Origin of the sequence: Hymenobacter sp. (assembly GCF_036387835.1) — a bacterium.
Classification (GTDB): Bacteria; Bacteroidota; Bacteroidia; order Cytophagales; family Hymenobacteraceae; genus Hymenobacter.
The window spans coordinates 57,672-114,250 of the sequence record NZ_DASVSY010000079.1 but is presented as its reverse complement, the minus strand read 5'-3'; the positions used below and the strand labels follow the sequence as shown (position 1 = coordinate 114,250).

Sequence of the window (56,579 nt, the reverse complement as noted above, 5' to 3'; positions counted from 1 at the left end):
GAGTTTTGTTTATCAATGACTTTAGCGCGGTCTTTCCGCTTGTGTGACATCTTCACTATCAACAGCACAATCCCTATTCCAAACCAAATTGGTGGCATAACCAAGATCCACAGCGTACAGAGCCCGCCGTCACAGCCACCTTCGTAGAAGCCAGGGATAATCAGGTAGCCAGCTATAGCACAAAGAATCAGCCAGGACCCTCCATATCTCATCCCAACGAAAAGCAGCAATACACCCACTAAGCAGACAATCAGGAGCAAGTACATGGCCCAATGTATAACAAAAAAAGCCCCGCTGGTATATAATCAGCGGGGCTTTTTACTCCTGATGCTCTTACTTGAACGCCTGGATGCCGGTGATGTCGGCGCCGGTGATGAGTAGGTGGATGTCGTGGGTGCCTTCGTAGGTGACAACGGATTCCAGGTTCATCATGTGGCGCATGATGGGATATTCGCCGGTGATGCCCATGCCACCGTGGATCTGGCGGGCTTCGCGGGCAACGTGCAGGGCCATATCCACGGAGTTGCGCTTGGCCATGCTGATTTGGGCGGTGGTGGCTTTGCCTTCATTTTTGAGTGTACCGAGGCGCCAAGCCATGAGTTGGGCCTTGGTAATTTCAGTCAGCATTTCGGCCAGCTTCTTTTGCTGCAGCTGAAAACCGCCGATGGGTTTGCCGAACTGCGTGCGTTCCAACGAGTACTTCAGCGCCGACTCGTAGCAGTCGATGGCGGCCCCGATGGCGCCCCACGCAATACCGAAACGGGCCGAGTCGAGGCAGGAGAGCGGGCCTTTGAGGCCGTCGATGTTGGGCAGCACGTTTTCTTTGGGAATGCGCACGTCTTCAAACACCAGCTCGCCGGTGGTGCTGGCGCGCAGGCTCCATTTGTTATGGATTTCGGGGGTGCTGAAGCCTTCCATGCCGCGCTCTACTATTACGCCCCGGATGCGACCGTTGTCGTCTTTAGCCCACACCACAGCTACTTGCGCTTCGGGAGAGTTAGATATCCAGAGTTTGGCGCCGTTTAGCAGGTAGTAGTCGCCTTTGTCTTCGAGCCGGGTAACCATACCACCGGGGTTGGAGCCGTGGTCGGGTTCGGTGAGGCCGAAGCAGCCGAGCCACTCGCCGGAGGCCAGCTTGGGCAGGTACTTGCGGCGCTGCTCCTCGGAGCCGTAGGCATAAATCGGGAACATTACCAAGGAACCTTGCACCGAAGCCGTGGAGCGCATGCCCGAGTCGCCGCGCTCGATTTCCTGCATGATCAGGCCGTAGCTGACGTAGTCGAGGCCGCCGCCGCCGTACTCCGTGGGGATGGTCGGGCCGAAGGCGCCGACGTCGCCGAACTTCTTGACAATCTCGGAAGGGAAGTGCGCGTTTTGCGCCCACTTCTCGATGTTGGGACTGATTTCCTTTTTTACGAAGTCACGAATGCTTTGGCGAACGAGCTTGTGCTCTTCGGTGAGCAGGCCGTCGAGGTCGAAGTAATCGGTGAAGCCGGCCGCGTTGGTGGAACCGTGGGTTTTTGTGGCCTTGGCCTGAGGCGAGAGGACGTCAGCTTGCGAAGACATAACAGAATGAATTGGGTGGGTTGGGGTCTTCAAAGATAGAAGTTTCGACATGGAGAACTGGCAGCGCAGGCACATGGTTCAGCGTAACTGAGCAACTGAGTGAGTTGTTCCGCCGTGCGCAGTGCCCTTGACGTGCTGCCGTTGCCAAACTACCCGTCATCATATGTTTGTGGTGGCACCCCTTTGGGCCAGGCCGCAGTTCGTCATTGGTCGAGAAGACCGTTCAGCATGCTGGCACCCGTTGGGCCGCCGGCCCGTGAGCCCGGACAGTTCAGTGGTCGTCATAGGCCGGATGAATGATGGTGGGAGACAGGGCGGGCACGCCACCGCTGCGTTGTGGTTTCACTTCTTTTCCCTTTTTCTTTATGGAGTACGTAGGTATTGACATTAGCCAGCACTACGTAGACGCCGACCTGCCCGGCGGCGTGCAACGCCTGGCGCAAACGCCGGCCGGCTATGCCGCCCTGCTCGCGGCCCTGCCCGCCGGGGCCGTGTGCGTGCTCGAAGCCACCGGGCCCTACGGCCTGCGCCTGCTCGCGGCCCTGCACCAGGCCGGGCAAGCCGTGTGCGTGGTCAACCCCTTGTCCGTGCGCCGCTTCGCCCAAAGCCAGCTGCGGCGCAGCAAGACCGACCGCACGGACGCGCAGCTGCTGAGCCAGTTTGGCGCCGCTTTCACCCCGCCCTTGCATCAGCCCCCGGCGCTGTGGCTGAGCCAGTTGCAGCAGCGCCAGGCCCTGCTCGACTTGCTGCTCGGGCAGCGCACGGCCTTGCGCAATCACCGCCACGCCCTGCGCCAGTCGCCCCACCCCGACCCGGTGAGCGAAAACGCTCTCGACCAGGAACTGGAACGGTTGGAAGAACGCCTGGCCGACTTGCAAAAGAGTCTCGAAGACGAGGCGCAGCGCCAGTGCGGGGCCGATTATGAGCGTCTGCGCGGCATTCCCGGCGTGGGGCCGCGCATCGCCCTGGCCCTGCTGCTCGGCGGGCCGGGCTTGCAGGCCTTTACGGGCTGGCGCCAGGCCGTGGCTTACGCCGGGTTGTGCCCGCGCCACTACGCGTCGGGCACGAGTGTGCGCAGCCGCTCCCGGTTGAGCAAGCTCGGCGACGGGCGCCTGCGCCGCTTGCTCTACGTCGGGGCCTGGTCGGCCTGCCGGACCAACCCGGCCTGCCAAGCGTTGTATGAGCGCCTGCTCGCGGCCGGCAAAGCCAAGCCCCAAGCCCTGTGCGCCGTGGCCGCCCGCCTCTTGCGCCAGGCCTGGGCCCTGGTCTTCCATCAACGCCAATTTGACCCGGCGTTTCATCTTAACCTTGTTTCTTAACACAGTTCATGCTGAGCTTGCCGAAGCATCTCGCTCGTGTAGTATAATCAATGATGATGAAACGAAGCAGTAGAGATGCTTCCTGTCGTCAGCATGATAGGTAGCACCCTAGCGAGAGGCTTCAAATTCGGCTTCGGTCCCTGGCTTGAAGCGCCACATGCGGACGCTAGATCAAGCAGGACGAGTGAGCAACTTTCCAAACAGTTTCAATGGGTTAAATACTTTTTCGTTTGTGCTAGCGCTACGCCACAAACGTTTGATAGTAACAAGCTGGACCCGTATGTGTGGCTACGGCGTGCTACCTGCAAGGTGGGCAATGCCTTCCTCAGATGCTCTTTACTTGTGGGCAAAGCGCTGTTCTACCACTCGCCGGAGCTGCCTTTCAGGCCGCTGGTGCGGATGTCATCGACCTGGCTTTCGAGGATGGCAATGCCTTGCCTGAAGGCATTGGTGGCTTCTTCCTGTTCTTCGGGGGCGAGGGGGCCGTGCTCCTTTACTTGCTGGCGCAGCTGGCGCAGATGGTCCAGAAGTTGGTCCCAATCTTGACCGGCGGGTTCGTGCGTAGAATCTGTCATGGTGGAGCCAGGAGCCGGTTGGAGCAGATGAAGTAGGAAGGTACAACGTGCAAGGCGAAAATGTTACGGAAACTTTCAACGGCAGGCCGTGGTATTGGGTAAGGGGTGCTTAGTTGCGCCGTAGCCTTGCCCGACCGGAATTAACTCCGGCCGGGCTTCTACCTTTGCCTCCTTCTAGCTGATCCTTGTTTTGAAAGTCTCTGATTTCCTCCGCCTTTACCGCCTCGACCCCGACGTGCAGACCCTGACGGCGCGCCTGCACCGCGTAGCCAAACTGGCGGCCAATGATACCCCCGACCAGAGTGCCAACCGGGTACAGCTGCGCGGCTTAGTGGGCAGCCAGGACGCCGTGGTGGCCGCGGCCGTAGCGCACGGACCCCATTCGCACGTGTTTATTTTGCACGACAAAGACGAAGCCTCCTTCTTTCTGGCCGACTTGCAGCACCTGCTGCCCGACGGCCCCGAGGTATTGCTGTTCCCAAGCTCCTACAAGCGCGCGTACCAGTTCGACGAAACCGAAAACGCCAACGTGCTGATGCGCGCCGAGGTGCTCAACCAGCTCAATGCCTCCCGCAAAGAAGGCGCGGCCCCCTCGCCGTTGGCTAATCTAGGCAAGGAGCAAACTGAAAAAGCAGGCGCCGAGGCTTCGGTGCCGGGCGCGGGCGGCGTGCTGATTGTGACGTACCCCGAGGCGCTGAGTGAAAAGGTTATCAACCGCCAAAGCTTGGTGCAGAACACCTTCAACACCAAAGTAGGCGACAAGCTGGACGTGAACTTCCTCGGCGAGATGCTGGCCGACTACGACTTCGAGAAAACGGATTTCGTGTATGAGGCCGGGCAGTACGCCGTGCGCGGGGGCATCGTGGACGTGTTCAGCTACGCCAACGAGCTGCCTTACCGTATCGAGCTGTTTGGGGATGAGGTGGAAAGCATCCGAACTTTCAACCCCGAAACGCAGCTTTCAATGGAGCCGCGGCAGCAGCTCAGCATTATTCCGAACGTGCAAACCAAGCTGCTGCACGAAACCCGCGAATCGTTTCTGGACTTCGTGCCCGCCAATACGTGCTTGTGGGCCAAGGATATGCGCCAAACCATTGACGTGGTGACCGAGTCGTTCGAGCGGGCCGAGCAGGGCTTTCAGCAGGTGCTGGCCGAGGGCGGGGGTATGCAGGTGGTCAGCAAGCCGCAAGATTTGTTTGAGACCGGCAAAGGCTTCAAAAAGCTGCTCGACAACTTCCTGGTGGTGGAGTTCGGCAAGCGGTTCTACTTCAAGAACGCGCAAGAATTTAATTTTAGAGCCAAGCCGCAGCCTTCCTTCAACAAGGATTTCAACCGCCTGGTGAAGAACCTGCACGAAAACCAGGAACGGGGCTTCACCAATATCATTGCGGCCGAATCGGTAAGGCAGGCAGACCGGCTGCGGACCATTTTCGACGAGCTCGACAACAACGTGCAGTTTCAGCACTTGCTGCTGGGGCTGCGCGAAGGCTACATCGACGAAACCCTGCAACTGGTGGTGTACACCGACCACCAGCTGTTTGAGCGCTATTACCGCACGCAGGAAGTACGCAAGTTCTCCAAGAAGAAGGCCCTCACCCTCAAGGAGCTGCGCACCCTGGTGCCCGGCGACTACGTGGTGCACCAGGACTACGGCATTGCGCGCTTCGCGGGTTTGACGCAGGTTGAAATCAACGACCGGCTGCAAGAAGCCATCCGGCTGGTGTACCGCGACGACGACGTGCTGACCGTGAGCATCCACGCTCTGCACAAGATTGCCAAGTACTCGGGGGCCGAGGGCACGCCGCCCACCATGAGCAAGCTGGGCTCGCCGGAGTGGGAAAACAAGAAGAAGTCGGTGAAGAAGAAGGTGAAGGACATTGCGGCCGAGCTGATTCGGCTGTACGCCAAGCGCAAAACCGCGCCCGGCTACGCCTTCGCTACCGACTCGTTTATGCAGGCCGAGCTGGAATCGAGCTTTATCTACGAAGACACACCCGACCAGGCCAAGGCCACCGAAGACGTGAAGCGCGACATGGAAGTGCCCCACCCCATGGACCGGCTGGTTTGCGGCGACGTGGGCTTCGGCAAGACGGAAGTGGCCATTCGGGCGGCGTTTAAGGCGGTGGCCGACAGCAAGCAGGTGGCCATTCTGGTGCCCACTACCATTCTGGCCATGCAGCACTACAAAACCTTCCGCGAGCGGCTCGCCAACCTGCCCGTGACGGTGGAGTATATCAACCGCTTCAAGAGCACCAAGCAAATCAAGGAGACGCTGAGCCGCGTGGCGGAAGGCAAAACCGACATTCTAATTGGGACGCACCGCCTCACCAATAAGGATGTGCAGTTCAAGGACCTGGGCCTGCTGGTGATAGATGAAGAGCAGAAGTTCGGAGTGAAAACCAAAGACAAGCTCAAGGAGCTGAAGGTGAACGTGGACACGCTCACGCTCTCGGCCACGCCGATTCCGCGCACCCTGCACTTCTCGCTGATGGGAGCCCGCGACCTAAGCGTGATTGCCACCCCGCCGCCCAACCGCCAGCCGGTGCAAACCGAGCTGCACGTGTTCGACGAGGCGCTGGTGCGCGACGCCATTGCCCGCGAGATAAAGCGCGGCGGGCAGGTGTTTTATGTGCACAACCGGGTGAAAGACATCGAGGAGCAGGCCAACCTGATTCTGCGCCTGGTGCCCGACGCCCGCGTAACCTACGTGCACGGGCAGATGGAAGGCGACCTGCTGGAAAAGCGCATGATGAAGTTTGTGGACGGCGACTACGACGTGCTGGTGAGTACCACCCTCATCGAATCGGGCCTCGACATTCCCAATGCCAACACCATCATCATCAACCGCGCCCACCTGCACGGCCTTTCCGACCTGCACCAAATGCGCGGGCGCGTGGGCCGCTCCAACAAGAAAGCCTACTGCTACCTGCTCACGCCCCCGGTGGCCGGCCTGCCCTCCGACGCCCGCAAGCGCCTGAGCACCCTGGAGGAATTCTCGGACCTGGGCGCGGGCTTCAACGTGGCCATGCGCGACCTGGATATCCGGGGGGCTGGCAACCTGCTGGGCGGCGAGCAGTCGGGCTTTATCAACGACCTGGGCTTCGAAACCTACCACCAGATTCTGGACGAGGCAGTGACGGAGCTCAAGGAAACCGAGTTCCGCGACCTGTTCCTCGGCGACTCTACGCAGCGCCTCCAGGAAGCCGCCAAAGCCAGCGGCCCCAAGGAGTGCAACATCGAAACCGACCTGCAAATCCTGATTCCCGACTCCTACGTGAGCAGCGTATCGGAGCGGTTGCAGCTGTATAGCAAGCTCGACCGGGTGAAGAGCCCCGAGGAGCTGCGTAAGCTGGTGGCCGGCATCATCGACCGGTTTGGGCCGCTGCCGGCGGAAGTGGAGCAACTGGCCGACATCGTGCGTTTGCGCTGGCAGGCTTGCCAGGTGGGCTTCGAGAAGCTGACGCTGAAGAAGAACCTGCTCAAAGGCTACATCTCGGCCACCAACAACGAGCCCTACTTCCAGAGCGACACCTTCGGCCACATCCTGAGCTACGTGCAAACCCACACCCGCACGGCCAGCATGAAGGAGCGCAAAGAGCAGCTCATCATCAGCATCGAAGAGGTGAAGAATGTGCAAACCGCCAAGCGCATCCTTAGTGAGTTAGGCAGTGAGGAGAAGGTTGGGGTGTAAATAAAGCTGCGGACATAAGCGGACATGGGCGGACATGATGTCCGCCCATGTCCGCTTATGTCTTTATATCCAACTGGTCCCAAGCTTCATGAAGCTCGTAATAGCTACCATTTAAGACAACCAGTTCATGCTCGCGCAGTATGGCCATGTCCCGCCTAATAGTTCGAGCTGTTACATCTAATACTTCCGCCATTTGAGATGAAGTCCGCGGACCTTGTGACAATACCCCCAATTCAAAAGCCAATCTATTGGCTACAGTTCCAGGTAAGGCTAATTCAATTAAAATCTGTTTTGCTTGTTGGGATAAAGCAAAGCAGCGTAGTTGTTCTCGGTTAGGCGTGTGCTTAACTGGCCGGGGCATACACAACTTAGCCGCATCAACAACTACCCCACCCGGCGGTAATTCCTTGCAACCGCTACCGCCTGCCACGGCTGGCCTAACAAGCTTGGCGCAGCTGCCTCACCTGGCCGTTACCGAAAAGGATTACGAATGTGTTAGCGTATCGAAACCACTTACATGGACGCGAACAAGTATTACCTTGCCCAAACCGCTACAGTTGAGCTTTCAAATAAATCAATCTCACCTTTTACAGCCTTTCCCATTAATGAATACGCTTACACGCTACCCCTTCCTGTTATTGCTTGGCTTCTGTGCCGCCTGCTCCTCCAACGATAAGCCAGAGGCAAACGCCTCAACTGCCACTTCCGCTCCAACCGCCGCTGTTGAGAAGGCCCCGCCTACTAATGCTAATGCTGCTATCGACGAGAAGAATGGTTTCCGCACCTATCATTTCGGCGATGATATATCTATGTGCCCTGACTTGGAGTACTTCATGAATTTGGGGAAAGATGTCCGCATCTACCACATGAAGAAGAGCAAAGAGAATATGAAAATCGGGGATGCACCTCTCGAAAGTATCTCTTATAGTTTCTATAAAGGCAAGTTCTATGAAACGCAGCTCGATATTGTTGGAGGGTATACTGGCTTAGATAAAGTAATAGCAGCTCTGGAAAGCTTGTATGGCAAGCCTACTGAGGTAGGAAAAATAAGTAAATGGGCTTCCTGGACGGGCCAGAAAGCAAAAGCCGTTGCCACAATGGCCAACAGTAGCAGAGATGCCAGGCTCACCATTACAAGTCTGCCTATCAGCAAGCAAATAGAAGAGGAAGAAAAGGCAGCCTCCCAAGAAGGGGGCAGTAAAGCGAAAGCAGACCTATAGCCTGCTATAGTTGCACGGGCATACTCCCGTGGCGTTGAGCCGGCGTTACGGGGGTACTCTCTTTTTAACTTCTAGCAGCAAGTAAGCAGGTGTGGTGCAGCAGCGGCGCTACGTTGCTGCCGGTGGACGCACTGCTACGGGCTCGGGTTGCTACCGGATACTTCCCATTCGGCTGGTTCTGCCGTCACCGTAAATAGCTGCTTGAGGCACCCATATCTGTAAGTGAAGTTGTGGCGGGCGCTTAGGGCGTTGCGGCAGAGCAGGCTGGAGCCGTGTATATCTTGGCTGCCGTTACCTGTTTTATCCGCTATGCCTGTTCTACACGCTGAAATTCAGCTTGCAGAACTATAAGCACCATTTTGCCGCAGATTCGTTTTCCTTTCGGCAAGTCATTGATTAGGAAAGTCGCCCTAGGACGGACGTGCACCTGAAGCTTATCAGGGTTATAATGCAGCCTCAGGTTACGGAATGGCACGAAAACGGCACGCTCAAATGGGCAACAACTAATGAGCACAACTCAAGGTAGTTGAACAGAGCTAGGACGCCCAAGGCATTCAACTCACTGCCTTTCGCATCTCCGAGCACGACGAGTACTACAATACCCTCCTGCTGCACCGAGCGAAAAGCAATACCTCCGCGTAATTCTGCTGGCCCTATGTCTGATCTGCTTTCTGCTGCCGAGCTAGCCGCTGCCGAAGAGCAGCAACGCCGGCTGGCCCGTCAGGTAGTAGCCCACGACCGTTTGCCGCCGGTGGTACGCACCGTGGCGGGAGTAGATGTAGCCTACGACCAGCACAGCGACCAACTGGTGGCGGCAGCCGTGCTACTCGATGCCGCCACGCTGCAAGTTCAGTGTTCGGCCGTCGTGCAGCTGCGCGCCGCGTTTCCTTATATTCCGGGCCTGTTTTCCTTTCGTGAGTTGCCGCCCGTACTGGCGGCGCTGGCGCAGCTGCCTCAGGTGCCTGACCTGATTCTCTGCGACGGGCAGGGGCTGGCGCACCCGCGCGGCTTTGGGCTAGCCTGCCACTTGGGCCTCGAAACCGGCATTGCCACCATAGGCTGCGCCAAAACCCACCTCGTAGGCGAGCATGATTCTCTGGCTCCTTCGCGCGGCAGCGCCGCCGACCTGCACTACCAAGGCCAGGTAGTAGGCCGAGCCCTGCGCTCGCAAACCGATAAAAACCCGGTATTCGTGTCGGTGGGGCACCAGGTGTCGTTGGATACGGCCTGCCACTGGGTGCTGCATTGCGCGCCCACTTACCGCCTGCCCGAAACCACCCGCGCCGCCGACCAATTGGTGAAGCTGCACTTGAAACGCTTGCTTAACAAGGAGTAAGCTGCCAACTTCCGTCTGGCGGCCGGTGGCAGCCGCGCCGCCGAGCTGAAGTTTCAGTAGTTGTGCTTGACAAGAAATCAGCTCGCCGTTGCGTTAAATTTTTCTACATTCCAGTCCTATGCGCCTGACTTACTACCTGCTCACGTTGACGGGGCTGCTACTGACGCTGTCGGTCAGCGGCCAAACCAAGCTGAATCTGCGCCTGAAGCGGGAGCTAGATAGTATAGAAGTGGTAGACCAGCGGTACCGGCTGCTGTTTGTGGGCGGGCCGGCCATGAAGCCCCGCCTCGATTCGCTGGTGCGGGCCGCGGGCGTCCCACCCGAGCAAGCCACCGACTACCTGGCCCGGCGCATGATCGAAACCGATTCGGTGAACATCAAGCGCATCAATCAGATCATCAAACAGTACGGCTACCCCGGCAAAACCCTGGTCGGTAGCCCCACCAACGAGGTAGCCTTGCTCGTGATTCAGCACTCCACGCGCATTCCGCAGTACTTGCCGCTCATCAAGCGCATGGCTGATCAGGGCGAGGTGCCTTTCTCGCTCTACGGCCGCATGCTCGACCGGCACCTGATGCAGCAAGGCAAGGCGCAAATTTATGGTACCCAAGGTCGCAGCCTCAGTGTGCTCAATGCGGCCACCGGCAAAATGGAGCAGGTTTCATTTATCTGGCCCATCGAGGATGCCGCCCACGTAAATGAGCGTCGCAAAAAAGCCGGCTTCGATTCTACGGTAGAAGCCAACGCGCTCCGCCTGGGTATCACCTACAAGCCGATGACCATGGCCGACGCAGAGCGCATACAGCAGGCTGCGAAGGCGCAGCATCACTAGTTGCGGGCTACTACGGCTGGCGGGATACGAAGGGGCTGGCAATCAGGGGGGTAGCGACAAAAGAAGAAGTCCCGGCTAACCAGCCGGGACTTCTTCTTTTGTGTAGGAAACAGTTAAACCATCCTGCTGTAGCTAGCTGCTGCTTATCAGCTCGCTAGGGTGCAGGTACTACTCCTGCATCAGCCCGCAAGTGTTTCCACAGGCGGACGCTCGCCAGAGCAAAACGTTCAGGCTACGGTTCTCCATCGTTAAGGAGTAAGCCTAGAAGCCACTTACGTTCAAGCGGCCGCCAGTTACACACTTGCCCGCCAGGGAAGGCGTAGCCACGGCGCTACTCAGGATAGCCGCCTTGATGGTGGCCGCCGATGCACCAGCGTGCGTAGAGGCATACAGAGCCGCGGCGCCGGTTACGTGCGGTGTAGCCATGGAAGTGCCGTTGTATGACTCGTAAGTGTTGAAGGCTGTGCTCGACCAGATGCCGGAGCCTGGAGCCCCGATGTCAACCGTGGTGGCTCCAAAGTTCGAAAAGCTGGACTTGGCGCCCGTAGAGGTGATGGCCGCTACCGCAATTACGTTGGGCTGGGTTAGGTTGGAAGGGTAGCTGGCTACGGCATCGTTGTCGTCGCCTACGCCGTCGCTACCGCCGTTGCCGGCTGCCGCAATGAACAGGATGTTGCGGTCGTTGGCGCGGCTAACGGCGTCGGAGAGGGCCTGCGAAAAGCCGCCGCCACCCCAGGAGTTGTTGCTGGCCACAATGTTGAGGCCGTGGCGCGACTTCAGGTCGTTCAGGTAATCAACGGCTTTCACGGCGTTGGCAGTGGTGCCACCGCGGCGACCCAGGAACTTAGTGGAGATGATGGTGATGCTCCAGTTTACGCCAACTACGCCCTGGCCATTGTTGGCTTTGGCGCCGATGGTACCCGCCACGTGAGTGCCGTGGTCGTCGGAGCTGCCGCGGGTGGTGCCGTCGTAAATAGTGTTGTTGTTGCCGTCGAAGTCCCAGCCGTGGATGTCGTCGACGTAGCCGTTGCCGTCGTTGTCGACGCCATCAGCGGGGTCGTAAGGGTTGGTCCAGATTTGGCCGGCCAAATCTGGGTGGTCGAACTGCACGCCTTCGTCGATGATGCCCACGAACACGCCGGCCGAGCCGGTGTGACCCGCGGCCCAGGCCGTAGACGCCTGGCTGCCAAACGTGTTTCTGGCATCGAGGCCCCACAGTGAGCTGTTGGTGAAGTAGGGGTCAGTGGAAGTAGCGCTGTGGTTGTAGATGTAGTTGGGCTCGGCATACTCCACTTCCGAGCCGCCGCCCTTAATTTTAGAGAGGGCTTCGAGGGCAGCCAGGGGCGTGTGTACTACCAACAGACCTTCTTTGTCGCCAAGTCTTTCCATGGCTTTGGTAAGAATCTTCTCGGAAACCCGGCCGCTGATGCGAGCCAGCGCATTGCTCTTTGCCGTCTCCGATTGGCCTGGCTTGAACTTAACCAGCACTTCATTGGCAACGAAATCCCTGCCCGGCTCGCCATTGGCGTTGGACGTCTGGCTGGCAGTTAAGTGGTCGGGGTTAGGCGCTTCTAAATTGGTTTCGCAGCTGCCTAAAGCCAGCACGGATACGAGACTGGCAGCTAGCCACGACTTGCGGGTAAATGAGGAGGTGTTTGACTTCATGTTGAAGTTGGGAGAGGGTATTGGTGGACAGGAAAGCTCGATCAAAAGAGAAACGCCTTTTATATAGGAGTATTTATATATGAAAGGCGACTTTTCTGTTTAGCCGGGTTGTAAGTTTAGGAAGTTAAGAGAAGAATAAACAAGAAAGTATTGGTTTATTTGTGACTTATACTTTGTCGATAAAATCTAGTGTTATTTTTTAAAAAACGTGCGAATAGAAGCCTATTAGGTCTACTTTTCAGGTTTGAATAGGGGCGCATTTGACTGATTTCGGAGCTGGTGTTTTGGAACGCGAAATGCTGTGCTTCCAAGAGCGTCCGGCGCGCTTCGCAGGTCAGCTTTTTGCACTTGTTTTGGCAGGCGTTTTTAGTGGCTGTAAATCCGGTGTCTTGTCATCGCCCACAAACAGCAGAAGCTTGGCTTGCAAGACAGCGTAAAATCGTTGGGGCCAGAGGGGCTGTAAACCGGGCTTGCTGGTTATATTCAACCTGCTATGTCACCTATTTCAATTGAACCACCCGTTATGGTGCTCTTCCAGAAACTAGCGCAAGAAGGCGACCTCACGCCCGACGACGGTATTTGGAAACGGGTGTTGTCCGTCCACGACCACTGGTTAAGCGAAGCGGAAGCGGCCACCGAGTCCATTAGTTTTAGTGCCTTTGGCTCATTGCAGGAATACCGCTTCTACCTGCGCGAAGAAGATAAATTTGTTGCCTTGCTGGCGGCCTTGTTTCGCATCGGCAGCGCCTTCTACCTCGAGCCTTCCAGCTCCACCGTGCTGCCCCTGGAAAGCTGGCAGCAGCTAATCAGCCTAACTACCACAGGATTGCGCGAAAAGGGACATTTCCTGTTCTACTTCCGGCGCTTCCAGCTGCTCCTGGCCAGTGCCTTCGACTTAAATGTATCCGCTTATTTTCTTGATCCGCAGCAGCAGGACGCCTTGGCGGAACTGGCGCACGGGTATCAGCTGCACCTGTTGGAGCCCTAAAGGTTGCCAAGAACGCCGCCGAGGCCGCCAGCTTTACCGTGGCCCAGGACGCTAAAGCCGACACCATTCACATCATTCTGGAAGTGTCGGATAACGGCCAGCCGGCCTTGGTTGCGTACCAACGCCTGATCGTAACCGTGAAGCCTTAAACCGCCGCAGCGCCCGCACAAATTCGGCGGCGCCTTTTCAACGGCTACCTGGCAAAACAACCGAATCAGCAGGTTGCGGTGGGCCTATCTGTTCGGCGCTCCTTTTTATACGCGCGGGTTGCCCGACAGCCATTTAACGGCCTCGCGGCCCACCAAGCCCTGAAAACCTTCCATATCCTCGGATTTGAGCTTGATACCCGATGACTGCTCGTAAATCTCGCGTAGTTTATCAGCAAGACTCTTAGTCTTTTCGGGGAGGTTTTCGTTGTTGACGTTTTCCTCGTCCAGTAGGCGGTGAAGCTCTTCTTTCGGAATGGGCGAGAGGCCGCCGGGAGTTTCCCAGCTTCTGTCGATGTTGGAATTTTGGTCTTGTGCCATGGTCTAGCTTGCTAGGAAAGAGGTGAGTTAACGTCTCTTTCTACGCAGAAAGAAAAGGCCTCGTTGGCTGTCTGGCAACCAGGTTTCTCGACGCAGGAGCTTGTAGCGCCGTTTTCAGGCAGTTGGTCGCAGTGGAAGAAGTCAAGCTGAATTCTTCCACTGCGACCAACTGAGCAGGTGACCTCTCAAGCCAGGAACCGCAGGCGCAGCAGCTCGTTGGTGCGCTAAAAATCAATAGCACCACAACCTGCCTCAGCCCGCGAACTGCTGTGCTTCCGGCGGCACCCGTGCGGACGTTTAAAGGAAGCAGGACGGGCGAGTAGCTTCCTAAACAGTTTCGGGGCACCGGCTTCATGAGCGCCGGCACGTTGCAAAGCCAGAATGGCCGTTGCACTGCCCGCCTGTAGACCAGGCTTGCCTTATGGCTGTGGCGCGTGGGACCAGTAGTCCTGAGGAAAGTGCTTCTTCACAATAGCTGTGACCTTTTCAGGGGTGAGGGGCTTGCTGATAAAGTCGGCCACGTGCAATTGTTTGGCCCGCTGGGTGTCACGGGCGTGCAGCGAGGTTGTAAGCATCACGATGACGGTAGCCCGCTGCTTGGCCCATGGTAGCTGGGCGTAAGCTTCCAGAAACTCAAAGCCGTTCATGACGGGCATATTGATATCCAGGAAAACCAGCAGCGGACAAGGTGAGACGGGGCTTTCGCAGTGTTCGAGCAGGATATCCAGAGCTTCCTTCCCGTTTAGCGCTACTAGCAGCTGGTCGGCTACTGCCAGCTTCCGTAGCATCAATTCATTTAAAAAGTTAGTGGTTGAATCGTCGTCAACTAAAAGAATAAAAGAAAGCTTGGGCATACAGGCACGGCACGAAAGGAATAATCTAATCAGTGGAAAGGCAGACGGTTGTATTGATTGCTGGTAACTACGGTATCAGCGGCGGAAATAGTCGAAAAAAACCGCTCTAAACTTTAATTTGCTTTGGGCAGCACTCCAAGTCCCGAAATTATACAGCACTTTCCTTATCGTGTACAAGCATGTGCTGCTGTTTGCTGCACAAGTACGCGAAATTGAAAGGACCGTAGCCGATCTGTGCTCAGGGCATACAGATCGACACGGCCCCAGGCATGTACCTTACAATCCAAATAGCAAAAGCCGCCGAGTAGCTGCTATTGAGTATTGAGTATGGGCAGTTCAAGCATAAGGTGTGCGTGCTTCCGGTTCGGCTACTTCAGCTTCTTTTGTTTCTGTTTGGAGGGCACTATGTCGCCGCTGACGATGTCGTGGTCGAAAATAGAATCGTGCACTATGCGGGCCTGGCGGCCGGTTTGGTCGGCTTTGGTGAAAAATGTTTTGGCTATCTGCTGCTGACCTTCTTTGGCGAAGTAGTCCCCGAGGCTTTGCAGCAGCATCTTGCTTTCCTCGAGCCCCCGCATCGACTGGTAAAGCATGCTCTCCACCGACTCGCTCAGCTCCGAGAGCAAGGCGCTGATGGTGTAGGCGTGCCCGGTGTGGCAGCGGAAGCGAATCAGTTTGCCTTCGATGAGCTTGGTAAGTGCCCCGTGGCAATCAGGACAAGTGAACGGGGTTAGCTCGCCTTTGTCGATAATGCCTAGCTCGAAGGCGTTGTCCTGCTTGGCAATGGTTAGCTCAATTTCAATGCGCTCTAAGTCAATTTTAGCAACCCGAGGCGGGGCTGGGGCTGGCTGGGCAGTGAGTTGCACCAGCAGTGCGGCCAAGCCGGCCAGGGGCACTACGTGGTCGGCGGTTACAAATTCCAGCGCGTTGGTTGGCATGGCAGGCGAGGTGGCGTCCTGCGGATCCTGCACCACGGTTACGCCGCCCAGGCGCTGAATACACCACAAGCCCGAGGTACCATCGTCGAGGTAGCCCGTCAGCACCACCCCAATAACGCGGGGACCATACCCGTAAGCCGCCGAGCGAAACAGTGCATCCACGGACGGGCGAAACCGGTTCTCCTTGGGTCCGCGCTTCACCAACACTTTGTCGTTTTCCACCAGCAAGTGATGGTCGGGCGGCGCTACGTAGATGGTGCCCGGCTTCACTACTTCGCCGTCGGTGGGGTGCTTCACGGGCAGTTGCGCCACATGGCTCATGAGCTGGGGCAACACGCTGTGAATGTAGGGTGCCATGTGCTGCACCACGAAAATGGGGGCGGGAAAATCGGCAGGCAGGCTTTTTACCAGCTCCAGCAGCGCCGAGATGCCACCCGACGAGGCGCCAATGACGACAATGTCGCGCTTGGGCTGGGAGCGGGTATTCTTTTTCACAGTTGCCATGAGTACTAACTAAGGTGTGGTAGGAGAGTATACCTGTACCATTGCGTTCCAGGTAGCCATGCGTGGGCAATCGTTTTGCCGGTAACCGCAAAATGGCTGGTGTAGATGAGTTATACGGCTTGTATACGAATGTCTCACCGGAAACGGGTGATTGTTGGCACTCCCGAATTAGGCTGGGCTAGTCAGTTTCCAACAAAATAGCAACTGTCGTCGGACTAGAAGTTAGCACTAACTATTTAGGAACTAGAAAGTCAGTTAGCAACCAAAGAGCCTAGCAGCCAAGTTTGTCCGGGTAGTAAGGTATTCAGCTAAGGAACTAAAACGCCATGCTGACCAGGCCCGTATGCCAATTAGGCATTGACATTGATGCTTGCTTGTATTGTTCTTGCTAATCAACCGGCTATGAAAATTGCATTTGCTTTCGCGGCGGCTTTGGTACTGAGTGCCACGGCTGCTTTGGCTCAAGTTGCTACCCCAGGTAGCACGCCTACCGTCAACGGTAGCACCAGCCCCCAATCTTCGCCACCGGCCCAACCCCCAGGCTCCACCGGCACCCTGCCCGCCAGCAACACCCAACCCGCCAGCGACAAGGCGGCGTCTACCACCAGCCCCTCAACCACCGACGCCAAAGCCGCCAAGAAGGCTCGCAAGAAGGCAAAAACGAAGTCGACTACTACCACTAGCGGCTCGATGTAAGGCAGCGTTGCTTTTCATATTTGCTAAGAAGGCCGCCCCTTGCCGGGGCGGCCTTCTTGTTTTTTGTACGCCCGGTAGTAGCTCAGCAAACTTTCCAACGCCACCCGCAAAGCTGCCTCTATTGCCGACGGCTGCACCAACGCCAGCGGGCAGTTTGTAGCGCAGTCTTACAGCAAAAAATACCTGCACACGCACGCCAACTTCAACAACACCAATGACAACTAGCCGGTTTACCGCTATTCGGATGTGCTGCTGCTGGCCGAATGCCTCAACCAGCAAGGCAAGTCGACGCAGGCCGTGCCGTATCTGAATCAGGTGAGAAGAAGGGCCGGCTTAGCCAACACCACGGCCGCCAGCCAAGCAGCCCTGACTGATGTTATTGCCCACGAACGGAGAGTGGAACTAGCTTTCGAGAACAAGCGCTGGCTGGACCTGGTGCGCACCGGCAAAGCCGCTGAAGTGATGACGGCCCACGGCGCCAAGCAAAAGAGGAAGTATTCCTACATCCTGCCGCAAGCCTACAACATCACGTCCAACCGCCTGCTGTTCCCCATCCCGCAACGCGAAATTACCCTCAACCCGCAGCTAACTCAGAACGCTGGTTGCTAGCAGGTTGTGCAAGTCAAGTATTGTCATTTCGATGTCAGGAGGAATCTGAGTAAGCTCGTTGAACGGCGTGAATCAGATTCCTCTCGTCGCTTAATGCGCGGAAGGTCGGAACAACAAGGCCAGAGGGTGTCTGTATTGGCGCGGACAGTTACACTAACGCCGAACAAACAAAAAGCCACTCCAGTCAAGGAGCGGCTTTTTGGTTCAATGGAGCTTTGCGTGTTGCCGCTTACTTGGCGGGCATCAGCACCGTGTCGATGGAGTGTACCACGCCGTTAGTGGTCTTGATGTCGGGTTTGGTAACCGTAGCGGTACCGCCTTTGGCGTCCTTGATGGTAACGGCGCTGCCTTTCACGCTTACGGTCAACGACTCGCCTTCTACGGTTTTAATCACCTGGCCGTCTTTCAGGTCACTGGACATAACGTTGCCCGATACCACGTGGTAGGTCAGGATTTTGGTGAGCTGCTTTTTGCTGGCTGGCTTGAGCAAGGTGGCCAGGGTTTCCGGCGGCAGCTTGTCGAAGGCGGCGTTGTCGGGGGCGAAAACGGTGTAAGGTCCGGCGCCTTTGGCTTGCTCGGCCAAACCTGCGGCTTGCAGGGCTTTCAGGAGCGTGGTGTGGTCGGGCGAAAGGGCGGCGCTAGCGGCCAAGTCTTTCCCGGTAGAGGCAGTGGAAGCTGGCGCCGCCGCAGGAGCGGCAGTTTGAGCGGTGGCAAGTTGAGTGCCGCTTACATACAGGACACCGGCTAGCAGAAGAGTAACTACAGTTTGCTTTTTCATTTAAGTTAGTATTGGGTAAAACGAACATCGGTGTGTCAGGAACACACCCAACCTTAACAGTGAAAAGCCAGAAGGTTCTGGAATTGCCAAAATCTTGTTGGTAATCAGGCGCTTGCGAAGGGCGGGTTTCCTATTGCGGAACAGTCCAAGCCTCGGCGCTATCGAACTGGTAGGTTACTGGCACAAGGCGGCTTTTGGTGGGCAGCAAGCGGGGCGCGGAGTAGCAAAAGATTTGGCGGCTTTTTCTTTGCCTGTTCCTCCTCCTTTTCTTTGTCGCGGTAAAGCAGCCGCTCAGGTTGCTCTTTTAACTGCCGCAGTTCATTAGGATAGTGCAGCGGCGACAGAGGCTTCGCGCGAAGCCTGCGCCCATCTGAAGGTGGTAACTAGCTGCCGGTTACATAAACCAAACGCCAGCCTTGGGCAGCGAAACGCGCACTTCACTACCAGGCTTCAGGTCGGTTGCGCCGGTTTTTATGGTTACACTAGTGCCGAGCAACCCCACATCCAGTTCTGAGTAGCCGCCAAAAAACCGCACTGCCCGCACCGTACCCGCCTGGCCGTCAGTGGCGGCGTTTAGCTGGAAGCTTTCTGGCCGGACCAGCAGCTGCTTGCTTTTGGCTTTGGTGCCCGCCAGTTTGGCGAAGCGGCTCACCGCAGGGCCAGTTATCAGGTTGTAGTCGCCGAAGAGGGAGGCCGTGTACTCGTCCAGCGGTTGCCGGTAAATCTGTTCGGGCGGGCCTTTCTGAATCAGTTGACCCTGTTTCAAGACCACTATCTCATTGGCCCACGATAGGGTGTCGGTCGGGTCGTGCGAAATCAGGAGGCAGGTAATAGCTAGCTGCTCGCCGAGGTCCTGAATAACCGCCTTCAGAATACTCTTGTGCACCCGGTCGAGGTTGGAAAACGGCTCGTCGAGCAGCAGCAGCTTAGGCGCCGACAGGAGCAGCTTGGCCAGGGCGATGCGCTGCCTTTCTCCGCCGGAAAGCTGATTGGTTTGGCGCGTGGCCAGGTGGCTGATGCGGCACACCTCGTAAAGCTTAGCGGCTTCGGCCGCCGAAAGCGTGTTGGCGTAGCGGAGCACCTGCTCCACCCGCAAGAACTTCGGCAGCTCGAAATGCTGCGACAAATACGCTATGCCCGGATGCCCCGGCACCAGCTTCTCGACCGGCCCACGCACCCGGTCGCCCGCAAAACGCACTTCGCCACTGCTTGGCTGGTTCAGCCCGGCTATAACTTGCAGCAGCGTGCTTTTACCGGCCCCGGTTTCGCCCGCCACGGCCAGCTTCTGAAACTGCGGCTGCTCGAAGCTCACCTCCCGCAAGGCGAAATTTTCTCTTTCCTGCAGAGAGATATTCGAAACGCTTAACCAACTCATGCGGGGTAGTAGAAAGCCTGAAAAGAAGTATAAAGCTATTACAAGACGTTACTCACCTGTCATGCTTGACTTAACGCCCGCGTAGGCGCAGCCGAAGTCGAAGCATCTCGCGTGCTGACGTTGTAAAAGTATACGACACTAGCAAGATGCTTCGACAAGCAGACGCCAGAGCAAGCAGGACGTTCTATTCTAGAGAGTTAGCCGGCTTCCTGAAAAGCTTCATTAGTAAATGACAGTAGACAAGCTGGCTGTTGCCTTTAGTGTTAATTCCAAACATAAGAATAGGCGAGGCATAGACCGACAGACCGAGCTTTCCATACGCCGTTTAGCAAGCTCGGAATAAGCTTTAGAACACCGCCAGCGAAGGACCTTCCGACACTTTTACGTCAATTTCATCATGCCGTAATGGAACAACAAAGAAAAGCCCCGCTCAGAAACTGAACGGGGCTTTTCGCTTTCTTGTGAAGAAGGTTAGTTTTTTTCTCCTGCCGGAAATTTCTCCAGAATATCTTTGGCGGCCTTGGCAAACTCGGGGCCTATTTTAGCCGGGTTACTGATCGGGTCTGCCATCGAGCCGCGCCAAACCATGTTTCGAGTGCGGGCATCAATGAAGTCCAGAATAAGGGTGCCTTCGTTGTAGGTTTCGGTGGTGTAGCCGGTGTTATAATACGGCGACGAATAGAAGTAGCCGTAGTTGATAGGCAAGTAGCGGCCCCGGTACATCATGGAGTAAGGATAGATGTAGCCCGGCGTTGGTGGGTTAGGAATGGTGCGTTCGGCTTCCTCAATAAAAAGGTGGTAGGTCACGTAGAAATCGGGCCGGGTCCGCCCCTGAACCTGCTGGATGCCCCGCTTAGCCAGCTCCGATTTAATAGCGTTCTGAATAATTTCGTCGTTGATGCTACTCTGGTAGATAGGGTTCTGCGAGTTGGCTGATTTTACCTCGGTTTTTGCGAAGTCGTAGGTGCGGTAGCGACTGAAATCGACGCCCGGTTTTTGTTGAACCGTGACGCCCGACGAGCAGGCGCTCAGCAGTCCAAATAGCAGCAAAATGGCTGCGTGCAAAGTGGTTTTCATAGAAATGGTAAAAGTGTGGCGTGAGCAATGAATATTGTGGTATACCCTTGGGTGAAGCCGCAGGTTATAGCTGAGTTGTTGCCACAACTACTAATTTTTGCGCAACGGATGTGCTTGTGGCCAAGTAGTTAGGTTGAGCTTGGCGTTGTACTGGATAGATGCTGACGCTGGCTGTGCGGTTGTTTATGAACCGTGGGCTAGGCCGAAAAAACCAAGGCAGTCAGGCCATAAAGAGTAGGAACTTCGATAGTTGAAAGCACAGCAGTCAACGCCTATTTTTATTGCTTATCTAAGCTTCATACAACTAATCGAAACGCGCTATGCTCTTTAACCCGATGCAACGCTTCTTACTGATCTTATGTGTGAGCCTGCTGGCTTCCTGCGCCCCCGGGCGCTCCACTATCCAAACTCTCAATGGCACGGCCCTGGCTACGCACCGCACGGTGGCCATTTTGCCCTTTGAAGTAGAGCAGGACCGCCTCCTCCTAGACGACATCAACTACGCGGGCACCGACACGACCCTGGCCACTCAACAGCGCATAAAGCAGGAGTGGGCCGCCCGGCAACAGCAGAAAAGCCGCCAGATTGCCTACCAGCTGCAGGAACTGCTTTACGCGCAACTGGAAGCGCAAAAGCCGAGCCGTGGCTACACCGTGCAATTCCAAGAGGTGCGCGAAACCAACCGCCTCTTGCAGCAAGCGGGTATCACCTACGAAAACTTCCCCGACCATACCCTGAAAGAAGTGCAGCAGGCCTTAGGCGTGGACGCCGTCCTATCAGGGCAAACGATGCTTTACCAAGCCATGCCCGGCATTGTGGGCCTAGCAGCGCGCCTGATGGTCAACGAGCCGCTGGTAGACAATCAACAGTCAATAGTTCCCATTAGCCAAGCCACCACCAGCCTCATGCTCTACGACTGCCGCGCCAACCAACTCGCCTGGCGCCTCGATTTCGAGCGCGCCGGCAACGTGGCCCTCAATCCCGCCCGCCTAGCTCAAGACTTAGTTCGTGCCGCCTTGTCGGATTTTCCGTACTGCCGGAAGTAGCTTTTGATTGTTGGTTGCTGATTGTTTCATTAGGAACTGTGAGGTAACACCAATAATCATCAATCAGCATTCAACAACTCAATTCCGCCTGTATGGCTGCTCCTACCCAAATTACCACCGTCGTTTTCGACCTTGGTGGCGTGCTCATCGACTGGAATCCGCGTTACCTATACCGCAAGCTCTTCACCGACGAGCAGGAAATGAATACCTTCCTCGAAACCATCGTTACGTCCGACTGGAACGAGGAGCAGGATGCCGGCCGTAGCCTGGCCGAGGCCACGACCTACTTAGTCGCCAAGCACCCGGAGCACCGCCAGATGATCGAGCACTTCTACGGCCGCTGGTCGGAGATGCTCGGTGGCGCCATTCCAGGCACGGTAGACATCTTGACTGAGCTACGCGATAGTAGCCGCTACCGCCTCTACGCCCTCACCAACTGGTCGGCCGAGACGTTCCCAATAGCACTGGAGCAGTTCGAGTTTCTGCACTGGTTTGAAGGCATCGTGGTATCGGGTACTGAAAAGACACGCAAGCCCTTCCCCGATTTCTACCACCTGTTGCTTTCGCGCTACAACATCGAGCCCCAACACGCCGTGTTCATTGACGATAACGAGCGCAATATCTTGGCCGCAAAAGAGGTGGGGCTGCACACTATTCATTTTCAGTCGCCGGAGCAGCTGCGCACTGAATTGCAGGCCTTCGAGCTACTCGATTGAGTTAGCCTTTAGCCACCCAAAGGGCTGTAGAGACGCGACACTTCGCGTCTCGTCGTTGCTGACGTTGTTTAGGTGGGCGGTAGCGCGAAGCCGGCGCTTAGCGTGTTGCTGCTGACGGCCGTGCCATAAGTAAGTCGTTCAATAAGGCACGGAAGCCTGAACTTCGCGCTACAGCCTCTGGTACTGTGAAACTGCTCCAGAATAGGTCGTTCAATGAATGAGACGCGAAGTGTCGCGTCTCTACACCGGCAAAAGCAGCTCCTCAGCGGTGCCCCTGCCTTACTTGCTTACCTGGAAGCTACCGGTGCCATGGCCGGGGGCGCCGGTGTTGGAAATGCCTTCGAGCGTAAGGCGGAAGGGGCCAACTTCTTCCGAGGTGAAGAACGAAAGGGTGGCCTGGCCGGTGGCGTCGGTGCGGACGGTGGGGGCCCAATAGAGGGTGGCGCTGCGGAAGTCGGGCACCGAGGCGTTCTTGCCGTTGTCGTAAACGGGGGCGTAGAACTCGCGCACTTGGTGGAAGAGGGGCATCACGTAGGGTTGCAGGCCCCGCGCCGGTTCGTTGGTAAAGTCGTAGTCGGGGTTGCCGCGCTTGGTGAAGATGGCAATAACGCCGCCCCCGCCCCGCGAGCCGTAAATAGCCGCCGACGGACCTTTGAGTACCTCCACGCTTTCCACGTCGTTGACGGCAATGGTGTTTATCACCGTGGCATCCACCGGAATGCCATCCAGAACAAACAGCGGCTCGCCGTATCCCCGAATCTGAACACTCATGTTCAGTGGGTTGCTGCCCGTGACCTGAACCCCCGCCACCCGGCCCTGCAACAACTGCAGCACGTTGGTGTAGCTGCTGGCCGCCGGGATGTCCTTGGTTTTCACCACTACATCAGCCTGCCCGTAGATGCGGCGGGTGTCGGGCACAACAGGCTTCTTGCCTTTCACCGTCACGTTGCCGAGCATGATGGTTTTAGCATTCGGACTATACTGCCGCTCCACCACTTGCTGCCGTTTGCTGCTGGCCAGGTACGGCTCCCGCGCCGGGGCGGCATCGGGGAGGGGAGGGGTGGGTGTTTTGCTGGGTTCCACTAGCCGCCTATCCAGCTTGATAACCGGGTTGCGCAAGCCTTTCTGCGGCGATACCTGCACCAGTAGCCGCGCCGTGTCGCGCCCGGTGAAACCCATGAACAGGAAGCGCCCTGCCGAATCGGTAGTTGCCTGCGTAATGTCTTGCGCCGCGCCAAAACGGAACAGCGATACTTTTATGCCGCCCGCGGGAGCTTGCTTGTTACCTAGTACCTGGCCGGTCAAGCTCAGGGTTTGCTCTAGCGGGTACGGAAACGCGCCGAACTTATTGGCCAGCAGCGGCTTCCATACAAAGCGCCGCCAGCCCTGCGTGAGCAGCAGGTTGTCGAGGGCCTGCCGGGTATCGGGTTTCTGGTTGCGAAAATAGTAGCCCGGCAACTCCACGGTGCCGTGCAAGTCGGAAGTCAGCAGCAAATGGGTGCGAATATCGGTGGCGCCGGAGTCGAGGGGAGCCAGCGTGGTGCTGTTGACGGCGAGGGAAAACTGTCCGGGTGCTGGCTGCCCGGCCGCGTCGGTTACGGCTACGCGCACCGTTACTTTTTCGCGGGGCCCATAAGCGGGTTTGTCGGGTTGCAGACTAATGCGCAAGTCCGGGTCGGCGTTGGTAAAGGCCAGCCGCTCGCACCGGGCCACTTGCTTGCTGTCGAAGAGGGTGAAATGGACCACTCCAGCCGGAAAACGGTCTTTGGGGATGCTGGTCGAGAAAGTGTTGCCCTCGCTGATTTCGCCTTGCCCGGCATATACCACCTGCCCTCGTACCTGCCCAACCACCGTTATGCGCTCGGCCGGGGCAGTAGGCGGCAGCTTGCACTGAATAGCTACCTGGTAGCTACCCGACAGCTGGAGTATCCGCATAGTAAAGCCGGTGGGTTGCGCTGCAGGTAAGTCGTGCCGAATCCGTTGCCCGTCGGGTTGCCGCACTATCGCCACGTAGCGCTTGCCGGCTTCGGGCTTGAGCTGAAATCGCCCCATACCGAGGTGCTGACTGCGAAACTCCGCTACAGTCTGCCCAGCTTCGTCTTGTACCACGCCCTGCACCTCCACTCCCATACCGTACGAGTCGGTGGCTTTAAATCCCACTGTGCTCGATAACCCGGCCACGAACTGGCCGCCCTCCGGAAAGAACTGTACATCCAGCCACTTGGAGGCCGGCGGCGTGGCGGCGGGTGTGCCGGTAGCGGGGCGGCGGCCGGGCTTGCTGGCAGTGGCTACGGTATTCGCCCAAACCGTGAGTGGGCGCGTGAAGAAGTAGCCAGATCCGGCATTGCGCATCCAGCTAGTGTAGGCGCGCACCGTGTAGGTGCCCTGCTTCAGCGTATCAACTAGTTGAAAGTCACCGGGCGAAGTGCCGTTTTTCAGGGTCAGCACTCGTTGCTGTACTACTTTCTGGTTGGGCCCCAACAAGTCGACGTAGAGCACCCGGCTCAGGGTATCGGGCCGGTGAGTGGAAGCTTGTACCACGTAGGCCTTGAACCAAACCGTTTCGCCGGCGGCGTAGGTGTCTTTGTCGAATTGGAGGTAGCTTTTCTCGGGGTACGTGCTGGCGTAAAACCGAGTCAGCTGCTTCATTACCAGCTCAATAAAAGCATCAGGTGGCCCTTGAAAAGCCAATGATAACAAACCAAAGCCAACGAGTGCCAGGAGAGGCAGGAAGTAGCGTTTCATAGTAACAAGTAGACATAACAAGATTAAAGCAATGCGCCCTGTAGCTTCCGCGCTACAGGGCGCTACCTTGATTTAGCAGCAGTAACATGAGGGTTGCATTAAATTGTGGTAAGTATAGCGTAATTCTGAGCGTTGATGAAGTGCTGTAACGCAGTCCTTGCCAGAACAAGCTAGCTGAGCCGTAACCTTGGCCGGCCCAACAAGGTATCTAACCCAAATAAACTGCCGACAATGAAGCCGGCAGTTTTATGTCAGCTTTTCTTCTCATGGAACACATAACGTTAGGAAATACAGGTATTGAGGTTTCGTGCATCACCTTCGGTAGTTGGGCCGCTGGCGGCTGGATGTGGGGCGGCACCGAGCAGAACGACGCCGTGGGCGCCATTCACGCCTCCTATAACTTGGGCGTCACCAGCATCGACACGGCCCCCATCTACGGGCAGGGACTAAGCGAGGAAATCGTGGGCGAAGCCATCAAGAGCTTGCCGCGCGATAAGGTGCAGATCCTAACCAAGTTCGGCATGCGGTGGGATTTGGCGAAAGGCGATTTCGCCATGAAAACCAAGAACAACGAAGGCCAGGACCTGGACGTGTACAAATACGCCGGCCGCGACAGCATCATCAAGGAGTGCGAAGACAGCCTGCGCCGTCTCGGCACCGACTACATCGACCTTTACCAGCAGCACTGGCCCGACATCACGACTCCCATCGACGAGACGATGGAAGCGGCAGCCCGCCTGTTGGAGCAAGGGAAAATCCGCGCCATTGGGGTTAGCAACTATTCGGTAGCCCAAATGGAGGAAGCCGCAAAAACGGTGGAAGTGGTTTCCAACCAAGTGCCCTACAGCATGTTGCGCCGCGACATCGAGAAAGACGTCATTCCTTACTGCCAGAAGCACAACATGGCTATTCTGGCTTACAGCCCCATGCAGCTCGGGTTGCTGACGGGCAAGATGAAGCCCGGCCAGCACTTCGATGCCAGCGACCTGCGCTCCACCAACCGCCTCTTCAAGCCGGAGAGCGTTACCCAAGTCAACGAGTTCCTGGAGAAGATCCGGCCCCTGGCCGAAAGCAAAAATGCCACCCTCGGCCAGTTGGTACTCCGCTGGACGCTGGCGCAGCCCGGTGTTTCGGTGGCCCTGGTAGGTGCCCGCAACGCCGACCAAGCCATCCAGAACGCCCGCACCACCGACTTCGAGCTGGTGCAGCACGAGGTAGACTTCATCACCGAGCGCCTGGAGCAAATGCAGCAGCAACAACAGCCCGCCTAGATTTCACGGTACTATTCAATCGAAAAAGCACTGTCTACTCAGACAGTGCTTTTTTGTGTTCAGGCAACGGTTCAAGGGTGGTAAGTATCTATGGAGGGACAGAATAGTCTTCTCCCCTTCTAGCCACTTTCAGCGTACTTGAAGCCCTTATAGCATGACCACTTACTCAAGACGCACGTTCATTGAGCACATGGGACGGGGATTGGGGGCAGCGGTTGCGTTGCCTGCCCTTACCTCGATGACGCTGGAACCAGCACCCCTCCAAGACAAGCAAAAACTAAACATTGCGCTCTGCGGATTAGGCCGCTATGCCAATGTGCTCAAAGGAGGATTAGCGGCGTCGCAACATTGCCGCCTGGCGGGTATCGTGACTGGCACCCCCACTAAAGCGGCGGAGTGGAAGCGGGCGTATGGTATACCAGACAAAAACAGCTACACCTACCAGACCTTCGACCAAATCAGTAATAATCCGGCTATTGACTTGGTGTACATTACCCTGCCCAACGGGTTGCACAAGGAGTACACCATCCGAGCCGCCAAAGCGGGCAAGCATGTCATCGTTGAAAAACCGATGGCCTTCACCGAGAAAGACTGTCAGGAAATGATTGCCGCCTGCCAGAAGGCAGGGGTCCAATTGGCGGTTGGTTACCGGTTGCACTACGATCCTCACCACATCGAGCTGAAGCGGCTCGGCCAGAATAAGGTCTTTGGGCAGGTGCGCTTGATTGAATCTTCCTTAGGCTATCGATTGGAAGGCATAAGTCCGGATGATTGGCACTTGAAAAAAGCGCTGGCCGGTGGTGGCCCCCTCATGAACCTAGGAGTTTACTGCGTACAAAGTGGCCGTTACGTGCTAGGAGAGGAGCCCATAGCGGTTACGGCTCAAATTGGGCCGGTTACCATGCCCAATCTGTTCAAAGAGGTAGAAGAAAATATCACGTGGCAGCTATACTTCCCGAGTGGGGCCATCTGCACCTCCTCCAGCACGTCTAACAGCAACATCGACCGATTCTTTGCCTCCGCAGATGAAGGCTATTTCGAGCTGGAACCCGCGCTAAGCTACGGGCCTTTCAAAGGCCGCACCAGTCAGGCCGCGTTTAACTTTCCAGTGGTCAATCAGCAGGCGGCGCAGCTAGATGACATTGCCGCCCACATCTTGGCAAAAAAAACCCTGCCCTCCCATATATCCGGCGAGGAGGGCCGTAAAGATATGCGGGTGTTAGAGGCCATCTATCAAGCGGCTTACACGGGCCGAAAAGTTTCGTTGGCGTGAGGGCTCTCAAGAAGTGAATCCTCGCCCTTTTGCCCTCTGGCACTTTATTAAGCTATAGTCTGAGGGGTACTTTATGCGCCTTAACGTGCTATTTTTCCGTCTCCTAAGACGACTTCTATGAAAGCTTTTTTGTTGCTCTTGCTGCTATGGGCCGCGACGCGCCCAGCTTCCGCCCAGGTGCTGACCCGCGCCGATTCACTGCTAATGCAGGCACAGCAGCTCAGCAAGCAGAAAAAATATCCCGAGGCTATCAAAGCCTACCAGCGGGTGGTGCAGGAGCCAACTGCCAAACCTCGCTACAAGGCTGCGAGCTTGTACAATATTGCCTGTTACTACGGGTTGCTCAACGATGCTCCTAATGCCCTGAGCTACCTCGGCAAGGCTATCGATGCCGGCTACGTTGAAACCAGCCACATCGCCATCGACTCCGACCTCAACCTGATTCACTCCCACAAGCAGTGGCCTAAATTGCTGGCGCGAGCCCGCAAGCTAGAGGAAAAGCAGCTGATCCGGCGGCCCGAAGACGTGAAGCTGGTCACCACCGACATCGACCATTTCTGGACCGCCTATGCGGCTGCTCAGCAGGACACCACCCACGCGCAAGCCATTTTCCGGCGCGAGTACTTCGACAAAGCCTCTGAGGGGTTGCAGGATTATTACGCGGCTAAAATTAGGAGTGACGTCGAGTTTGCCAACTCAATCAAGAGCCGGCCTTTGTACTACCAATCCATTCAACCAACCACGTGGGCCCTGGCCGATCAGAAGCCAAAAATTGTGGCGGCTTTCCGGCGGTTTCAGGAACTGTATCCGGCCCTGCACTTCCAGAACATCTACTTCGTGATAGGCGGTTGGGTATCGGGCGGTACCGTGTCGGAGGCGGGCCTGCTGATCGGAGCCGACCAAACGGCCAACGGGCCCGGCGTAAATACTTCCGAGCTGAATCTGTTGCAGCGCAACCGCTGTGCGCCCGTAACCGAGATGCCCTCCTTGATGGTGCACGAGCTAGTACACAGCAACCAAGGTCCGCAGGATGGTACGCTACTCAGCTATGCCCTCAACGAAGGCATGGCCGACTTCGTGGCCGAACTAGTTACGGGCCGGGTTACCAATGCCCGCCTGCACCCCTACGGCAACGCTCACGAGAAGGAACTGTGGGCGGCCTTCAAGCAGGAAATGCTCGGCACCAACTCCCGTAACTGGATAGCCAACGGCGGCCAGGAAACCTCCGAAAAGCCCTGCGACCTGGGCTACTACGTCGGCTACCGCATTGTGCAGGCCTACTACCAAAATGCCCCCGACAAAAAGCAAGCGCTGGCCTCTATTCTAGCCATCCAAGACCCTAAAGCTTTCCTGGCCCAGAGTGGATACGATAAAATAGTGGCGCAGCGCTAGCACTGATTCTGAGAATGTTACCCTATGCCTGTTCGGCCTGGCGGTTCACTTTGTTTTTGGCAATCTGGTTGAGTAGCTGGTCGGTCTTTTTTTCTTCTTCGAGGGTTTGCTGCAGAAGATCCGCAACCTCGTTGTGGCCTAGCTCATTGGCCAAATAAACCGCCGTACCGTAACCGGCTATTTCGTAGTGCTCGATTTTTTGGGCTGCAGCAATTAAAGCAGCGTCCAGTACTTCGGGCGAGGCATCTTTCTGCATCAGCTTCTCGCCTTCGGCAATCAGGCCGTGTAGCGCCACATTTTCCTCCCCGTTCGGATCAACGCCGAGCATCTGAGCGGCTTGCTCCAAGCGCTGAATCTGCTGCTTGGTTTCTTCGAGGTGAACCGTGAAGGCACTTTTTAATTCTTCGTTTTGAGTGTTTGTCACCATGCGAGGCATGCTCGCAACCAATAGGTTTTCGGCACTATACAGTGCCTGCATGCCATGCACAAAAAGGTCTTGCAAACTTTGAAGCTGAGCCATAGTAATCTGAAAATAAGGGTGAAAGATCAGTTGGTACTACGGCCACAAAAGTGCCTTGTTATCGTCGGGCTTGCGTTTTGAACCTGTATTCCGCGTTACGGTCAAGCTTGCCTAACCCGGGGAGAAGCTAGCGGCCCCGGCTTTTCAGGGCTGCAACCTTTGCTGAATCGATGGACTCCCCCTGCTGATTACTTCTCCATCTTTTCCTACTTCTGATTATGTATCGCTTATCTGTGCTTTCACTTTGTGTTGCTGGCCTGGTTTCCTTGGAAGGCTGCAAAAAAGAAAAAGAAACTGCTCCCAAAACCTCATTGCTTGCTACCCGCTGGCTGCTGGTGCAAGTAGAAGAAACGCCTATAGGCGTTTCCAGCTCTTCCAGCTCCTACCGTTCTTACATTGAGTTTTCCAACCGGAATACTACCGCTGGTCTTGGCCCCTGCAATTCATTTAGTGGCACCTTTTCGCAGGGCAGCACGGCGGGGCAGCTTTCCATTAGCCAGCAAGCATCAGCCAGGGCTGCCTGTGCCGCTACAAACCTGGAAGACAAGTACCTGAACGCCTTGCCGCGCACTGTGCGCTTCGAAATCAGTGACAAGGAACTGCGCCTCTATGATGCCACTAATTCCTTGCGCCCACTGCTTATTTTCGAGGATAGCACGAAGTAAAGTAGCTTCAGTGGCGTGCTAAACAAAAAGGCCGCCTCGGAAGAGGCGGCCTTTTACTTTGAACTCGCCAAGCGCAGTTAGCAGTTGCCGTCCATGTCACAGGCGGCACCTTCCAAGCCCCCAATGGCTACCGGTTGCGGGCGAGCTTCTTCCCAAACCTTCTCCAGCACTTCCTTGAACAATTCGGTTGGCTGCGCCCCTGATACAGCGTACTTGTCGTCGAAAACAAAGTAGGGCACGCCCCGCACCCCAAGCTGATGCGCCTCGTATTCGTCGCGGCGCACTTCCTGCTCGAAAGTATTGGAGTCTAGCAACTGCTTTACCTCGTTGGCTGGTAAGTTCAGTTCCGCACCCAGGCGCGTAAGCGTGGGCACATCATTGATGTCGAGGCCTTCTTCCAGATACGCTTTGAATAGCCGCTCCTTGGCGGCATCCTGCTGGCCATGCTGCGCGGCGAGGTGCACCAAGCGGTGGGCCCGCAACGAGTTGGCCGGCACTACCCGGTCGAAGTCAAATGCCAAGCCCTCTGCCGCCGCCGTTGCCGCCATGTTGGCGCTTGTCTGCCGGGCCCATCCCTCCGACTTACCGTACTTGCTGGCCAAGCGGGCATATTGGTTGACGCCGGGCGTTGGGTTGGCCTGCGGGTCTAGCTCGAAGCTGCGCCATTTCACTTCTACCTCACCGGCGTGCTCAAATGTTGCCAAGGCCTTTTCCAGCCGCCGCTTGCCGATGTAGCAAAAAGGGCAAAGGATATCAGACCAGATATCTACTTGTATCTTTTTCATGGGATAAAGAGTCAGAACTTGGGGTTTATAAGCCGGAAACCAGGCGAAAGGTTTCCTGGAATGTAATGCGTAGTTACTTTGCAGGGTGCTGTTAAAATGCTAAAGCTTGAAGCACAAAAAAGCCCTCAGCGGTGAGGCTGAGGGCGTAAGGTTTAGGCGGAAACGCCGTCGATGAGCTGCTTGTCGGGAATGGAGTTGTCTTGAAGCGTGGCGCGGCCGCGGCTGCGGCGGGTGATGCGCGAGAAGAGGCTGATTTCTTGGTCGAACAAGAACTGAAAGAACAGCTTGGTGTAGGAGCGGTGATGGAGCAGCGGCTCGTAAAACTCGGGCGCCAGGGCCTTCAAGCGGGGCAAGTGGTTCCACGGAACCGACGGCATGTCGTGGTGCTCGTTGTGGTAGCCTACGTTGAGGTTTACCCCGTTCAGCCGGCCATAGTAGCTGTACGTTTCCTGGCCCTCATCAAGAGTCAGGTAGTGCTCCTGAATCCAGCGGGCCCCGAGCGGGTGTAAGCCCACCGAGAACCAGAAGCTTAGAAACAGGTAGCCGAGCGCCGCCCAACCGAAGAAGTACACAATGGCTGCATCGAAAGCCAGCTGCGCCGCAATGTTGGCCACCACGTACCGGTCGAATACCGCCACCTCGCGGCAGCGAATAGTGCGGATAACCTGGAATAGCGGGAAAAAGAACAGCCAGATAGCTTTGCCGATAGAGTAGTTCTTGATCAGCTTGGCCTCGTACCAGTCCGGCAAATCAGCATCCAACTCGTGCACCCCCTGAAACACGTGGTGCTTGATATGGAAGTTCTTGAAGGAAATAGCCGTCGGGATAACCGAAGCAAAATTGGCCACAATGCCCACCGCCACGTTCTGCCACACCTTGCGGAACACCAGGTTGTGCGCCGCTTCGTGAATGACCACAAACAAGGTATGCGAAAAGAAAGCGCCTACCAGATAGGCTGCCAGAGCCACTACGTACCAAGGCTGATTGCGAAGAAGCACAGCCAGGACCACCTGTGCCGTTACGCAGGCCACTCCAATCAGGGCTGTGGCCGGGGTGCGCGTCATCAGCTCCTTCACCTCCGGGTGCGCCTTCACAATCTGACGGGTACGCACGCGGTGCGGCTCTGGCGTATCAACCAAAACAAAAGACTTAGTGGTAGCAGGCATTAGGCTGGTGGTAAAAGCTATAAGTACCCCAATGATACAACCTGTTGCCCGAAGAATCTTCAAAACTCGGGCTAGACTGTAGCAGCTAGGTGCTGTTGTAAAGCGTATTGTCGAGGAAAAGTTTCTCTCACAACCGGCGTGTGAGGTCCTTATTTACGAAACGGAGGTATGACTGGCACACAAAGCGCCCACCCATACCTCCGTCATCTTCGGGCACTAAACTGTGCGGGTAGCTTACCGGGCTACTATTAATTTTTGACCTGGTTTCACCTCGTCGGTTGTTAGGTTATTGAGTTGTTTCAGCTGCTCCACCGTCACGCCCTGGTAGCGGCGCGAAATATTGTAGAGCGTGTCGCCGGCTTGCACAAGGTGCACTTTCCGGATAGGCTCAGCAAGAGCCGGCTTCTGCGCGGCCACCGCCTTCATTGGGCGGGCTGGCTTCTGTGGGGCAGGGGCTGGCGCGGCCGTATCTGCTTGTGCGGTAGGGTTTTCCACTTCCACCGGCGGCGCGAACACTAGTTTCTGGCCCGGTGCTACCGTGATAGAAGTCAGCTTGTTCCACTCCATCACCTGCTTCACGCTCACGCCGCGAATCTCGGCTATACGGCTGAGGTAGTCGCCTTTGCGGACCACGTACTCCGTTGGTAAGCTATCGTCGGCTACGGTCGTTTCTACGGCTTCAACGGCTTGTATGGCTGGCGCAACCGAAGTTGCCGCGGCGTTCCGGGCAGCTCTGGTACTAGGCCGTATTTCTTTGGGGCTCACGGCTGCCACTTCCGGGGTGACTTCTGCAGCTACGGCAGGTCCAGCAGCCACGCGATTCACCTGGCTGGCTGCTGCGGGTTTAGCCACCGGCGAAGTCAGGCGGGTGGGTACGGCAAGCTTGCTGGTAGCAGCAAGAGTTCCGGCGGCTGGCGCGGGCCGGGTGGCCGGGGTAGCCATAGGCACAAACACAATCAGCTGCTTGCCTGGCGCCAAAGGGCGGCCTTTGCGTAAGCCGTTCCAGCGGGCCAGCTGAGCAGGCTCTACGTCGTAGCGGCCCGCCACGGCAGCCACGGTTTCGCCCCGGCGCACGGTGTGCCGCACCCGCCGATAGCGGGGAGTAGGCTCCACTTCTTCTTCGCGGGGTGCGCCGCTGGCCAGCATCGAGCGCGTCGGGAAGGGCTCTACGCCGTTCAGGCGCGCCATCATTGGGGCTAGTGGCTGTGGCAGCTCGGGGCGGGGCAGGCAATAATCGAAAAGTGTAGCGCGGTCCACTACGGCAAGCTGCGGCTTGGCTGTGGCGGGTACTTGCACCGCGTAGGAGCGGTAACCGGCCGGCAACCAGGAGCGCCGTAGCTCCGGGTTGTAGTGCAGCAAAGCCGACGAATCCTCTAAGCCGCAGGCCCGGCTAAGGCGCAGCAAGTCCACCGATCTGCCGTTAAGCTGTACCGTATCCATCACCTCGGCGTACCGGTATTTTAGCTCGGGCGAGTGCAGTTGGTGAGCCTGCGCGTACTTCATCGAGTACATGATGGCCGTAAATGTAGGCACGTAGTTGCGCGTCTCCTTGGGCAAGTATGGGTATAAGTCCCAAAAGTTCTTTTTGCCGGTGCGCCGCATCACGCGCTGCATGCTGCCGGCGCCCCAGTTGTATGCGGCCAGCACCAGTTCCCAATCGTGAAAAACGCCGTACAGGTAGCGTAGATGCTTGCATGCTGCCTCCGTCGACTTCTCGGGGTTCATCCGCTCGTCTACCCACTCGTCGCGGCGTAGCCGTAAGTCGCCGGCTGTCGGGCCCATAAATTGCCACAAACCCGTGGCGCCCACGTGCGACTTGGCCGTCGGAATCAAGGCCGACTCGACCACCGCCAGATACTTCAGGTCGACGGGCAGCTCGTACTTGGCCAGATACTTTTCGAAGAGCGGAAAGTATACCTTTTCGCGCTCCAACACCCGCTGCATGTATTTGCGGTTGCGCTCTGTAAACAGAGTCACAAACGACATAACCGCCGGGTTGAACGCGTGGGGCGCGTCGGTTTCAATGCAACCCACCCGGTCACCTACTAGGTCGTGTAGCTCGGGTGGAGTCTGTAGCCACCGCAGCCGCACCGAATCAACCAGGGGAGCCGCTACGAGCGAATCAGGGAGTAGCAGCGGCAACTCGATAACCTGCGTGGTGTCGTCGGGGCTGCTGGTGCGGGGTACTTCTGGCGTCCGTTGGGGGAGCGTCTGGCCCGCGGCAGCGCGAGCCATAGCAGTCAGCAAAAGGAAGGTAGAGGCAACGCGAACCGGCCGCAACAACGTTTTCATCAATACACCAGGGGTTAAGGCATGGCAGGAATCAGAGTCTCCGTCAACGATTTACTGAACGCCAGCAAGTGCTCTTCACGGAACGCGCCGCTCATCACCTGCAAGCCAATCGGCAAACCAGCTGAATCTTGCCCAGCCGGCACCGACACCGCGGGTACCCCGGCCAGGGAAGCCTGTACGGTAAATATATCCGCCAGATACATAGCCAGGGCATCCTGCGTGTTCTCGCCGATGCGGAAGGCCGTAGTGGGAGCAGTAGGCAAAATTAGGAAGTCGTACTGCCGCAGCAATTCGTCGGTTTTTTCCTTGATCAAACGTCGTACCTGCTGTGCCTTAGTATAATAGGCATCATAATAATCAGCCGACAGCACGAAAGTACCGAGCAGAATCCGCCGCTGCACCTCCGAGCCGAAGCCCTGCGAGCGGGTTTTTTTGTAGAGCGACTCCAGGTCGGTAGCATCCGGGGCGCGGTAGCCGTACTTCACGCCGTCGAAGCGGCTGAGGTTGGAGCTGGCTTCGGCCGTGGTCAGAATGTAGTAGGTCGGCACCATGTAGTCGAGGTAGGGGAAGTCCACCGCGTCGACCACGTGGCCCTGGTTACGCAGGCTTTCGAGGCTGGTCTCCAGAGCTTCTTTGATTTCCGAATTCAAACCGGGGCGTTCCACTGCGTCGCGGATGTAACCGATCCGATACTGCGGAGCCGGCTCCAAGAGCTGGCTGTACGCCGGCACCTCGCGCTGGCTGGCCGTGCTGTCGAAATTGTCGGCGCCTGCCATTACCTCCAGCAGCAGCGCCGCATCGTCCACCGAGCGAGTCAGGGTACCAATTTGATCGAACGAGGAAGCATACGCCACTAAGCCATAGCGCGAAATGCGCGAATACGTAGGTTTGAAGCCAATAACTCCGCAGAAAGCCGCAGGCTGGCGCACCGAGCCGCCCGTGTCCGAGCCTATCGAGGCCAAACACATATCGGCCTGTACCGCCACCGCCGAGCCACCCGAAGAACCACCCGAGACCCGTTCCTCGTCGGCGGCGTTGCGCACCGGCCCGAAGTACGACGACTCATTGGAAGCGCCCATGGCAAACTCGTCGCAGTTCTGGCGGCCAATAAAAATAGCGTCCTCATCGAGCAGCCGCTGCACCGCCGTAGCCGTGAACAGCGACTTGAAGCCGTCGAGGATGTGGCTGCTGCTCTGCAAAGAATGGTCTTTGTAAGCCAGCACATCTTTCAGCCCGACAACCATTCCCGCCAGCTTGCCGGCCGTGCCAGCCGCTAATTTGGCGTCTACGGCCTCGGCCTGGACGCGAGCTTCCTCGGGCCATACTTCCAGAAAAGCATTCAAGCGGCCGTTCCGCCGCTCGATGTTGTCTAGGTAATACTCCACGAGCTGACGGCAGGTCGTGTTGCCTGCCGTCAGCTCGTTACGAACTTCCGTGAGAGAATGAAAGCGTCTCAAATTCTAGAAATCAGTTAGGACATTTGGTCTAGACGAGGCCGTTCGGCCGGCGTCGGGGTGGTGGAGTCGGAGAGAGTAACGTGGGCTACGGGTGGCGTGTACGTGGTGCCGGGCGAGCTATGCGTAGGCTCGGATTGCGTGTAGGCATCATCAGGCAAATGCTCGGGCGCTGGCGCCGGGGCCGAAGGCGCAATGTAGTTCGGGTTGAACTGTTGCTGGTACGGCTGCTGCGGCTGCGATTCTACGTGGTTTTCAAACTCGCTACGGATTTCGCGTGAGGCATCTTTGAATTCCCGAATGCCTTTACCCAATCCCCGGGCTAATTCTGGTATCTTGTTGGCACCAAAGAAAATGAGGATGACAACCATGATGAGCATGATTTCTCCCCCACCCAGGTCGCCAAGAAACAAAAGTGGCGTGTGCATAGTGGTCTACTAGTTAGAAACGTGGCTGATTAGGCTCGTTTGGGTTACGGTTTGTAGTTTGGTCGCGGTACTCAGGCTTTTCTTCTTTGGATGCATCCTTAAACTCACGGATACCTTGTCCCATTCCACGAAACAGTTCTGGAATACGCTTGGCACCAAACAGCAAAATAATAGCAAACAGGATCAGCAGAATTTCGGTGGTGCCGAAGTTGCCGATCAGAAAAAGCGAGGAAAATTGCATAGAAAAAGGCTGTAGGAGCCGGTTTGGAGTGGAAAGCCTGAGATACGCATACGGATGCTAAGCAGGATTGGTAAAGATACCCCATAATTTTAAAATGGGGATAGCAACGGATTGTATCGTTGTGTTATCAGAACCCCAATCTAAGTCATCATTGTGATGCGTACATGAAGCTCAACTCATCTTAAGAAAGATAGAGTTCATCGGGTAATTTTGTATATCCAAGGAGAGAAATTGCAGGTTGATCGGTTTCATGTTCTATTTACAAGCCACGGGCTTAGAACTATTTGTCTATCCATGCTCCTTGTCATAACAGTAAAGGTCAAGAACCGACTTTTCCGCGAATGCCATCAAAAATGAACCCAGCCGCCAAAATTACCCGCCCATCGGTGTCGTCGTTGCACCAGCCCGATGAAAATGAACGGCTCGAAATACTACGCAACTATCACATCCTAGATACGCCTCCAGAGAGAGCCTTCGACGATCTGGTGCGGCTAGCTGCCTATATCTGTGGTACGTCCATCTCGCTGGTATCTTTAATTGATGCCGAGCGGCAATGGTTCAAAGCCAATCTTGGTCTGGAGCAATTTTCAGAAACGCACCGTGATGCTGCCTTCTGCCAGTATGCTATGCTCTCGGATGACGTGTTCGAAGTAAGCGACACCACGCTGGATCCGTTGTTTCAGCAAAACCCATTAGTGATTAACAATCCCAATATTCGGTTTTACGCTGGAGCGGCCTTGGTTTCGCCGGAAGGATTGCCCTTAGGAACGATTTGCGCCCTCGATACACAACCTCATTCCCTTACCGATCAGCAACGCGAGGCACTACGCATCTTGGCCCGCGAGGTGGTTGCGCATTTAGAGCTACGCCGCGCGCGTTTGCAGCTCGAGCAAGAACAGCAAAAACTTGAAGGCCTGCTACGTATGGCCAACAACGCTGCTGAAACCATGTTTGTGGGCAGCCGCAACGAAATCTTCGTCAAGCAAGATCACAAGTTGGTGCGGGTGCATACCAATGATATTCGCTACGTTGAGGCGTTAGGCGACTATGTAAATATTTATACTTCTCGCGAGCGATTCACAGTTTACAGTACTATGAAGGAGCTAGAAGCGAAACTCCCTGTCCGCGAATTTGCCCGGGTGCACCGCAAATACATTGTCTGCCTCGACCGTATCACATCCATTGAGGGCGACATCATGCTGGTTGACAACGGACGTGGTTCCGATCGACAAGCAAATCCTACCTCTGTCCCGATTGGCAACTCCTACAAAGCCGCTCTTTTGAATCGGTTAAATCTTATTTAAGGCCAGTTTCTTGTGGTTGAGTATAAAGTCGGATAAAACGCGCCATTCGCCGGTTAAAAGAGGGCCTTCAGCGAATTTCTCACAATTTTGAATAGCCGGGTCTCTATCTTTCGTCATGTTATCGGAGTAGCCCCGCTGCACGGCCATCATTTATGATTCCAGTGTAGCCCGGAGATACTGGTAGCTAAGTTTGTTTTCATAGCTCAGAAAGACACCGCACTCTGTGCGGTGTTTTTTTTTGACCACTAATTTCCGCTGATTAGCCTTGTTTCGTTGACTTTTATTAGCAGGCGTTTGCTTGCGAAATGTAACAAGCTCAATTTCGTACAGTGCGAGCAAATAAATTGAAGCTTGGAAAAAGATAAAATCGGCGAAATATGGTTAGTCAGCGGAAAGCACTGATTTAGTGGCGGCCAATCCAATTTTCAGGGTTTAGATTAGCACTGTTGCGCCACACTTGGAACTGCACCTCGGAGGTGCCGTCAGGGTCAGTATACACCGTGCCAATTGGTTGGCGCATTTTCACCGTTTGCCCCTCGCTTACGCTCACTCCCCGTAGCTTGGCATATACCGTGAAGTACTCACCATGCTGAATCATCACGATGTTGTTCATACCGGGCACGTTGGCTACAGTAAGCACTTTGCCATCGAAAATGGCCCGTACCGGTTCGCCCGCGCTGGTTTGAATGTCTATGCCGCGGTTTTCCACTACTACGTTCTTCAGGACGGGGTGATTATGCCGGCCGAAACGTTGAGAAATAAAGCCTTTGGATACCGGCCACAACAACCGGCCACGGTTATCGGCAAAAGAGGAAGATAGTTCGGCCGTTTCGGGCGTTAGAGTAACCCGGTCAGTGCGAGCGGGAGCGGCGGCTTCGGGAGCCGCCTCGGAATAGGTGCGGGAAGGAGCATCGGCGGAGCGGCCTGCGGCGGCGGCGCGTTCGGCTCGTTCGCGGGCGGCGGTGCGCGCAGCGGCTTTGGCAGCGGCTACGCGGGCCGCACGGGCAATTTCTTCGCGTACTCGCTCGGCAATCAGGTTGTCGAGGCGGCTGATGGCTTGTTGTCGTTCAGCTAGTTCTTGGCGAAGGCCTTGTTCCTGCTGGCTCAGCTTGGTTACCACTTGGTCCTGTTGAGTTTTCATGGTCAACAGGTTGTTTTTCTCAGCTACCTGCGTAGTAAGCAAACTGCCTTTCTCTTGCTTTTTGGTTTGTAGACCGGTAAGCTGCTGACTGAGGCGTTGCTGAGTACCCGTAATTTGAGCGGCCTGCGCTTTGCGCACCTCTGCGTATTGCCGGATGTAGCGCAAGCGCAGCATAAACTGGTTGAACGACTCGGCCGCAAACAGAAACATGATGCGGTTGTAGCTATTAGCCGTTTTCGACGCCGAGTAGATGAGGCGGCCGTACTCGGCTTTCAGCTGCTCCAGGCCCTGGCGGGTTTGCTGTACCTGCTGCTCCGTCTGCTGCACATCGGTTTCAATGTAGCGCAGTTCCGACGAGATGTTGCGAATAACACCTTGCTGCACCGTCAGTTTTTCCTTGAGAGCATTCAGCTGACCCAACGACGCTTCTTTCTGGCGCTGCGTCTGCTCCAGAATGCGACTGGTTTCGCGGATGCGGCGCAAGGTAGCACGCCGCTCCCGCTCTAGCTGCGCTTTCGACTTCGGGGGGGCGCTGCGACGTCGGCTACTGGAGGTACGCTGGCGTTGCTGGGCTTGCGCATCGCCGCTAGGCGTAGGAAGCCCGAGCCAAGCAGCCACCAAGGCCACCAGCAGCCAATGCTTACTTTTTGCGGGCATAGCCTTTCGGAATGGAAAAGGGAAACTGTAACCGTTCCTTATCCACATCAACCGTGCGATACGTAATAACGAGCGTGGACGGGGCCGTTTGTCCTTGTTGGAGCTTCACGGTGGCCGTGTGCGCAAACGGACTCGGGTTACGTTCGAGCACCTGAAAATCCGAGTAATCCACGATTACGGTATTCTTCGTGGTGGTGTCGCGCACGGCCAGTTGTTGCACGCGGCCTTGGCCAAGCTCGATGAGTTGCTCTACGAGCAGGCCAGCCTGTACGTAATTTACTTTCTGGGTGGTACCTTCCGTGCTTACTTTTGGTGCGGTCTGCTCGCTGATTGGTGCCAGATAGTTGCCGAGCAGCAAAGCTTGCAGCATCTCGAAGTTAACGGGCACGTTGAGACGCTTGCTTAAGTAAGCGTAGTCGCCGGCGTAGTACTGGCGGTGCAACTTGTCGAGCACCTGTACCGAGTCTTGCGTGATGTAGGCTCGGAATCCCTCAAAGCCAATCAGGGAAGCCGAAATCCAAATGACGCTGTCTTTGCGAATGCGGATGTTGAGGTTGCCGCTTTGCTGCTCGAACTGCGCCTTGCCTTTCGCCGACAGAAAACGGAAATCCACGTTTTTAGCCCGAATGGCCTCGGGCACCGGCCGGGCCGGAGAGGTCTTTGTGCCAGTCGGAAATATTTTGCGGGTGCAGCTACCAAGGGCGGTAGCGGCCAGTAGCAAGCCTAGGGCAATGCGTCTACTCATACAGTTTCTTGTCTTTGATCTTGCGGTCAATCAGCTCTGAGGTTCCGCCAGCTTTTTTTGCGCGCAGCCACTCAACCTGCGCTTTTTCCTTTTCGCCGAGCTGAAAGAGCACGTCGCCGTAGTGCTCAATTACAGTGCCGTCCTTGCTGGTTTGCAAGGCTTTCTCTAGGCTCTGGCGGGCTCCTGCGTAGTCTTTTTGCTTGTAAAGGACCCAGGCGTAGGTGTCGAGGTAGGTATCATTGTCGGGAAATTGCTTCACCAGCTTACCCGCCATTTCCTTGGCCCGGTCCAGCTTCTCGCCCCTGACGGAGAGGAAGTAGCTGTAGTTATTGAGCGCCTGCGCATTATTGGCATCGAAAGTTAGCGCCGCATCATAAGCCGCGTCCGATTTCTTGTAATCTTTCAGCTCGTGGTACGCGTCGCCAAGTTGCGTGTCAAATTGAGCCAGCAGCTCGGGGTTGTCGGTAGCCAGCTTGCGGCCGTATTCCAGCGACTTTACGCCCTTGGTAGGCTGTTTTTTCAGCATGTAACCCACACCGTTGTAAAACCACAGCGGCGCTTGGTTGGGAAATAGCTCGAGGGCCCGCTCGGAGTGGGTAAGCAGCGAGTCGGTTTGGTTGAGCTCGGCATCAATCAGCACCACTTGCTGCCAAATCTGGTAGCGGGTGTTGTCGAGCTTGATGGCTTTCAAGTAATTGTCGCGAGCGTCCTTCTTACGATTCGCCAGCGTCTGAATGTCACCGGCGACGGAATAGGCTTTGGCATCTTTGGGGTGCACGCGCACCGTAATGGCGGCCAGGTCCAGGGCCGTTTGCTCTAGCTTGGGGTTAGGTAGCTGCTTGATAAAGTCAACCAGTACCCGCACCTTATCGTCGATGTCGAGGCCAGGACTTTCGAAAGCCAGCTTGATTTGCTTTGCCGATTCTGTGGCGTTGCCCTGCTGGCGGTACACATCGGCCATAATCATGTGGGCCTGTGGGTTCTCCGGGTCGGTGCGTAGCGCCTGCTCTGCTACCCTGATAGCATCGGGGAGGCGGTTGTTGGCGGCGTACATTTCGGCCTGCGCCAGCACGTAGCGGATTTCGTCGGGGTTGGCTTTAATCAGGGTTTCGCCTTCTTGTAAGGCCTTATCCAGATTATTTTGCTTAAGGTAGATTTGTTGCTTCTTGAACGATACCTCATCCAAGGCGCCAAACTGCTTCTCGGCCCGCTCCAGCGTGGACAACGCCTCGGGTAGCTTGCCTTGCGCCAAATACAGGTCAGCCAGGTTGAAGAGGTAGTAGCCGGAATCGGGTACGTCCTGGATTAGCTGCGCGTATACTTTAGTGGCTTGGTCGTACTGCTTCTGCGAGGCGTAGATTTGGGCCAGCAACAAGTAGTAGTAGGCGTTCTTGGGGTCGAGCTTGACGGCCGCCTGCGCAAAGTTAGTGGCATCCTTGAGGTTGCCGCTGAGGAGGTTGGTTTCCGCTATTTTGTAGCTGATGGCCGCGTTGGTCGGGTTAAGAGAGTAGGCCTTCAAGAGGCGCTCCAAGGCTTTGTTGTAGTCTTCGAGGAGCACGTATTTCACACCATCCACAAAGAACGCCTCACTCATGCCCCGGTCACGATCGGAAAGCTGGCGCTGTTGGCTGACCGCTTCTAACTCGGCCCGGCGGGCCAACTCTTTCCGCTCTTTGCGGCTGAGCTTACCGGGTTTGCCCGGCTTGGACTCGCGCACTTTATCGGCGGACGCAGGCGCCGCCGGTTGCTGCTGAGCCTGGCCTGGCTCGGCGGTAAGCAACAAGCTCAGAGCCAGTGATATGGAAAGAAAAACGCTACGCATGAAAGCAGGAGTGCGGGACTAGCCGCCGGTCAAGGAAAACAGAACGAGGTGAAGATACCCAAAACAATGGAGCCAGCCCCGCACCTCTGCGTAACGATTAGGTTAACGGCTGAATTGTTAAATAGTTGATTGTTCTAATAGTTCGTTGCACAACCAACCATTAATTATTTAACAATCAGCCATCAACAATTCATCAATCAACCCTCACACCCGTAGCGTGTTGTAGTCGCCCAGGCTGAGGTCCTGGGGAGTACTAGTCACGGTGGCGAAGTTGCCAATCATAGAATTGGTTACGTTGGCGTGCAATATGGTTGCCGACTGCTGCACAATAGAATTGGACACCACTGAGCTTTGAACGTTGCTTTGGTTGCCTAAGGATACGTGCGGTCCTACCACCGAATCGGTAATAACAACGCCCTCGCCTATATAAACCGGCGGAATCAGCACGGAGTTCGTGACTTTCGCCGATTCGGCTACCAGCGGCTCGCCGCGCTCCTGCAAATACTCGAGGTAGCGCTGGTTGGTGTACACGGTGGCGTCTTTGTTGCCACAGTCCAGCCATTCGGTTACGCGGCCGGGCACGAAGGTCGTGCCTTTGTTTTTCATGTTTTCGAGGGCATTGGTAAGTTGGAACTCGCCTTTGTCCTTGATGTCGTTGTCGAGCAAATACTGGAGCTCCTGGCGCAAGTACTCGCCGTCTTGGAAGTAGTAGATGCCGATGATGGCGAGGTCGGAAACGAATTCGGTGGGCTTCTCCACAAAGTCCGTAATCTGGCCTTGCTCGTTGAGTTTCACCACGCCAAACGGCTTGGGGTCTTCCACCTTCTGCACCCAAATAGTGCCGGGCACACTGGAATCCAGGGTGAAGTCGGCCTTAAACAGCGTATCAGCAAACGCCACCACCACGGGGCCAGTCAGGGCCGACTGGGCGCACAGAATGGCATGCGCCGTACCGAGGGGCTCATCCTGATAATGGATAGTGCCCTGCGCGCCTACCGATTCGGCAATTTTGACCAGGCTTTTCTCTACTTCCGCCCCGAAGCGGCCAATGATGAAAGCAACTTCCTGCACCGGCTCTCCGCATACTTTGGCAATATCTTCAACCAGACGCTGCACAATCGGTTTGCCTGCCACCGGAATAAGAGGCTTGGGAACAGTAAGTGTGTGGGGACGCATGCGCTTACCCATGCCGGCCATCGGGACGATGATTCTCATCTGTTGAATAATTAGAAAGGTTGGAAGGTTGATTTGTGAGTGGGAGTCTTCTGTGTTAAAGCAACAAAGGCAAAAATCAATGCGCTTCTAGCTACTGCCTGTACTACCGTAGCCACCCGTGCCGCGGGCGGTTTCGCTTAGCGTTTCGGTGGGCTGCCACGCAATTACTTCGTGGCGGGCTACTACCAGTTGCGCAATACGCTCTCCATCCTGAACCACAAACTCGGTGTCGGAAAGGTTAACCAACAACACCTTTAGCTCGCCGCGATAATCGGCGTCGATGGTGCCCGGGCTATTCACAATGCCGATACCGTGCTTGTACGCCAGGCCGCTACGAGGCCGCACCTGCATCTCATACCCAACCGGAATTTCCAAAAACAGTCCCGTCGGGACAAGGAAGCGTTGCAATGGCTTCAACGTAACGGGCTCTGTGAGGTTGGCCCTAACGTCGAGGCCGGCGGCATGGGCCGTTTGGTATTCAGGCAACGGGTGGCGGGAACGGTTGATAACGGGTATCTGCATGCGGCAAAGGTAGTTTCTGGTTTCAATTAAGCGAGTTGCCACTTAGCAGCTGCCGATGGCCAGTTACCAGTTTATTCGAAATGAATCTCTTCGGGAAGACAACCGACAGCCGGCAATTGGTAACTGAGCACTCAACGGGCCAAGATCCGCTGCGGCTTTTCTATTACTACCACCAAGCCCACAAAAATTGCGCACAGTAGCCCGTGCCAGAGGTGGCGCACCCAATAATCATCGAAGGAAACAAACCAGCCGAGGGCTACCAGCCCCGACGCCACCAGCAGCCACAGCAGCAGGCGGCCCACGGGGTAGGGCACCGGGAAGTGCCGCTCACCGAGCCACCAGCAAATAGCCGCCATCATAAAGTAGCAAGCTAGGGTAGTCAGGGCGCAGCCCATGTAGCCGAGCACCGGAATCAGCAGCAGGTTTAGTACGATGGTAAGCACGGCGCCGGCGCCGCCGATGTAGGTGCCATAGTAGGTTTTGTCGGTGAGCTTAAACCACACCGACAGGTTCCAGTACACCCCCAAGAACAAGTTAGCCAGCAGCAGCACTGGCACTACTGCTATACCCTCGCGGTATTCAGCCCCCCGCAAAAAATGCTTGGCAAAATCTTCGAGGTTGACACTAATGAACACGAAGATGAAGGCGCAGCAGAGCGTGAACCACTTCAAAACCAAGGCAAATGTGGCCGGTGAATTCTTCTCGGTGCTCTGCGAGAAAAAGAACGGCTCGGCAGAATAGCGGAAGGCCTGAATAACTAGACTCATGAAGATGCTGAGCTTGTAGCAGGCGCCATAAATGCCGGCCACCGTCTCGCTGCTTTTGCCCGGATAAAAGCCCTCGGGTAGCCAGGCTGGCAGTAGAATCCGGTCAAGCGTTTCGTTCACCATTCCTGCTAGTCCCATCAGCATAATGGGGTAAGCGTACACGAGCATCGGCCGCAGGGCAGATAGGTCGAGGTGGAAGCGGAATGCGGCTAACTCGCGCGCCAGGAGCAGCAGCGTGAAAGCACTGGCCGCCAGGTTTGCCAGAAACACGTAGCCTACTCCTATACTAGGGTCGTAAAGACGAGCTACTAATGGCTGAAGCGCCGTCAGGTACTCACCAGCCATAATATCGGGGCACACCACAATAAAAAACAGGTTCAGGGCCACGTTCAGTACAATGTTGGCCATGCGGATGGTGGCAAACTTGCGGGCCTTGTTCTCTAGCCGCAGCCGCGCAAACGGAATAGCTGCTATAGCATCAAGCCCCAAAATCAGCGCCAGCCACACCGCGTAGCGCTCCTGCCCTGATGGCAAACTCAGCAGGCGCAGCAACGTGCCAGCTTGCCAGGCCAGCAGCGCCGAGAAGAGAATGCTGCTTGTGAGCAGCAAGCTAAGTACCCGGTTGTAAAGCAGTTGGCGGTCGGTGCCCGGCCGGTTAGCGAAGCGGAAAAAGGTGGTTTCCAGCCCGTAGGTAAACACCACGTTCAAAAAGGAAACGCAGGCGTAAAGGGCCGTTACAATGCCGTATTCAGCCGCCGCAAACCGCCCTGTATATATGGGCACCAGCAAGTACGTGAGCACGCGCCCCACTATACTGCTGATGCCGTACACAGCCGTCTGCGAAGCAAGACGCTTGGCAATTGAACTCATAGTAGCTGTCTTTGTCTTCCTGTCAGATAGCAGCATCTTGAGGGTGAGCAAGCTTGAAAAAAGCAGCAGGCTTACTACCTCGAAAGAGAAGGCCGTCCTAGGAAAAGGAAAGTTAGTTGCCAGTAAACGCCGCGGGTCGTTTCTGCAGAAACGCCTGTGTGCCTTCCTTGAAGTCCTTCGACACAAAGCAGCGGGCAAAGGCGTTGGCTTCCGTTTGATAACCGTGTCGCTCGTCGGCGAAATAGGCATTTACACTGTCAATGACTAAGCCAATAGCCAGGGGCGCTTTCATTAGGATGCGGCCCAGCAACTCCCGCGTAAACGTCAGCAATTCGGCGGCCGGCACCACATGGTTGACCAATCCCAAGCGTAAGGCTTCGTCGGCTTTCACCATGTCGGCCGTCATCATCAACTCCAGCGCCTTGCCTTTGCCTACCAATTGTGTGAGGCGCTGCGTACCCCCATACCCCGGAATCAATCCCAGGTTCACCTCGGGCTGGCCAAAGCGGGCATTATCGGCGGCAATGCGCAGATGGCAGGCCATGGCTAGCTCGCAGCCCCCGCCCAGCGCAAAGCCATTCACGGCGGCTATCACGGGCTTGGGACTTTCTTCGATCATGCAAAACACTTCCTGTCCATGCTCGGAGGCCCGGCGGGCCAAGGATTCACTTAGCGCTGCTAGCTCCGCAATGTCGGCGCCGGCCACAAAAGCTTTTTCGCCGCTACCCGTCAGTATGATGCCGCGTACCTGCCGGTCGTCGAGGGCCCGTTGCATGGCCTTGCCAATTTCCTGAATGGTGGCACTGTTGAGGGCGTTGAGCTTGGTGGGCCGGTTCAGCGTGATAGTCAATATGCCGGAAGCGGCATCAAGCTCATAAAGCAGATTTTCGAAAGAAGCCATGCAGAAAGAAAGGTGGCGGTAGCAGGATGCTGGCAAAGATAGGCTAAATCAAGCGCCGTAAGCAGGTGTTCGGCTGCTACGGCTAGGCGTTAAGCGGGGAGGAGCTCTGATCCGGCGAAAATCAAATTCCGTCCTGCCGAAGCGGTTTACCTTTGCGCAAGCTACGGCCGAGGTATTCAGAAAAAAGTATATTAGCCCAAATCAGTTGTCTTGTTCCACTATACAATTTCACAAGCACATGGGGTTTATTTCCGAATTCAAAGAGTTCATTTCCAAAGGGAACGTACTCGATCTGGCAGTTGGCGTTATCATTGGAGGGGCATTCGGTAAGATTGTGACGTCTCTTACGGATGACATTTTGATGCCGGTACTAAGCTTTCTAACAGGCGGCAAAGACTTCACAGACTGGTTTGTAGCCCTCGATGGTAGCAGCTACACTACGCTAAAAGCTGCAAAGGATGCCGGAGCGGCCACCGTAAATTTTGGCTTGTTTCTAACCGCCGTAATCGACTTCATCCTTATTGCTTTTGCGGTTTTCTGGATTGTGAAGCTGGCGAATCGTTTCAAAAAGCCCGCAGTAGTGGTAGTAGTCGACCCGGCGCCTACTAAAGATCAAGCATTGTTGATGGAAATACGGGACGCACTGCGTAGCCGCAGCTAAGACTTCAACTGGTTTAATTTGAAACGTTTCAGAAAGCCGGTTTTCACCCGAGCACTAGGGCGAAGGCCGGCTTTCTCTTTACCTCTTTATCTGCCTGGTTTTTCTCCTTCTATGAGAACAACTGTCCTCTTTGTGAAAAGGTGCTTTCTTACTGTACTGCTGCTATGGCTTTCCGTTGCTGCTGCCTGCGCGCAAGATTATGCTCCTTACCGAGCACCCACTCCTCCAGCCGCTTTCCGGTTGGCCGCCGATGAAGACACAATCCGGGGCTGGCGGCGTGGGGGAGACGGTACGCTCAATTTCAGCCAAGTAAGTTTAAGCAATTGGGCGCCAGGCGGACAAAGCTCTTTGTCATTGCTGGCCTTGGGCAACGCGTACGTGTATTACCGCGGCGAAAATCACACGTTTGCTCTAGCCAGTAACCTGGTATATGGATTGCTAAAATCAGGTAAAGCCAAAGTGCGCAAGAATGATGATCGGCTGGAGCTAAACGCCCGCTACTCCCGCAGCTATGCCACCAAATGGTCGTACGCGGCGCAGGTGAACCTGAAAACGCAGCTCACGCCCACCAGCGACATCATGAAGCCAGACTCCTTGCTGTCGAAGTTCTTAGCACCAGCCTACATTCTTGCTTCAATAGGTTTTGAATACAAGCCGAGCGATGACTTCTCCTTGTTTTTGTCGCCGGCAACGGGAAAGTTCACCGTCGTAAACGATCAGCAACTAGCGGATGTAGGCGCATTTGGCGTGAAAGCAGCCCGGCGTGATGCCGACGATCAGGTGTTAGTAGGGACTGGCGAGCGGATGCGTGAAGAGCTAGGGGCGTATCTGAACGTGCGGTACCGGCGCGGCCTGATGAGCAACGTCACGTATCAAACGCGACTAGAGCTATTCAGCAACTATTTTCATAATCCGCAGAACATAGACGTGAACTGGGAAAATTTGGTGGACTTCAAAGTCAACAAATTCATCAGCGCCAGCGTTGCTGCCACGTTGGTCTACGATGATGACGTGCTGGTGCCACTCAACGCTGACCAGCAAAACAGTGACTTCACCGCCCGCGGTCGACGAATTCAGTTTAAAGAAACCTTAGGTATCGGACTGACTTACAAGTTTTAAAGAATTTGAACTAACTTAGCATACCACCCGTTGCCGCGCCAGAAACCCACTCTATCTGCCGCTAGCAGCAACTGCTTATCCACCCACTTCCGAGTATGAAAAAAATTTTAGCTGCCGCGTTACTGGTTTTTGCTGGCCTCCTCAGCCGTCCCGTACACGCCCAGACGTCGAGTATCACTGCCACTGAACCAGGCAGCCAAGCCAGGGAGCAAGGCCCACGCAAGCGCAAGGCCAACTCATCTGACATTGCCAACATGCAGCGCCGCATGAATATGAACCCTGATGATGCTAAGCGCGACCAGCAGCTCGAATTGCTGCAAGCGCGAGCGGGCGGCGGTGCTAATACCAGCTTCGGCCGTGCTGCGGGTCCTGCCCGGCAATACGAGAAAAGCTCAGGAGGCTTTACGGTGCGCAAGTTCAAGGCCAGCAAACATGCCAAGAATGCCATGATGAAGAAAGGCCAAAGCCGCCCCGCAATGGGCATCGACCCGAAAGGCAAGCCCTTAAATCATAAAAAGAAAAAGCACTTCTTGTCTTTCTAAGGCAACGCGCATTATAGCCATAGACCTAGCAATTGATGGGGTAAAACCTTGAAAGGTGCTTTAAAGAAAAAAGTCCCTCTGCATAACAGAGGGACTTTTTGCGTCTTTAGTGAAATCGAGGCCACCGTTCGCCCCCGGCCCAACTAAAGATGACGTATGGTAAGTGGTCTGATAGGCAGCAAGCGCTACCTCTGTCAACTGCTTACCCTGTTTCTAATTGATGGTCGGCTACGACATCTGGTGCTTATACAAGTCCCAATTAGGACTGCTAGGTAGTGCAACAGTAGCAGTTCTGACATCTACCGATAATGGCTTACTAAGTGAGAGGTAGCAAACAGGAGCCGGCATGCAATTGCTGTAAGAGCCAGCTCGAGTTTGAGGTAGGGAGGTAGTAGCGTGAGCCATGAGTCACTGACTTTGTTAATGGGAGGACGTGACACCCAGCGGGCGGCAGGTGGAAAGCTTGCAGTGCCCGTTAGCTTTTGAGAGTTAATTACTGTGTAGTATAATGAGTAGCTGTAGAGTAAGAAAGATGAGCAGTCTTACAATAAAACCATCAGAATTTAGCCGTGACCCCCAGCTTCATATAGCTCATGTCGTATCCCAACTCAGTGAATACACCGAGCTTTTCGGTAAGCAGATAACGGCCCCCCGCAAAAACTCCTACCTCTAAATAAGCGCCACCATAAGAGCCGTTCAGCACATCGTCGTCAAAGTCGCTGGAGAAGTCCTCGATACGGGCCGCTAAGCTCAACCCAGCGTAGGTATCTATCTTAGGATTGGTCGTGAAATTGTAGTGGTAAGCTCCGCGGGCCGCCACGTAGATATTGGTCCACTTAGTTTGGTAAGTCGACCATTTATAGGCGTAGGACTTATAGCCCAATAATCCGCCAACGGATATAACACCAGGTCCAATTCCATCAATAAGCCCTTTCTCAACCGACAAGCTGAGGGCAGGTGAAGATTGGGTGCTTCCTCCGAAATTGTACCCATAACCGTAGCCTATTCCTAGTCCGAGGCCTAGATTAACCGCTACTGAGCCCTTGTTGAATGAGGGGGCTTTTTGAGGCTCAACGCCGGGTATTTCCAACTTTGTAGATGGGGTTGTGGTGGCTGGTGCTGTAGCAGGACCTTCTGGCTTGCTTACAGGCTTGGATGCCGGACGGGCCGTTGAACTAGTACGTGTTGTGCTAGTGGACTTTGTGGTGGTGGATGTTTTAGGGGCAACTGGTTTGGTGCTGGTAGGTTTTGGAGCAGTTGTGGCAGCTTTGGTGGTTGGTTTTGCTGGTGCTTTTGTTTGAGCCAAAGTCGTAGTGGTAGCCAGGCCGGTTGTGATAAACAGAAGCGTCAAGATATTTTTCATGTAAGCAGATGGAGGATTTAATTCAACTATTTCTTAATGTGATACAAAGCTAGCCGTGAGCTTGCCTGCTGTCAATAACATGATGATGTGACAACGGCCTAAGCCGGCTTAACAGTACACAGTAGCCTGTACTTCAGTGAAGACCGGTATTTTAGCTAGACTCACGCCATAAGCAGTGTCTGCTTAGGAAACAGCCTGAAATGCGAAACGCCCCAACTGCTGACAGTTGGGGCGTTTTACGTGAGTTATCCAAAAACGAAGCTTGCTTTACAGCGTACGCTTCACTTCTTTTTCTTCGAAGCCTTCGATGTTGTCTCCCTCTTGCAGGTCGTTGTAGCCTCTCAGAGAGATACCGCACTCGTAGCCTTGACGCACTTCCGATACATCATCTTTGTAGCGCTTGAGGTCCTGGATCTCGCCCGAGTACACCACAATACCGTCGCGGACGAGCCGCACCTTGGTTTTGCGAGTGAAGGTGCCTTCCGTCACCATGCAGCCACCAATGGTGCCCACCTTGGTGATATTGAACACCTGCCGGATTTCGGCGTTGGCTACTACCACTTCCTGCACCGTCGGAGCGAGCATGCCTTCCATGGCATCCTTCACTTCGTTGATGGCATTGTAGATGATGGAGTAGAGGCGAATGTCGATCTGCTCCTGCTCGGCCAGTTTCCGGGCGCTTTGCGAAGGACGCACCTGGAAACCAATGATGATGGCGTCGGAGGCCGAAGCCAGCAATACGTCGGATTCCGAGATGGCACCTACGCCTTTGCTGAGGATGTTCACCGAAACTTCCGGCGTGCTTAGCTTGAGCAGCGAGTCGGCCAGTGCTTCCACCGAACCGTCCACGTCACCTTTCACGATGATGTTAAGCTCCTTGAACGATGCCAGCGCCAGACGACGACCAATTTCGTCGAGGGTGATGTGCTTCTTGGTGCGCATGGTTTGCTCGCGCGACAGTTGCTGCCGCTGCGTAGCCAATTCCCGGGCTTCGCGCTCGGTTTCCATCACCTGAATCTTGTCGCCAGCCTGAGGGGCACCCGTTAGGCCGAGCACCTGCACCGGCGTGGCCGGACCAGCCTGCTTCATTTTCTTGCCGCGGTGATCGGTCATGGCTTTCACGCGGCCGTAGTGCGGACCTGCCAGTACAACGTCGCCCACCTTCATGGTACCAGTCTGTACCAGAATGGTCGTTACGTAGCCACGGCCTTTGTCGAGCGAGGCTTCGATAACAGCACCCACTGCACTGCGGTCAGGGTTGGCCTTCAATTCCAACAGTTCAGCTTCCAGTAGTACCTTTTCCAGCAGATCATCAATGCCAAGGCCCGTTTTGGCCGACACTTCCTGCGACTGGTATTTACCACCCCATTCCTCCACGAGAACGTTGATGGCCGATAGTTCCTCGCGGACTTTATCGGCGTTAGCGCCCGGCTTGTCGATCTTGTTCAGGGCAATAACAATAGGTACGCCCGCAGCTTGTGCGTGGTTGATGGCTTCCTTCGTCTGCGGCATCACCGAGTCGTCGGCAGCTACCACAATGATGGCAATGTCGGTGATTTTGGCACCACGGGCACGCATGGCGGTAAACGCCTCGTGACCCGGTGTATCCAGGAAGGTGACGCGCTTGCCTGACTTGGTCATTACATCGTAGGCACCAATGTGCTGCGTGATGCCGCCGGCTTCGCCCTTGGCCACGCTGGCATTACGGATGTAGTCAAGCAACGAAGTCTTACCGTGGTCAACGTGACCCATAATGGTTACGATAGGAGCACGGGGCTGCAAATCTTCATCGTTGTCTGCAATTTCGATAGCCGTATCTTCTTCCTCAGCACTAAGGAATTCTACGTCGTAGCCGAACTCATCGGCAATAACCGTGATGGCTTCGGCATCGAGGCGCTGGTTGATGGACACAAACATGCCCATGTTCAAGCACACCTTGATTACCTCATTCACCGACACGTCCATAAGCGAAGCCAAGTCGTTGGCCGAAATAAATTCGGTTACTTTCAGCGTCTTAGCATCCAGCTCGTTTTGAGCGCGTTGCGCTTCACGGTCTTCGGCTACACCGGCCCGCTTGTCGCGGCGGTATTTAGCACGGTTGCTCTGGTTGCCACCACGACCGCCGCTGAGTTTAGCCAGCGTCGCCTTGATTTGCTCCTGAATTTGCTTCTCGTTTTGCTCGGGCGTAAGCGGTACGGCCGGAGCCTGACGCTGCGCCGCTTGTCCTGTGCCCGTAACCCGCGGTGCGGTATTGGGTGGACGTTGGTTGGTGCTGCTGTTGTTGCCCCGTGGGCCAGTGCCCGTAGGACGGTTGCCCTGGTAGCCGGGGTTTTGCCCTTGTTCAGGACGCTGACCACCCTGTCCTTGTCCCTGGCCTTGACCAGGTTGGGAAGGGCCCGTTTGACCCGGAATGCGCTGGCGCTGACGCTTCTTAGCGTCGGCGTTGAGCCCACTCTTACGCACATCGGAAGAGGCTACTGGCCGTGGACCACGGCCGGCATTGCCACCGCCACGGCGCGATGAGTCTACTGGTAGTTCTATTTTGCCTAGTACAGTTAGGCCTTTCAATTGGTCGGCTCTGGCCGTGATGATGCCTGCCTCTTCGGTCGAAGCCGGAGTGACGGGCCTTTCAGGTGCGGCCGGAGGAGTAGGTGCTGGCGTAGCAGTAGCCACGGGGGCTGCCGGAGCCGGAGCTGGCGCAGGTTTAGGCTCGGGAGCTGGAGTTCTCGCAGCTACCGGAGCGGGAGCCGGGGCCACTGACCGACTTGGTGTTGGCGCTGCCGGAGTAGGAGCGGGAGGAGCCGGGGCCACGGCTGCTGGCGCAACTGGGGCTGAAGCTACGGGAGCCGCTGGTACTGGTGCCGGCGCGGGCTTGTTTTCTACAACAGGAGCCGGTGCCGCCTTCACCTCTGCCGCTGGTGCAGCGACTGGCGCTGGTGCGGGGGCAGGAGGCGGAGTAGGCCGCGGTGGCACGGGCCGTCCCTTTGAGTCTAGCTCGATTTTGCCTAGCACTTTCAAGCCTTGTACCTTGGGCGCTTCCTCTACCGGAGCCGGTCTGCTTGGCGCAGGGGCAACAGCAGGAGCCGTAGCTACCGGAGCGGCTACGGGGGCAGGAGCAGGCTTTGGGGGCTCAACTGGTCGGGGCGTGGGAGTTGCCGGAGCCTTGGGGGCTACGGGCTCAGCAGGCCGGGCGAGAGCAGCAGCATCCAGCTCGCTTTGGCGCTTGGCTTGGCTGACTTTGAAGGCTTCGGCTTTGTCTTGGGCTGAAGACGCGAATTCCTTGTCTAGCAACGCAACCTGATCTGAACTCAGCTTGGTTGTAGGCTTGTTTTCTATTTGAAATCCTTTTCTCGCTAGAGTGTCCACCAAGGTGTTCATCCCAACGTTCAGGTCTTTGGCTGCCTGACTTAGCCGTTTGGTTGCTGCTTCCGCCATTCTATGCTCGCGAACGATACTCTTATCTGATTGCAAAGGTACTACTTTAAATGGTGCCAGCCGGCGTTAAATCCGGCCGACTGGCCCGATTTAACGCCCTTGCCGGGCCGAAGCCCGCGCGCTCATTGCGCGTCGTCGCTGACGGTGGGAGAATGTGCTTGGTCGTTTTCTTCCTCTTCCTCGTTAAATTCCTGTTTAATAACGCGGAAAAGCTCATCTACATGTTCTTCTTCTAATTCGGTACGGCGCACGATATCTTCTTTACTAACAGCTAATACGGCCCGACCTGTATCAAGGCCGATTTTTTTGAGCTCGGCGATAATCCAGGATTCAATTTCGTCAGAGAATTCGTCAAGTGCAATATCCTCGTCGTAATCACCGGCATCCCGGAACACGTCGATTTCCATGCCTACGAGACGGCTAGCCAATTTGATGTTGGCGCCACCGCGTCCGATAGCCAACGAAACTTGGTCGGGCTTTAAGAACACAGATACCCGGCCAGTTTGTTCGTTTATTTTCATTGAAGTCAACTTAGCTGGCGACAAAGCCCGGGCAATGTACAGCTCCAGGTTGTCGGTGTAGTTGATGACGTCGATGTTCTCGTTTTCCAATTCGCGCACTACGGCGTGAATCCGGGAGCCTTTCATACCCACGCAAGCACCTACCGGATCAATCCGGTCATCGTAGCTTTCTACGGCTACTTTGGCCCGCTCACCGGGCTCACGCACGATGTTCTTGATGGTAATCAGGCCATCGTAAATCTCGGGTACTTCCAGCTCGAACAAGCGCTCCAGGAAGGCGGGTGCTGCCCGGGAAAGAATAATCTTAGGCGTACCGTTGATGATTTCGACGCGGTGTACGACGGCGCGCACGGTGTCGCCTTTGCGGTAACGGTCTTTAGGAATTTGCTCGGCTTTGGGAAGCACCAACTCGTTCTCTTCTTTGTCGAGAATAAGGGCTTCGCGGCTCCACACCTGATATACCTCACCGGTAATAATTTCACCTACCTGATCTTTATAGGTCTGGTACAGGTTGTCGCGCTCCAGGTCTTTCACCCGCTGAATCAGCGTTTGACGGGCCATCAGCACGGCGCGGCGGCCAAAATCTTCCAGCTTGATTTCTTCGGTTACTTGTTCGCCTACCTCGAAGTCAGGCTCGATTTTGTGAGCTTCTGCCAGCGGAATTTTGTCGTTGTCCCAGATGTCCTCGGAGTTGTCGTCCACAATCTCGCGGTTGCGGTAGATTTCCAAGTCGCCTTTGTCCACGTTCAGGATGACGTCGAAGTTGGCGTCGTCGGTGTACCTCTTGCGAATCATGGTGCGGAACACGTCCTCCAAGATGCTCATCATCGTGGGACGGTCGATGTTCTTGCTCCGGGCAAACTCGGCGAACGATTCAATCAGAACGTTGCTGTTCATCTGATTTTAATTGTTGAATTGTTGCATTGTTGAATGGTTGAATGCTTAACAGTTCAGCCATTTAACAATTAAACCATTTTACTTAAACGAAATTACCACCCGCGCTTCCTGAATGTCGGTGAAAGGCACCAGGACGGTGGGCAGCGTTTTCTGCTTGCTTTTCTCTTTAACTACTTCCGCCAGCTGAATGCCCTCGGCTTCGGTAGCTTCCAGTTTGCCGGTTTTCTCGGTACCATCGGCTAGCTTCAAGCTCAAGGTGCGGCCCACGTGGCGGGTGTATTGGCGCGGATTAGCGAGGGGCTGGTCGGCACCGGGCGAGGTGACTTCCAGTGAGTAAGTGGCGTCTTCCCCATAAGCCTCGTCGATGCGGCGGGCCAAGCGACGGCTCACCTGCGCGCATTCATCGATACCGAGACCTTCTTCACTGTCGAGCGTGACGGTGATTTTAGGACGAACGGCGTCGGACACACTTAGGTTCACCACAAACAGCTTATCACCAGTGAGGCTATCCTGCAGCATTTCCGCAATGCGTTTTTGATCGAAATTCATCTAGACTTGAACCGGGTGATAAAAGAAAGAGGGGACGCTACGTCCCCTCTTCACAATCAGAATATAGCGCAAATATACGGTGATAAACCGCCGAAAGCAAGCCAGCTACTTAAGCAAGGAGAGCCTACTGCAAGCACAGCCTTTAATTAAGGTGTCGTTTGTCTGATGCAAGCCCCTTAGTAAACAGCGGCTGATACGTGTCCGGCAGAAACCTTACTTGTCACCTACTGATTTCCACCCAGCCTTTGATAGTAGTACCGTTGGCTGGCTGAATGAGGTAGTAATATATGCCGTTAGGAAGCTTGTCGCCGTCCCAGTCGTTGCGGTAGTAGGCAGCTTCAAACACCTTATTGCCCCAGCGCGAGAAAACCTGCAGCCGGGCCGGGCAGCCATTAGTTGCCTTGAAATAGTCGTTTCTGTCGTCGCCGTTGGGGGTGATGATGTTGGGCACCTCGTACGATTTTGTTACTTCCACTACTGATAAAGGCAGCTCGACAGAGCAACGCCCGTTGTTGTAGGCCCTGATGATACTGGGTGTGTAGCGGCCAGGCTGCGCGTACACGTGAGTGGTTGTATTGCCAACGCCCTCGGTACCGTCGCCGAAGTTCCAGCGCACTCCGGTAGAGGTGTTGTTGAGCGAATCGGAGAAACGGACACTGAGTGGGGCTTGGCGAGTTTCGGCGCACAACTCGGCGTCCCAACGAGCCGCGTACATGGGGGCTTCTGCCACGCTTACCCGCCGCGCAGCCGTGTTGATGCAAGCGCCAGTTGCAACAGTATAGGTGAGGGTGGTGGAGCCACTGAAACCAGCAGGAGGTGTGAAAACACCGGCACTAGTCACGTTGGCACCCGCCCAAGTGCCGCCAGTCGGGGTGGCCCGTAGCTGAAATGGCCGAACCGTGCCCGGACATAAAACGGTATCAGGAGGCATGCTAACAGTTACTGGGCTGGATACGGTAACGGGAACAGTGCCCGACACGTCGCAGAGGCCGAAGCCGGTGGTG

49 protein-coding genes (1 of these 49 only partly in view) are annotated in these 56,579 nt (G+C 55.8%); 19 read left to right on the top strand and 30 right to left on the bottom strand.

Features of this window, described 5'->3' with window-relative positions; translation table 11 throughout:
- Positions 1 to 333: 333 nt before the first annotated feature.
- The gene (locus VF639_RS15680; protein WP_331146868.1) at positions 334 to 1,566 is read right to left on the bottom strand and encodes an acyl-CoA dehydrogenase family protein; all 1,233 of its coding nucleotides are present in this window, start codon (positions 1,564 to 1,566) and stop codon (positions 334 to 336) included.
- A gap of 365 nt (positions 1,567 to 1,931) precedes the next feature.
- Between VF639_RS15680 and VF639_RS15675 the strand changes: the two genes are divergently transcribed.
- Positions 1,932 to 2,885 carry an IS110 family RNA-guided transposase gene (locus VF639_RS15675; RefSeq protein WP_331146867.1) on the top strand — a complete coding sequence of 318 codons (954 nt, stop codon included), beginning with the start codon at positions 1,932 to 1,934 and terminating at the stop codon, positions 2,883 to 2,885.
- A 359-nt stretch (positions 2,886 to 3,244) separates the two neighbouring features.
- Here VF639_RS15675 and VF639_RS15670 read toward each other — a convergent pair whose 3' ends face one another.
- Positions 3,245 to 3,460, bottom strand: a complete 216-nt coding sequence (locus tag VF639_RS15670) for a hypothetical protein (RefSeq protein ID WP_331146866.1) — start codon at positions 3,458 to 3,460, stop codon at positions 3,245 to 3,247.
- A gap of 190 nt (positions 3,461 to 3,650) precedes the next feature.
- Between VF639_RS15670 and mfd the strand changes: the two genes are divergently transcribed.
- On the top strand, positions 3,651 to 7,151 hold the full coding sequence (gene mfd / locus VF639_RS15665; protein WP_331146865.1) for a transcription-repair coupling factor: 3,501 nt from the start codon (positions 3,651 to 3,653) through the stop codon (positions 7,149 to 7,151).
- Positions 7,152 to 7,206: 55 nt separating this feature from the next.
- Here mfd and VF639_RS25400 read toward each other — a convergent pair whose 3' ends face one another.
- Positions 7,207 to 7,512 carry a helix-turn-helix domain-containing protein gene (locus VF639_RS25400; protein WP_414654731.1) on the bottom strand — a complete coding sequence of 102 codons (306 nt, stop codon included), beginning with the start codon at positions 7,510 to 7,512 and terminating at the stop codon, positions 7,207 to 7,209.
- Positions 7,513 to 7,756: 244 nt separating this feature from the next.
- On the opposite strand from VF639_RS25400, the gene VF639_RS15660 reads away from it, so the two are divergent.
- The 3 genes from VF639_RS15660 (at position 7,757) to VF639_RS15650 (ending at position 10,539) form a co-directional block, all read left to right on the top strand.
- Positions 7,757 to 8,371: a hypothetical protein gene (locus tag VF639_RS15660; protein WP_331146864.1), complete on the top strand. Its 615-nt coding sequence runs from the start codon at positions 7,757 to 7,759 to the stop codon at positions 8,369 to 8,371.
- Between the two features lie 655 nt (positions 8,372 to 9,026).
- Positions 9,027 to 9,707 (top strand): deoxyribonuclease V, encoded by a 681-nt coding sequence (nfi, locus tag VF639_RS15655; protein ID WP_331146863.1) that lies wholly within the window; start codon positions 9,027 to 9,029, stop codon positions 9,705 to 9,707.
- Positions 9,708 to 9,825: 118 nt separating this feature from the next.
- Positions 9,826 to 10,539, top strand: coding sequence for a DUF6624 domain-containing protein (locus VF639_RS15650; protein WP_331146862.1), 714 nt, complete (start codon positions 9,826 to 9,828; stop codon positions 10,537 to 10,539).
- Positions 10,540 to 10,800: 261 nt separating this feature from the next.
- Here VF639_RS15650 and VF639_RS15645 read toward each other — a convergent pair whose 3' ends face one another.
- On the bottom strand, positions 10,801 to 12,204 hold the full coding sequence (locus VF639_RS15645) for a S8 family peptidase (RefSeq protein WP_331146861.1): 1,404 nt from the start codon (positions 12,202 to 12,204) through the stop codon (positions 10,801 to 10,803).
- 493 nt (positions 12,205 to 12,697) lie between these two features.
- On the opposite strand from VF639_RS15645, the gene VF639_RS15640 reads away from it, so the two are divergent.
- A complete protein-coding gene (locus VF639_RS15640) occupies positions 12,698 to 13,192 on the top strand; it encodes a hypothetical protein (RefSeq protein WP_331146860.1) in 495 nt (164 codons plus the stop codon).
- A gap of 38 nt (positions 13,193 to 13,230) precedes the next feature.
- Positions 13,231 to 13,341, top strand: a complete 111-nt coding sequence (locus VF639_RS15635) for a hypothetical protein (protein WP_331146859.1) — start codon at positions 13,231 to 13,233, stop codon at positions 13,339 to 13,341.
- A 105-nt stretch (positions 13,342 to 13,446) separates the two neighbouring features.
- Here the strand turns inward: VF639_RS15635 and VF639_RS15630 are convergent, their stop codons facing one another.
- The 3 genes from VF639_RS15630 to VF639_RS15620 form a co-directional block, all read right to left on the bottom strand.
- A complete protein-coding gene (locus tag VF639_RS15630) occupies positions 13,447 to 13,719 on the bottom strand; it encodes a hypothetical protein (protein ID WP_331146858.1) in 273 nt (90 codons plus the stop codon).
- A gap of 419 nt (positions 13,720 to 14,138) precedes the next feature.
- Positions 14,139 to 14,573 carry a response regulator gene (locus VF639_RS15625; protein WP_331146857.1) on the bottom strand — a complete coding sequence of 145 codons (435 nt, stop codon included), beginning with the start codon at positions 14,571 to 14,573 and terminating at the stop codon, positions 14,139 to 14,141.
- 368 nt (positions 14,574 to 14,941) lie between these two features.
- Positions 14,942 to 16,015: a chemotaxis protein CheB gene (locus VF639_RS15620; RefSeq protein ID WP_331146856.1), complete on the bottom strand. Its 1,074-nt coding sequence runs from the start codon at positions 16,013 to 16,015 to the stop codon at positions 14,942 to 14,944.
- A 402-nt stretch (positions 16,016 to 16,417) separates the two neighbouring features.
- Here VF639_RS15620 and VF639_RS15615 point away from each other — a divergent pair, with 402 nt between their 5' ends.
- Entirely contained in the window at positions 16,418 to 16,711 is a 294-nt protein-coding gene (locus tag VF639_RS15615; RefSeq protein WP_331146855.1) for a hypothetical protein, read from the top strand.
- Between the two features lie 246 nt (positions 16,712 to 16,957).
- On the top strand, positions 16,958 to 17,320 hold the full coding sequence (locus VF639_RS15610; protein ID WP_414654730.1) for a RagB/SusD family nutrient uptake outer membrane protein: 363 nt from the start codon (positions 16,958 to 16,960) through the stop codon (positions 17,318 to 17,320).
- 229 nt (positions 17,321 to 17,549) lie between these two features.
- On the opposite strand, the gene VF639_RS15605 is transcribed toward VF639_RS15610, so the two are convergent.
- From VF639_RS15605 to VF639_RS15595, 3 genes are all read right to left on the bottom strand, one after another.
- A complete protein-coding gene (locus VF639_RS15605) occupies positions 17,550 to 18,098 on the bottom strand; it encodes a fasciclin domain-containing protein (protein ID WP_331146854.1) in 549 nt (182 codons plus the stop codon).
- A 394-nt stretch (positions 18,099 to 18,492) separates the two neighbouring features.
- The gene (locus tag VF639_RS15600) at positions 18,493 to 19,473 is read right to left on the bottom strand and encodes an ABC transporter ATP-binding protein (RefSeq protein WP_331146853.1); all 981 of its coding nucleotides are present in this window, start codon (positions 19,471 to 19,473) and stop codon (positions 18,493 to 18,495) included.
- A gap of 471 nt (positions 19,474 to 19,944) precedes the next feature.
- Complete coding sequence (locus tag VF639_RS15595; RefSeq protein ID WP_331146852.1) at positions 19,945 to 20,550, bottom strand: DUF4136 domain-containing protein; 606 nt, start codon at positions 20,548 to 20,550, stop codon at positions 19,945 to 19,947.
- 335 nt (positions 20,551 to 20,885) lie between these two features.
- On the opposite strand from VF639_RS15595, the gene VF639_RS15590 reads away from it, so the two are divergent.
- Both VF639_RS15590 and VF639_RS15585 read left to right on the top strand, forming a co-directional pair.
- Positions 20,886 to 21,596 carry a hypothetical protein gene (locus tag VF639_RS15590; protein WP_331146851.1) on the top strand — a complete coding sequence of 237 codons (711 nt, stop codon included), beginning with the start codon at positions 20,886 to 20,888 and terminating at the stop codon, positions 21,594 to 21,596.
- Positions 21,597 to 21,688: 92 nt separating this feature from the next.
- Positions 21,689 to 22,312 carry an HAD family hydrolase gene (locus VF639_RS15585; protein ID WP_331146850.1) on the top strand — a complete coding sequence of 208 codons (624 nt, stop codon included), beginning with the start codon at positions 21,689 to 21,691 and terminating at the stop codon, positions 22,310 to 22,312.
- A 279-nt stretch (positions 22,313 to 22,591) separates the two neighbouring features.
- On the opposite strand, the gene VF639_RS15580 is transcribed toward VF639_RS15585, so the two are convergent.
- Positions 22,592 to 25,057: a TonB-dependent receptor plug domain-containing protein gene (locus VF639_RS15580; RefSeq protein WP_331146849.1), complete on the bottom strand. Its 2,466-nt coding sequence runs from the start codon at positions 25,055 to 25,057 to the stop codon at positions 22,592 to 22,594.
- Positions 25,058 to 25,323: 266 nt separating this feature from the next.
- On the opposite strand from VF639_RS15580, the gene VF639_RS15575 reads away from it, so the two are divergent.
- The 3 genes from VF639_RS15575 (at position 25,324) to VF639_RS15565 (ending at position 28,993) form a co-directional block, all read left to right on the top strand.
- Entirely contained in the window at positions 25,324 to 26,328 is a 1,005-nt protein-coding gene (locus tag VF639_RS15575; RefSeq protein WP_331146848.1) for an aldo/keto reductase, read from the top strand.
- A gap of 154 nt (positions 26,329 to 26,482) precedes the next feature.
- On the top strand, positions 26,483 to 27,601 hold the full coding sequence (locus VF639_RS15570) for a Gfo/Idh/MocA family protein (RefSeq protein ID WP_331146847.1): 1,119 nt from the start codon (positions 26,483 to 26,485) through the stop codon (positions 27,599 to 27,601).
- Positions 27,602 to 27,718: 117 nt separating this feature from the next.
- Positions 27,719 to 28,993: a gliding motility protein GldB-related protein gene (locus tag VF639_RS15565; protein WP_331146846.1), complete on the top strand. Its 1,275-nt coding sequence runs from the start codon at positions 27,719 to 27,721 to the stop codon at positions 28,991 to 28,993.
- A gap of 22 nt (positions 28,994 to 29,015) precedes the next feature.
- On the opposite strand, the gene VF639_RS15560 is transcribed toward VF639_RS15565, so the two are convergent.
- Positions 29,016 to 29,513 (bottom strand): YciE/YciF ferroxidase family protein, encoded by a 498-nt coding sequence (locus VF639_RS15560; RefSeq protein WP_331146845.1) that lies wholly within the window; start codon positions 29,511 to 29,513, stop codon positions 29,016 to 29,018.
- Positions 29,514 to 29,731: 218 nt separating this feature from the next.
- Between VF639_RS15560 and VF639_RS15555 the strand changes: the two genes are divergently transcribed.
- Positions 29,732 to 30,178, top strand: coding sequence for an META domain-containing protein (locus VF639_RS15555; RefSeq protein WP_331146844.1), 447 nt, complete (start codon positions 29,732 to 29,734; stop codon positions 30,176 to 30,178).
- Positions 30,179 to 30,255: 77 nt separating this feature from the next.
- Here the strand turns inward: VF639_RS15555 and VF639_RS15550 are convergent, their stop codons facing one another.
- The 6 genes from VF639_RS15550 to VF639_RS15525 all read right to left on the bottom strand — a co-directional run bounded on the left by VF639_RS15550 (position 30,256) and on the right by VF639_RS15525 (position 36,544).
- Positions 30,256 to 30,963 (bottom strand): DsbA family oxidoreductase, encoded by a 708-nt coding sequence (locus VF639_RS15550; RefSeq protein ID WP_331146843.1) that lies wholly within the window; start codon positions 30,961 to 30,963, stop codon positions 30,256 to 30,258.
- 152 nt (positions 30,964 to 31,115) lie between these two features.
- Positions 31,116 to 32,129, bottom strand: a complete 1,014-nt coding sequence (locus tag VF639_RS15545; protein ID WP_331146842.1) for a fatty acid desaturase — start codon at positions 32,127 to 32,129, stop codon at positions 31,116 to 31,118.
- A gap of 234 nt (positions 32,130 to 32,363) precedes the next feature.
- Positions 32,364 to 34,364: a LysM peptidoglycan-binding domain-containing protein gene (locus VF639_RS15540; RefSeq protein WP_331146841.1), complete on the bottom strand. Its 2,001-nt coding sequence runs from the start codon at positions 34,362 to 34,364 to the stop codon at positions 32,364 to 32,366.
- Between the two features lie 71 nt (positions 34,365 to 34,435).
- A complete protein-coding gene (gene gatA / locus VF639_RS15535) occupies positions 34,436 to 35,878 on the bottom strand; it encodes an Asp-tRNA(Asn)/Glu-tRNA(Gln) amidotransferase subunit GatA (RefSeq protein ID WP_331146840.1) in 1,443 nt (480 codons plus the stop codon).
- Positions 35,879 to 35,892: 14 nt separating this feature from the next.
- Positions 35,893 to 36,303 carry a Sec-independent protein translocase subunit TatA/TatB gene (locus tag VF639_RS15530; RefSeq protein WP_331146839.1) on the bottom strand — a complete coding sequence of 137 codons (411 nt, stop codon included), beginning with the start codon at positions 36,301 to 36,303 and terminating at the stop codon, positions 35,893 to 35,895.
- A gap of 13 nt (positions 36,304 to 36,316) precedes the next feature.
- On the bottom strand, positions 36,317 to 36,544 hold the full coding sequence (locus VF639_RS15525; RefSeq protein ID WP_331146838.1) for a twin-arginine translocase TatA/TatE family subunit: 228 nt from the start codon (positions 36,542 to 36,544) through the stop codon (positions 36,317 to 36,319).
- Between the two features lie 341 nt (positions 36,545 to 36,885).
- On the opposite strand from VF639_RS15525, the gene VF639_RS15520 reads away from it, so the two are divergent.
- Positions 36,886 to 37,848 carry a GAF domain-containing DNA-binding protein gene (locus VF639_RS15520; RefSeq protein WP_331146837.1) on the top strand — a complete coding sequence of 321 codons (963 nt, stop codon included), beginning with the start codon at positions 36,886 to 36,888 and terminating at the stop codon, positions 37,846 to 37,848.
- Positions 37,849 to 38,251: 403 nt separating this feature from the next.
- On the opposite strand, the gene VF639_RS15515 is transcribed toward VF639_RS15520, so the two are convergent.
- The 7 genes from VF639_RS15515 to VF639_RS15485 form a co-directional block, all read right to left on the bottom strand.
- Positions 38,252 to 39,646: a murein hydrolase activator EnvC family protein gene (locus VF639_RS15515; protein ID WP_331146836.1), complete on the bottom strand. Its 1,395-nt coding sequence runs from the start codon at positions 39,644 to 39,646 to the stop codon at positions 38,252 to 38,254.
- Positions 39,630 to 40,391 carry a lipoprotein insertase outer membrane protein LolB1 gene (gene lolB1 / locus VF639_RS15510; protein ID WP_331146835.1) on the bottom strand — a complete coding sequence of 254 codons (762 nt, stop codon included), beginning with the start codon at positions 40,389 to 40,391 and terminating at the stop codon, positions 39,630 to 39,632. The genes VF639_RS15515 and lolB1 overlap by 17 nt, the downstream gene beginning before the upstream one ends.
- A complete protein-coding gene (locus tag VF639_RS15505) occupies positions 40,384 to 42,213 on the bottom strand; it encodes a tetratricopeptide repeat protein (RefSeq protein ID WP_331146834.1) in 1,830 nt (609 codons plus the stop codon). The genes lolB1 and VF639_RS15505 overlap by 8 nt, the downstream gene beginning before the upstream one ends.
- A gap of 204 nt (positions 42,214 to 42,417) precedes the next feature.
- Entirely contained in the window at positions 42,418 to 43,428 is a 1,011-nt protein-coding gene (locus VF639_RS15500) for a sugar nucleotidyltransferase (protein ID WP_331146833.1), read from the bottom strand.
- Between the two features lie 87 nt (positions 43,429 to 43,515).
- Positions 43,516 to 43,950, bottom strand: a complete 435-nt coding sequence (dut, locus tag VF639_RS15495) for a dUTP diphosphatase (RefSeq protein ID WP_331146832.1) — start codon at positions 43,948 to 43,950, stop codon at positions 43,516 to 43,518.
- Positions 43,951 to 44,081: 131 nt separating this feature from the next.
- The gene (locus VF639_RS15490) at positions 44,082 to 45,587 is read right to left on the bottom strand and encodes an oligosaccharide flippase family protein (RefSeq protein WP_331146831.1); all 1,506 of its coding nucleotides are present in this window, start codon (positions 45,585 to 45,587) and stop codon (positions 44,082 to 44,084) included.
- A 112-nt stretch (positions 45,588 to 45,699) separates the two neighbouring features.
- Positions 45,700 to 46,488 carry an enoyl-CoA hydratase/isomerase family protein gene (locus VF639_RS15485; RefSeq protein ID WP_331146830.1) on the bottom strand — a complete coding sequence of 263 codons (789 nt, stop codon included), beginning with the start codon at positions 46,486 to 46,488 and terminating at the stop codon, positions 45,700 to 45,702.
- 238 nt (positions 46,489 to 46,726) lie between these two features.
- On the opposite strand from VF639_RS15485, the gene mscL reads away from it, so the two are divergent.
- The 3 genes from mscL (at position 46,727) to VF639_RS15470 (ending at position 48,810) form a co-directional block, all read left to right on the top strand.
- On the top strand, positions 46,727 to 47,149 hold the full coding sequence (gene mscL / locus VF639_RS15480; protein WP_331146829.1) for a large conductance mechanosensitive channel protein MscL: 423 nt from the start codon (positions 46,727 to 46,729) through the stop codon (positions 47,147 to 47,149).
- 111 nt (positions 47,150 to 47,260) lie between these two features.
- Complete coding sequence (locus VF639_RS15475) at positions 47,261 to 48,268, top strand: DUF3078 domain-containing protein (RefSeq protein ID WP_331146828.1); 1,008 nt, start codon at positions 47,261 to 47,263, stop codon at positions 48,266 to 48,268.
- A 95-nt stretch (positions 48,269 to 48,363) separates the two neighbouring features.
- Positions 48,364 to 48,810 (top strand): hypothetical protein, encoded by a 447-nt coding sequence (locus VF639_RS15470; protein WP_331146827.1) that lies wholly within the window; start codon positions 48,364 to 48,366, stop codon positions 48,808 to 48,810.
- A 556-nt stretch (positions 48,811 to 49,366) separates the two neighbouring features.
- On the opposite strand, the gene VF639_RS15465 is transcribed toward VF639_RS15470, so the two are convergent.
- The 5 genes from VF639_RS15465 to VF639_RS15445 form a co-directional block, all read right to left on the bottom strand.
- Entirely contained in the window at positions 49,367 to 50,173 is an 807-nt protein-coding gene (locus tag VF639_RS15465) for a hypothetical protein (RefSeq protein ID WP_331146826.1), read from the bottom strand.
- A 267-nt stretch (positions 50,174 to 50,440) separates the two neighbouring features.
- Positions 50,441 to 53,608 carry a translation initiation factor IF-2 gene (infB, locus tag VF639_RS15460; RefSeq protein WP_331146825.1) on the bottom strand — a complete coding sequence of 1,056 codons (3,168 nt, stop codon included), beginning with the start codon at positions 53,606 to 53,608 and terminating at the stop codon, positions 50,441 to 50,443.
- A 122-nt stretch (positions 53,609 to 53,730) separates the two neighbouring features.
- Positions 53,731 to 55,026, bottom strand: a complete 1,296-nt coding sequence (gene nusA, locus VF639_RS15455; protein WP_331146824.1) for a transcription termination factor NusA — start codon at positions 55,024 to 55,026, stop codon at positions 53,731 to 53,733.
- A gap of 78 nt (positions 55,027 to 55,104) precedes the next feature.
- Positions 55,105 to 55,575: a ribosome maturation factor RimP gene (locus VF639_RS15450; protein WP_331146823.1), complete on the bottom strand. Its 471-nt coding sequence runs from the start codon at positions 55,573 to 55,575 to the stop codon at positions 55,105 to 55,107.
- A 220-nt stretch (positions 55,576 to 55,795) separates the two neighbouring features.
- On the bottom strand, positions 55,796 to 56,579 hold the 3' end of the coding sequence (locus tag VF639_RS15445) for a DUF7948 domain-containing protein (protein ID WP_331146822.1). Its footprint extends 3,122 nt past the window's final position; 784 of the gene's 3,906 nt are visible here — the last part of the coding sequence; its start codon lies off the right edge, out of view; it ends in the stop codon at positions 55,796 to 55,798.

What these genes read in the sequence shown, in the direction of transcription:
- VF639_RS15680 (WP_331146868.1), bottom strand. Translation starts at nt 1,566, where the DNA reads ATGTCTTCGCAAGCTGACGTCCTCTCGCCTCAGGCCAAGGCCACAAAA.
- VF639_RS15675 (WP_331146867.1), top strand. Translation starts at nt 1,932, where the DNA reads ATGGAGTACGTAGGTATTGACATTAGCCAGCACTACGTAGACGCCGAC.
- VF639_RS15670 (WP_331146866.1), bottom strand. Translation starts at nt 3,460, where the DNA reads ATGACAGATTCTACGCACGAACCCGCCGGTCAAGATTGGGACCAACTT.
- VF639_RS25400 (WP_414654731.1), bottom strand. Translation starts at nt 7,512, where the DNA reads ATGCCCCGGCCAGTTAAGCACACGCCTAACCGAGAACAACTACGCTGC.
- VF639_RS15660 (WP_331146864.1), top strand. Translation starts at nt 7,757, where the DNA reads ATGAATACGCTTACACGCTACCCCTTCCTGTTATTGCTTGGCTTCTGT.
- nfi (WP_331146863.1), top strand. Translation starts at nt 9,027, where the DNA reads ATGTCTGATCTGCTTTCTGCTGCCGAGCTAGCCGCTGCCGAAGAGCAG.
- VF639_RS15650 (WP_331146862.1), top strand. Translation starts at nt 9,826, where the DNA reads ATGCGCCTGACTTACTACCTGCTCACGTTGACGGGGCTGCTACTGACG.
- VF639_RS15645 (WP_331146861.1), bottom strand. Translation starts at nt 12,204, where the DNA reads ATGAAGTCAAACACCTCCTCATTTACCCGCAAGTCGTGGCTAGCTGCC.
- VF639_RS15640 (WP_331146860.1), top strand. Translation starts at nt 12,698, where the DNA reads ATGTCACCTATTTCAATTGAACCACCCGTTATGGTGCTCTTCCAGAAA.
- VF639_RS15630 (WP_331146858.1), bottom strand. Translation starts at nt 13,719, where the DNA reads ATGGCACAAGACCAAAATTCCAACATCGACAGAAGCTGGGAAACTCCC.
- VF639_RS15625 (WP_331146857.1), bottom strand. Translation starts at nt 14,573, where the DNA reads ATGCCCAAGCTTTCTTTTATTCTTTTAGTTGACGACGATTCAACCACT.
- VF639_RS15620 (WP_331146856.1), bottom strand. Translation starts at nt 16,015, where the DNA reads ATGGCAACTGTGAAAAAGAATACCCGCTCCCAGCCCAAGCGCGACATT.
- VF639_RS15615 (WP_331146855.1), top strand. Translation starts at nt 16,418, where the DNA reads ATGAAAATTGCATTTGCTTTCGCGGCGGCTTTGGTACTGAGTGCCACG.
- VF639_RS15605 (WP_331146854.1), bottom strand. Translation starts at nt 18,098, where the DNA reads ATGAAAAAGCAAACTGTAGTTACTCTTCTGCTAGCCGGTGTCCTGTAT.
- VF639_RS15600 (WP_331146853.1), bottom strand. Translation starts at nt 19,473, where the DNA reads ATGAGTTGGTTAAGCGTTTCGAATATCTCTCTGCAGGAAAGAGAAAAT.
- VF639_RS15595 (WP_331146852.1), bottom strand. Translation starts at nt 20,550, where the DNA reads ATGAAAACCACTTTGCACGCAGCCATTTTGCTGCTATTTGGACTGCTG.
- VF639_RS15590 (WP_331146851.1), top strand. Translation starts at nt 20,886, where the DNA reads ATGCAACGCTTCTTACTGATCTTATGTGTGAGCCTGCTGGCTTCCTGC.
- VF639_RS15585 (WP_331146850.1), top strand. Translation starts at nt 21,689, where the DNA reads ATGGCTGCTCCTACCCAAATTACCACCGTCGTTTTCGACCTTGGTGGC.
- VF639_RS15580 (WP_331146849.1), bottom strand. Translation starts at nt 25,057, where the DNA reads ATGAAACGCTACTTCCTGCCTCTCCTGGCACTCGTTGGCTTTGGTTTG.
- VF639_RS15575 (WP_331146848.1), top strand. Translation starts at nt 25,324, where the DNA reads ATGGAACACATAACGTTAGGAAATACAGGTATTGAGGTTTCGTGCATC.
- VF639_RS15570 (WP_331146847.1), top strand. Translation starts at nt 26,483, where the DNA reads ATGACCACTTACTCAAGACGCACGTTCATTGAGCACATGGGACGGGGA.
- VF639_RS15565 (WP_331146846.1), top strand. Translation starts at nt 27,719, where the DNA reads ATGAAAGCTTTTTTGTTGCTCTTGCTGCTATGGGCCGCGACGCGCCCA.
- VF639_RS15560 (WP_331146845.1), bottom strand. Translation starts at nt 29,513, where the DNA reads ATGGCTCAGCTTCAAAGTTTGCAAGACCTTTTTGTGCATGGCATGCAG.
- VF639_RS15555 (WP_331146844.1), top strand. Translation starts at nt 29,732, where the DNA reads ATGTATCGCTTATCTGTGCTTTCACTTTGTGTTGCTGGCCTGGTTTCC.
- VF639_RS15550 (WP_331146843.1), bottom strand. Translation starts at nt 30,963, where the DNA reads ATGAAAAAGATACAAGTAGATATCTGGTCTGATATCCTTTGCCCTTTT.
- VF639_RS15545 (WP_331146842.1), bottom strand. Translation starts at nt 32,129, where the DNA reads ATGCCTGCTACCACTAAGTCTTTTGTTTTGGTTGATACGCCAGAGCCG.
- VF639_RS15540 (WP_331146841.1), bottom strand. Translation starts at nt 34,364, where the DNA reads ATGGCTCGCGCTGCCGCGGGCCAGACGCTCCCCCAACGGACGCCAGAA.
- VF639_RS15530 (WP_331146839.1), bottom strand. Translation starts at nt 36,303, where the DNA reads ATGCACACGCCACTTTTGTTTCTTGGCGACCTGGGTGGGGGAGAAATC.
- VF639_RS15525 (WP_331146838.1), bottom strand. Translation starts at nt 36,544, where the DNA reads ATGCAATTTTCCTCGCTTTTTCTGATCGGCAACTTCGGCACCACCGAA.
- VF639_RS15520 (WP_331146837.1), top strand. Translation starts at nt 36,886, where the DNA reads ATGCCATCAAAAATGAACCCAGCCGCCAAAATTACCCGCCCATCGGTG.
- VF639_RS15515 (WP_331146836.1), bottom strand. Translation starts at nt 39,646, where the DNA reads ATGCCCGCAAAAAGTAAGCATTGGCTGCTGGTGGCCTTGGTGGCTGCT.
- lolB1 (WP_331146835.1), bottom strand. Translation starts at nt 40,391, where the DNA reads ATGAGTAGACGCATTGCCCTAGGCTTGCTACTGGCCGCTACCGCCCTT.
- VF639_RS15505 (WP_331146834.1), bottom strand. Translation starts at nt 42,213, where the DNA reads ATGCGTAGCGTTTTTCTTTCCATATCACTGGCTCTGAGCTTGTTGCTT.
- VF639_RS15500 (WP_331146833.1), bottom strand. Translation starts at nt 43,428, where the DNA reads ATGAGAATCATCGTCCCGATGGCCGGCATGGGTAAGCGCATGCGTCCC.
- dut (WP_331146832.1), bottom strand. Translation starts at nt 43,950, where the DNA reads ATGCAGATACCCGTTATCAACCGTTCCCGCCACCCGTTGCCTGAATAC.
- VF639_RS15490 (WP_331146831.1), bottom strand. Translation starts at nt 45,587, where the DNA reads ATGAGTTCAATTGCCAAGCGTCTTGCTTCGCAGACGGCTGTGTACGGC.
- VF639_RS15485 (WP_331146830.1), bottom strand. Translation starts at nt 46,488, where the DNA reads ATGGCTTCTTTCGAAAATCTGCTTTATGAGCTTGATGCCGCTTCCGGC.
- mscL (WP_331146829.1), top strand. Translation starts at nt 46,727, where the DNA reads ATGGGGTTTATTTCCGAATTCAAAGAGTTCATTTCCAAAGGGAACGTA.
- VF639_RS15475 (WP_331146828.1), top strand. Translation starts at nt 47,261, where the DNA reads ATGAGAACAACTGTCCTCTTTGTGAAAAGGTGCTTTCTTACTGTACTG.
- VF639_RS15470 (WP_331146827.1), top strand. Translation starts at nt 48,364, where the DNA reads ATGAAAAAAATTTTAGCTGCCGCGTTACTGGTTTTTGCTGGCCTCCTC.
- VF639_RS15465 (WP_331146826.1), bottom strand. Translation starts at nt 50,173, where the DNA reads ATGAAAAATATCTTGACGCTTCTGTTTATCACAACCGGCCTGGCTACC.
- infB (WP_331146825.1), bottom strand. Translation starts at nt 53,608, where the DNA reads ATGGCGGAAGCAGCAACCAAACGGCTAAGTCAGGCAGCCAAAGACCTG.
- nusA (WP_331146824.1), bottom strand. Translation starts at nt 55,026, where the DNA reads ATGAACAGCAACGTTCTGATTGAATCGTTCGCCGAGTTTGCCCGGAGC.
- VF639_RS15450 (WP_331146823.1), bottom strand. Translation starts at nt 55,575, where the DNA reads ATGAATTTCGATCAAAAACGCATTGCGGAAATGCTGCAGGATAGCCTC.